Annotated in this window: 55 protein-coding genes (2 of these 55 only partly in view); 41 read left to right on the top strand and 14 right to left on the bottom strand. The window is 60.4% G+C overall.

The genetic code is table 11. The features are described 5' to 3' along the window. The 21 genes from mnmG to J3P89_RS28240 form a co-directional block, all read left to right on the top strand. Positions 1 to 484: the end of a tRNA uridine-5-carboxymethylaminomethyl(34) synthesis enzyme MnmG gene (gene mnmG / locus J3P89_RS28340; protein WP_434696341.1), read on the top strand. 1415 nt of this gene lie to the left of the window's left edge; 484 of the gene's 1899 nt are visible here — the last part of the coding sequence; its start codon lies beyond the left edge, outside the window; the stop codon is at positions 482 to 484. A gap of 5 nt (positions 485 to 489) precedes the next feature. Further along, positions 490 to 1125, top strand: coding sequence for a 16S rRNA (guanine(527)-N(7))-methyltransferase RsmG (gene rsmG, locus J3P89_RS28335; RefSeq protein ID WP_434698070.1), 636 nt, complete (start codon positions 490 to 492; stop codon positions 1123 to 1125). 18 nt (positions 1126 to 1143) lie between these two features. Further along, complete coding sequence (locus tag J3P89_RS28330; protein ID WP_030139029.1) at positions 1144 to 1941, top strand: ParA family protein; 798 nt, start codon at positions 1144 to 1146, stop codon at positions 1939 to 1941. A gap of 9 nt (positions 1942 to 1950) precedes the next feature. Beyond that, positions 1951 to 2823 carry a ParB/RepB/Spo0J family partition protein gene (locus J3P89_RS28325; RefSeq protein WP_305497746.1) on the top strand — a complete coding sequence of 291 codons (873 nt, stop codon included), beginning with the start codon at positions 1951 to 1953 and terminating at the stop codon, positions 2821 to 2823. Between the two features lie 148 nt (positions 2824 to 2971). Then, entirely contained in the window at positions 2972 to 3379 is a 408-nt protein-coding gene (locus J3P89_RS28320) for a F0F1 ATP synthase subunit I (protein ID WP_305497745.1), read from the top strand. A 16-nt stretch (positions 3380 to 3395) separates the two neighbouring features. After that, positions 3396 to 4265: a F0F1 ATP synthase subunit A gene (atpB, locus tag J3P89_RS28315; protein WP_434602344.1), complete on the top strand. Its 870-nt coding sequence runs from the start codon at positions 3396 to 3398 to the stop codon at positions 4263 to 4265. A 132-nt stretch (positions 4266 to 4397) separates the two neighbouring features. Further along, positions 4398 to 4655: a F0F1 ATP synthase subunit C gene (gene atpE / locus J3P89_RS28310; protein WP_003097235.1), complete on the top strand. Its 258-nt coding sequence runs from the start codon at positions 4398 to 4400 to the stop codon at positions 4653 to 4655. Positions 4656 to 4713: 58 nt separating this feature from the next. Continuing rightward, a complete protein-coding gene (locus J3P89_RS28305) occupies positions 4714 to 5184 on the top strand; it encodes a F0F1 ATP synthase subunit B (protein ID WP_047230097.1) in 471 nt (156 codons plus the stop codon). Between the two features lie 12 nt (positions 5185 to 5196). After that, positions 5197 to 5733, top strand: a complete 537-nt coding sequence (locus J3P89_RS28300; protein ID WP_003187192.1) for a F0F1 ATP synthase subunit delta — start codon at positions 5197 to 5199, stop codon at positions 5731 to 5733. 21 nt (positions 5734 to 5754) lie between these two features. After that, positions 5755 to 7299, top strand: a complete 1545-nt coding sequence (gene atpA / locus J3P89_RS28295; protein WP_434570698.1) for a F0F1 ATP synthase subunit alpha — start codon at positions 5755 to 5757, stop codon at positions 7297 to 7299. Positions 7300 to 7349: 50 nt separating this feature from the next. Then, the gene (gene atpG / locus J3P89_RS28290) at positions 7350 to 8210 is read left to right on the top strand and encodes a F0F1 ATP synthase subunit gamma (protein ID WP_186611299.1); all 861 of its coding nucleotides are present in this window, start codon (positions 7350 to 7352) and stop codon (positions 8208 to 8210) included. Between the two features lie 27 nt (positions 8211 to 8237). After that, complete coding sequence (atpD, locus tag J3P89_RS28285) at positions 8238 to 9614, top strand: F0F1 ATP synthase subunit beta (RefSeq protein WP_186611300.1); 1377 nt, start codon at positions 8238 to 8240, stop codon at positions 9612 to 9614. A gap of 45 nt (positions 9615 to 9659) precedes the next feature. Beyond that, entirely contained in the window at positions 9660 to 10085 is a 426-nt protein-coding gene (locus tag J3P89_RS28280) for a F0F1 ATP synthase subunit epsilon (protein ID WP_434626886.1), read from the top strand. A 115-nt stretch (positions 10086 to 10200) separates the two neighbouring features. Further along, positions 10201 to 11568 carry a bifunctional UDP-N-acetylglucosamine diphosphorylase/glucosamine-1-phosphate N-acetyltransferase GlmU gene (gene glmU, locus J3P89_RS28275; RefSeq protein ID WP_434696340.1) on the top strand — a complete coding sequence of 456 codons (1368 nt, stop codon included), beginning with the start codon at positions 10201 to 10203 and terminating at the stop codon, positions 11566 to 11568. A 208-nt stretch (positions 11569 to 11776) separates the two neighbouring features. Next, entirely contained in the window at positions 11777 to 12553 is a 777-nt protein-coding gene (locus tag J3P89_RS28270; RefSeq protein ID WP_434570693.1) for a DeoR/GlpR family DNA-binding transcription regulator, read from the top strand. A gap of 1 nt (position 12554) precedes the next feature. Next, positions 12555 to 14387, top strand: a complete 1833-nt coding sequence (gene glmS / locus J3P89_RS28265; RefSeq protein ID WP_434696339.1) for a glutamine--fructose-6-phosphate transaminase (isomerizing) — start codon at positions 12555 to 12557, stop codon at positions 14385 to 14387. 505 nt (positions 14388 to 14892) lie between these two features. Next, positions 14893 to 15864: a tripartite tricarboxylate transporter substrate binding protein gene (locus J3P89_RS28260; protein WP_434570689.1), complete on the top strand. Its 972-nt coding sequence runs from the start codon at positions 14893 to 14895 to the stop codon at positions 15862 to 15864. A gap of 76 nt (positions 15865 to 15940) precedes the next feature. Beyond that, complete coding sequence (locus J3P89_RS28255) at positions 15941 to 16414, top strand: tripartite tricarboxylate transporter TctB family protein (RefSeq protein WP_434602349.1); 474 nt, start codon at positions 15941 to 15943, stop codon at positions 16412 to 16414. 9 nt (positions 16415 to 16423) lie between these two features. Next, positions 16424 to 17944, top strand: a complete 1521-nt coding sequence (locus J3P89_RS28250; RefSeq protein ID WP_305497735.1) for a tripartite tricarboxylate transporter permease — start codon at positions 16424 to 16426, stop codon at positions 17942 to 17944. Positions 17945 to 18014: 70 nt separating this feature from the next. Next, positions 18015 to 19172: an L-talarate/galactarate dehydratase gene (locus J3P89_RS28245; protein WP_434696338.1), complete on the top strand. Its 1158-nt coding sequence runs from the start codon at positions 18015 to 18017 to the stop codon at positions 19170 to 19172. A 22-nt stretch (positions 19173 to 19194) separates the two neighbouring features. Next, entirely contained in the window at positions 19195 to 20625 is a 1431-nt protein-coding gene (locus J3P89_RS28240) for an FAD-binding oxidoreductase (protein WP_434696337.1), read from the top strand. Between the two features lie 38 nt (positions 20626 to 20663). On the opposite strand, the gene J3P89_RS28235 is transcribed toward J3P89_RS28240, so the two are convergent. Both J3P89_RS28235 and J3P89_RS28230 read right to left on the bottom strand, forming a co-directional pair. Next, positions 20664 to 21371 (bottom strand): NUDIX hydrolase, encoded by a 708-nt coding sequence (locus J3P89_RS28235; RefSeq protein ID WP_434696336.1) that lies wholly within the window; start codon positions 21369 to 21371, stop codon positions 20664 to 20666. Next, on the bottom strand, positions 21361 to 21918 hold the full coding sequence (locus J3P89_RS28230; protein WP_434696334.1) for an adenylyltransferase/cytidyltransferase family protein: 558 nt from the start codon (positions 21916 to 21918) through the stop codon (positions 21361 to 21363). Before J3P89_RS28230 ends, J3P89_RS28235 begins: the two co-directional genes overlap by 11 nt. Before the next feature lie 184 nt (positions 21919 to 22102). Here J3P89_RS28230 and J3P89_RS28225 point away from each other — a divergent pair, with 184 nt between their 5' ends. From J3P89_RS28225 to nudK, 4 genes are read left to right on the top strand one after another with little or no spacing between them, the layout of a single operon-like run. Continuing rightward, positions 22103 to 22750 carry a nicotinamidase gene (locus J3P89_RS28225; protein ID WP_434602355.1) on the top strand — a complete coding sequence of 216 codons (648 nt, stop codon included), beginning with the start codon at positions 22103 to 22105 and terminating at the stop codon, positions 22748 to 22750. 9 nt (positions 22751 to 22759) lie between these two features. After that, entirely contained in the window at positions 22760 to 23989 is a 1230-nt protein-coding gene (gene pncB / locus J3P89_RS28220; protein ID WP_434696333.1) for a nicotinate phosphoribosyltransferase, read from the top strand. Between the two features lies 1 nt (position 23990). After that, the gene (nadE, locus tag J3P89_RS28215; RefSeq protein WP_434602358.1) at positions 23991 to 24824 is read left to right on the top strand and encodes an ammonia-dependent NAD(+) synthetase; all 834 of its coding nucleotides are present in this window, start codon (positions 23991 to 23993) and stop codon (positions 24822 to 24824) included. 49 nt (positions 24825 to 24873) lie between these two features. After that, positions 24874 to 25470, top strand: coding sequence for a GDP-mannose pyrophosphatase NudK (nudK, locus tag J3P89_RS28210; RefSeq protein WP_434696332.1), 597 nt, complete (start codon positions 24874 to 24876; stop codon positions 25468 to 25470). Here nudK and ftrA read toward each other — a convergent pair. Then, the gene (gene ftrA, locus J3P89_RS28205; RefSeq protein ID WP_434696331.1) at positions 25427 to 26440 is read right to left on the bottom strand and encodes a transcriptional regulator FtrA; all 1014 of its coding nucleotides are present in this window, start codon (positions 26438 to 26440) and stop codon (positions 25427 to 25429) included. The genes nudK and ftrA overlap by 44 nt on opposite strands. Before the next feature lie 131 nt (positions 26441 to 26571). Between ftrA and J3P89_RS28200 the strand changes: the two genes are divergently transcribed. After that, positions 26572 to 27561: an aspartate-semialdehyde dehydrogenase gene (locus tag J3P89_RS28200; protein ID WP_434696330.1), complete on the top strand. Its 990-nt coding sequence runs from the start codon at positions 26572 to 26574 to the stop codon at positions 27559 to 27561. Positions 27562 to 27600: 39 nt separating this feature from the next. Here the strand turns inward: J3P89_RS28200 and J3P89_RS28195 are convergent, their stop codons facing one another. Continuing rightward, positions 27601 to 29814 (bottom strand): LTA synthase family protein, encoded by a 2214-nt coding sequence (locus J3P89_RS28195; RefSeq protein ID WP_434696329.1) that lies wholly within the window; start codon positions 29812 to 29814, stop codon positions 27601 to 27603. 319 nt (positions 29815 to 30133) lie between these two features. On the opposite strand from J3P89_RS28195, the gene J3P89_RS28190 reads away from it, so the two are divergent. The 4 genes from J3P89_RS28190 (at position 30134) to J3P89_RS28175 (ending at position 35222) form a co-directional block, all read left to right on the top strand. Next, a complete protein-coding gene (locus J3P89_RS28190; RefSeq protein WP_434626856.1) occupies positions 30134 to 31036 on the top strand; it encodes a LysR family transcriptional regulator in 903 nt (300 codons plus the stop codon). 124 nt (positions 31037 to 31160) lie between these two features. After that, positions 31161 to 31787 (top strand): glutathione S-transferase family protein, encoded by a 627-nt coding sequence (locus J3P89_RS28185; protein ID WP_434696327.1) that lies wholly within the window; start codon positions 31161 to 31163, stop codon positions 31785 to 31787. Between the two features lie 104 nt (positions 31788 to 31891). After that, positions 31892 to 33085 (top strand): DUF3142 domain-containing protein, encoded by a 1194-nt coding sequence (locus tag J3P89_RS28180; protein ID WP_434696326.1) that lies wholly within the window; start codon positions 31892 to 31894, stop codon positions 33083 to 33085. Next, complete coding sequence (locus tag J3P89_RS28175) at positions 33072 to 35222, top strand: hypothetical protein (RefSeq protein ID WP_434696325.1); 2151 nt, start codon at positions 33072 to 33074, stop codon at positions 35220 to 35222. The genes J3P89_RS28180 and J3P89_RS28175 overlap by 14 nt, the downstream gene beginning before the upstream one ends. A 65-nt stretch (positions 35223 to 35287) precedes the next feature. Here J3P89_RS28175 and lpdA read toward each other — a convergent pair whose 3' ends face one another. Beyond that, entirely contained in the window at positions 35288 to 36688 is a 1401-nt protein-coding gene (gene lpdA / locus J3P89_RS28170) for a dihydrolipoyl dehydrogenase (RefSeq protein WP_434696324.1), read from the bottom strand. Positions 36689 to 36910: 222 nt separating this feature from the next. Between lpdA and hflK (J3P89_RS28165) the strand changes: the two genes are divergently transcribed. From hflK (J3P89_RS28165) to cfaB, 5 genes are all read left to right on the top strand, one after another. Beyond that, entirely contained in the window at positions 36911 to 38869 is a 1959-nt protein-coding gene (hflK, locus tag J3P89_RS28165; protein WP_434696323.1) for a protease modulator HflK, read from the top strand. Next, positions 38866 to 39891 (top strand): protease modulator HflC, encoded by a 1026-nt coding sequence (gene hflC, locus J3P89_RS28160; protein WP_434696321.1) that lies wholly within the window; start codon positions 38866 to 38868, stop codon positions 39889 to 39891. Before hflK (J3P89_RS28165) ends, hflC begins: the two co-directional genes overlap by 4 nt. Further along, entirely contained in the window at positions 39888 to 40940 is a 1053-nt protein-coding gene (hflK, locus tag J3P89_RS28155; RefSeq protein WP_434570654.1) for a protease modulator HflK, read from the top strand. Before hflC ends, hflK (J3P89_RS28155) begins: the two co-directional genes overlap by 4 nt. Further along, positions 40937 to 42847, top strand: coding sequence for a heavy metal translocating P-type ATPase (locus J3P89_RS28150; RefSeq protein WP_434696320.1), 1911 nt, complete (start codon positions 40937 to 40939; stop codon positions 42845 to 42847). Before hflK (J3P89_RS28155) ends, J3P89_RS28150 begins: the two co-directional genes overlap by 4 nt. A gap of 193 nt (positions 42848 to 43040) precedes the next feature. Further along, positions 43041 to 44228, top strand: a complete 1188-nt coding sequence (gene cfaB, locus J3P89_RS28145; protein ID WP_434696319.1) for a C17 cyclopropane fatty acid synthase CfaB — start codon at positions 43041 to 43043, stop codon at positions 44226 to 44228. Here the strand turns inward: cfaB and cls are convergent. After that, positions 44225 to 45664: a cardiolipin synthase gene (gene cls, locus J3P89_RS28140; RefSeq protein WP_434626838.1), complete on the bottom strand. Its 1440-nt coding sequence runs from the start codon at positions 45662 to 45664 to the stop codon at positions 44225 to 44227. The genes cfaB and cls overlap by 4 nt on opposite strands. Positions 45665 to 45805: 141 nt before the next feature. Between cls and J3P89_RS28135 the strand changes: the two genes are divergently transcribed. Then, positions 45806 to 46327, top strand: coding sequence for a DUF3617 domain-containing protein (locus J3P89_RS28135; RefSeq protein WP_434570647.1), 522 nt, complete (start codon positions 45806 to 45808; stop codon positions 46325 to 46327). A 14-nt stretch (positions 46328 to 46341) separates the two neighbouring features. Here J3P89_RS28135 and J3P89_RS28130 read toward each other — a convergent pair whose 3' ends face one another. The 5 genes from J3P89_RS28130 to J3P89_RS28110 all read right to left on the bottom strand — a co-directional run bounded on the left by J3P89_RS28130 (position 46342) and on the right by J3P89_RS28110 (position 50156). Continuing rightward, entirely contained in the window at positions 46342 to 47217 is an 876-nt protein-coding gene (locus J3P89_RS28130) for a metal ABC transporter substrate-binding protein (protein WP_434696318.1), read from the bottom strand. An 11-nt stretch (positions 47218 to 47228) separates the two neighbouring features. Beyond that, positions 47229 to 48095 (bottom strand): metal ABC transporter permease, encoded by an 867-nt coding sequence (locus tag J3P89_RS28125; RefSeq protein WP_434654456.1) that lies wholly within the window; start codon positions 48093 to 48095, stop codon positions 47229 to 47231. Further along, positions 48095 to 48763, bottom strand: a complete 669-nt coding sequence (locus J3P89_RS28120) for a metal ABC transporter ATP-binding protein (RefSeq protein ID WP_434696316.1) — start codon at positions 48761 to 48763, stop codon at positions 48095 to 48097. Before J3P89_RS28120 ends, J3P89_RS28125 begins: the two co-directional genes overlap by 1 nt. Then, positions 48760 to 49656, bottom strand: a complete 897-nt coding sequence (gene folE2, locus J3P89_RS28115; protein ID WP_434696315.1) for a GTP cyclohydrolase FolE2 — start codon at positions 49654 to 49656, stop codon at positions 48760 to 48762. The genes J3P89_RS28120 and folE2 overlap by 4 nt, the downstream gene beginning before the upstream one ends. A gap of 107 nt (positions 49657 to 49763) precedes the next feature. Continuing rightward, complete coding sequence (locus J3P89_RS28110; RefSeq protein WP_434696314.1) at positions 49764 to 50156, bottom strand: glutamine synthetase; 393 nt, start codon at positions 50154 to 50156, stop codon at positions 49764 to 49766. A gap of 135 nt (positions 50157 to 50291) precedes the next feature. Between J3P89_RS28110 and zigA the strand changes: the two genes are divergently transcribed. Beyond that, the gene (gene zigA, locus J3P89_RS28105) at positions 50292 to 51500 is read left to right on the top strand and encodes a zinc metallochaperone GTPase ZigA (RefSeq protein ID WP_434696313.1); all 1209 of its coding nucleotides are present in this window, start codon (positions 50292 to 50294) and stop codon (positions 51498 to 51500) included. Continuing rightward, positions 51500 to 52141, top strand: a complete 642-nt coding sequence (locus J3P89_RS28100) for a DUF1826 domain-containing protein (protein ID WP_434696312.1) — start codon at positions 51500 to 51502, stop codon at positions 52139 to 52141. Before zigA ends, J3P89_RS28100 begins: the two co-directional genes overlap by 1 nt. Here the strand turns inward: J3P89_RS28100 and J3P89_RS28095 are convergent. Continuing rightward, positions 52138 to 52491, bottom strand: a complete 354-nt coding sequence (locus J3P89_RS28095) for an NADH:ubiquinone oxidoreductase (RefSeq protein WP_434696311.1) — start codon at positions 52489 to 52491, stop codon at positions 52138 to 52140. The genes J3P89_RS28100 and J3P89_RS28095 overlap by 4 nt on opposite strands. A 27-nt stretch (positions 52492 to 52518) precedes the next feature. Between J3P89_RS28095 and J3P89_RS28090 the strand changes: the two genes are divergently transcribed. Continuing rightward, the gene (locus tag J3P89_RS28090) at positions 52519 to 53499 is read left to right on the top strand and encodes a CobW family GTP-binding protein (protein ID WP_434696310.1); all 981 of its coding nucleotides are present in this window, start codon (positions 52519 to 52521) and stop codon (positions 53497 to 53499) included. 12 nt (positions 53500 to 53511) lie between these two features. On the opposite strand, the gene J3P89_RS28085 is transcribed toward J3P89_RS28090, so the two are convergent. Then, entirely contained in the window at positions 53512 to 53934 is a 423-nt protein-coding gene (locus J3P89_RS28085) for a DUF3301 domain-containing protein (protein ID WP_434570630.1), read from the bottom strand. A gap of 119 nt (positions 53935 to 54053) precedes the next feature. Between J3P89_RS28085 and pdxY the strand changes: the two genes are divergently transcribed. Next, on the top strand, positions 54054 to 54926 hold the full coding sequence (gene pdxY, locus J3P89_RS28080) for a pyridoxal kinase PdxY (protein WP_434570629.1): 873 nt from the start codon (positions 54054 to 54056) through the stop codon (positions 54924 to 54926). A 252-nt stretch (positions 54927 to 55178) separates the two neighbouring features. Here the strand turns inward: pdxY and J3P89_RS28075 are convergent, their stop codons facing one another. Beyond that, positions 55179 to 55664 carry an acyl-CoA thioesterase gene (locus J3P89_RS28075; RefSeq protein ID WP_305497705.1) on the bottom strand — a complete coding sequence of 162 codons (486 nt, stop codon included), beginning with the start codon at positions 55662 to 55664 and terminating at the stop codon, positions 55179 to 55181. A gap of 268 nt (positions 55665 to 55932) precedes the next feature. Between J3P89_RS28075 and J3P89_RS28070 the strand changes: the two genes are divergently transcribed. After that, a protein-coding gene (locus J3P89_RS28070; RefSeq protein WP_434696309.1) for a cation:proton antiporter crosses the window boundary here: on the top strand, positions 55933 to 56433 show its beginning. Its footprint extends 1263 nt past the window's final position; the window shows 501 of its 1764 coding nt (coding positions 1-501); its start codon is at positions 55933 to 55935; the stop codon falls past the right edge of the window.

Raw genomic sequence — 56433 nt, 5'->3', positions numbered from 1 at the left:
CGAGAGTATCGAGCTGGAAGAGCAGCGCCTGAAGAGCACCTGGGTTCGTCCCGGTACCGAGCAGGGCGATGCCATCGCGGCGAAATTCGGCACTCCGCTGACGCATGAATACAACTTGCTCAACCTGTTGAGCCGGCCGGAAATCGATTACGTCGGGCTGGTGGAAGTCACTGGCCAGGGCGCGGAAGATCCGCAAGTGGCCGAACAGGTCGAGATCAAGACCAAATACGCCGGTTACATCGATCGTCAACAGGACGAAATTGCCCGTCTACGCGCCAGTGAAGACACCAGGCTGCCTGTGGATATCGACTACACGAGCATTTCAGGGCTGTCGAAAGAAATCCAGAGCAAGCTCGGTGCAACGCGTCCCGAGACCCTCGGCCAGGCATCGCGCATCCCCGGCGTTACCCCGGCGGCGATTTCGCTGTTGATGATTCATTTGAAAAAACGCGGCGCGGGCCGCCAGTTGGAGCAAAGCGCTTGAGTTCGATGGTCACCTCGCAACACGCTGAAGAATTATCCACAGGTGCCCGTGAGCTCGGCGTCAGCCTCACCGAAGCCCAGCACGCGCAGTTGCTGGGTTACCTGGCGTTGTTGATCAAATGGAACAAGGCCTACAACCTGACCGCCGTGCGCGATCCGGATGAAATGGTCTCGCGACACTTGCTCGACAGTCTCAGCGTGATGTCTTTCATCGAAGACGGTCGCTGGCTCGACGTCGGTAGCGGCGGCGGTATGCCTGGTATTCCGCTGGCGATCCTGTTTCCCGGTTCGCAAGTGACCTGTCTGGACAGCAACGGCAAGAAAACTCGCTTCCTGACCCAGGTCAAACTCGAACTGAAACTGGATAACCTGCAAGTTATCCACAGCCGCGTCGAAGCGTTTCAGCCTGCAGAGCCTTTCAACGGAATCATCTCCCGGGCCTTCAGCAGTATGGAGAACTTCAGCAACTGGACGCGCCACCTGGGCGACGCCGATACACGCTGGCTGGCAATGAAGGGCGTTCATCCGGCCGATGAGCTGGTAGCATTGCCGGCAGACTTCCACCTCGATAGCGAACACGCCTTGGCCGTACCCGGTTGCCAAGGCCAACGCCATCTGCTGATACTGCGCCGCACGGCATGATTGGGAACACAAGCAAGAATGGCTAAGGTATTCGCGATAGCGAACCAGAAAGGTGGTGTGGGCAAGACCACCACCTGCATCAACCTCGCAGCATCCCTGGTCGCGACCAAGCGCCGGGTGCTGTTGATCGATCTCGATCCACAGGGCAACGCCACCATGGGCAGCGGTGTGGATAAACATGGCCTGGAAAACTCCATCTACGATGTACTCATCGGTGAGTGCGACCTGGGCCAGGCCATGCATTTCTCCGAGCATGGTGGTTACCAGCTGCTGCCGGCCAACCGTGACCTGACGGCGGCAGAAGTGGTGCTGCTGGAAATGCAGATGAAGGAGAGCCGCCTGCGCAGCGCGTTGGCGCCGGTTCGTGAAAATTACGACTACATCCTGATCGACTGCCCACCGTCACTGTCGATGCTGACCCTCAATGCGTTGGTTGCCGCCGATGGGGTGATTATCCCCATGCAGTGTGAATACTTCGCCCTCGAGGGGTTGAGCGACCTTGTGGATAACATCAAGCGTATCGCTGAGCTGTTGAATCCAGAGCTGAAAGTCGAAGGCCTGTTGCGCACGATGTACGACCCGCGCCTGAGCCTGATGAACGACGTGTCGGCCCAGCTCAAGGAGCATTTCGGCGAGCAGCTCTACGACACGGTCATTCCGCGGAACATCCGCCTGGCCGAAGCGCCGAGCTATGGCATGCCGGCCCTGGCCTATGACAAACAATCGCGTGGCGCGCTGGCCTACCTGGCCCTGGCGGGCGAGATGGTTCGCCGTCAACGCCGCCAGCCACGCATCGCTGCAGCCCAGCCAACTTAAGGAAACCCCATGGCCGTCAAGAAACGAGGTCTCGGACGTGGACTGGATGCGCTGCTCAGCGGTCCGACTGTCAGTTCGCTTGAAGAACAGGCAGTCCAGGTCGATCAGCGCGAATTGCAGCATTTGCCGCTGGACCTGATCCAGCGTGGCAAATACCAGCCGCGTCGGGACATGGACCCGCAAGCGCTGGAAGAACTGGCCCAGTCGATCAAGACCCAAGGCGTGATGCAGCCGATAGTGGTCCGGCCGATTGCCAATGGGCGGTTCGAGATCATCGCCGGCGAACGCCGCTGGCGCGCGAGCCAGCAAGCCGGCCAAGAAACCATCCCGGCGATGGTCCGCGACGTACCGGATGAAACCGCGATCGCCATGGCGCTGATCGAGAACATCCAGCGCGAGGACCTCAATCCGATCGAAGAAGCGGTGGCCTTGCAGCGCTTGCAGCAGGAGTTCCAGCTGACTCAGCAACAGGTCGCCGAAGCGGTGGGCAAGTCCCGGGTGACCGTGGCCAACCTGCTGCGATTGATCGCCTTGCCGGAAGTCATCAAGACCATGCTGTCCCACGGCGACCTGGAGATGGGCCATGCCCGGGCTTTGCTCGGTTTGCCGGAAAATCAACAAGTTGAAGGGGCGCGACATGTTGTCGCACGCGGCCTGACCGTGCGCCAAACCGAGGCACTGGTTCGTCAATGGCTGAGCGGCAAACCCGCCCCTGTCGAAGCACCAAAACCCGATCCGGACATCGCTCGCCTGGAGCAGCGCCTGGCCGAGCGCCTGGGCTCTGCGGTGCAGATTCGCCACGGAAAGAAGGGCAAAGGGCAACTGGTGATCGGTTATAACTCCCTCGATGAGCTGCAAGGTGTTCTTGCGCACATTCGCTGAAACAATTGCCCTTGTAGCGCGCAGTCGGAAATCACTACCTTGAGGTTGAATAGGGGCAGAACCGCCCCTATACTCTGCGCGCATTTTGTCGGCACAAATTATGCCAAGTTATTGAATTCCGGCAGCCGACCATTGGAGAGTAAAAGCGATGGAAACACGCACGCCAAACCGCTTGCCGTTCCATCGTCTGGCTGTTTTTCCGGTGTTATTGACCCAGTTCGTCGTTGTACTGATCGCCGCGTTGGCGCTCTGGCAATGGAAAGGAGTCGTCGCCGGATACTCGGGTCTTTGCGGAGGCCTGATAGCCTTGCTTCCCAATATTTACTTCGCTCACAGGGCATTTCGGTTTTCCGGCGCCCGAGCAGCCCAAGCCATCGTCCGGTCCTTTTATGCCGGCGAGGCGGGGAAACTGATTTTGACGGCAGTGCTGTTTGCACTGACGTTCGCAGGTGTGAAGCCATTGGCGCCGCTGGCTGTATTCGGCGTGTTCCTGCTGACCCAGATGGTCAGCTGGTTCGCTCCCCTGCTAATGAGAACAAGACTTTCGAGACCTTAGGGCGTTTGAGGCAACCATGGCAGAGACAACCGCTTCGGGCTATATCCAGCACCACTTGCAGAACCTGACCTTCGGTCAGCTACCCAATGGCAGCTGGGGCTTTGCTCACACTGCAGCAGAAGCTAAAGAAATGGGCTTCTGGGCCTTCCACGTCGATACCCTCGGCTGGTCGGTCGCGTTGGGTCTGATCTTCGTTCTTCTTTTCCGCATGGCGGCAAAGAAAGCGACTTCCGGTCAGCCTGGTGCACTGCAGAACTTCGTTGAAGTACTGGTCGAATTCGTCGATGGCAGCGTGAAAGACAGCTTCCATGGCCGTAGCCCGGTGATCGCACCGCTGGCACTGACCATCTTCGTCTGGGTGTTCCTGATGAACGCCATCGACCTGGTACCGGTCGACTGGATTCCTCAACTGGCCATCCTGATCTCCGGCGATGCCCATATCCCGTTCCGCGCCGTGTCGACCACCGATCCGAACGCGACCCTGGGCATGGCGTTCTCGGTGTTCGCACTGATCATTTTCTACAGCATCAAGGTCAAGGGCATCGGCGGTTTCATCGGCGAACTGACCCTGCACCCGTTCGGCAGCAAGAACATCCTTGTTCAGGCACTGCTGATCCCGGTGAACTTCCTTCTGGAATTCGTGACCCTGATCGCCAAGCCAATCTCTCTGGCCCTGCGTCTGTTCGGCAACATGTATGCCGGCGAGCTGGTGTTCATCCTGATCGCTGTGATGTTCGGCAGCGGCCTGCTCTGGCTCAGCGGCCTGGGCGTGGTGCTGCAATGGGCGTGGGCAGTGTTCCACATCCTGATCATCACCTTGCAGGCGTTCATCTTCATGATGCTGACCATCGTCTACCTGTCGATGGCGCACGAAGAAAACCATTAAGGCCAGTCTCGACTAGTCTGATGTCCTTCCCGGTCAAACGGGAAGGGGCCCGAACGGGCTTGATGAAACGATTTGTTTTACCGCTTTAATCTAAAAAACCTAAACCATACGACGTAAAAGTCGGGAGGAAAGATGGAAACTGTAGTTGGTCTAACCGCTATCGCTGTTGCACTGTTGATCGGCCTGGGCGCACTGGGTACCGCAATTGGTTTCGGCCTGCTGGGCGGCAAATTCCTGGAAGGCGCTGCGCGTCAACCGGAAATGGTTCCAATGCTGCAAGTGAAGATGTTCATCGTTGCCGGTCTGCTCGACGCCGTAACCATGATCGGTGTTGGTATCGCTCTGTTCTTCACCTTTGCGAACCCGTTCGTTGGTCAGATCGCTGGCTGATTATTCGGATCTTCCGAGTAATCTGGTGTGATGGACAACGTAACTGCGAGGTGTTGGCGTGAACATTAATGCGACCCTGATTGGCCAGTCCGTTGCGTTCCTGATTTTTGTACTGTTCTGCATGAAGTTCGTATGGCCTCCGGTCATTGCGGCATTGCACGAACGTCAAAAGAAGATCGCTGATGGTCTGGACGCTGCCAGCCGAGCAGCTCGCGACCTGGAGTTGGCCCATGAGAAAGTGGGTCAGCAACTGCGCGAAGCGAAAGCTCAGGCAGCTGAAATCATCGAGCAAGCCAAGAAACGCGGTACGCAGATTGTCGACGAAGCCCGTGAACAGGCTCGCGTCGAAGCTGACCGTGTGAAGGCTCAGGCTCAAGCCGAGATCGAACAGGAACTCAACAGTGTCAAAGACGCGCTGCGTGCCCAAGTGGGTGCCCTGGCCGTTGGCGGTGCTTCGAAGATCCTGGGTGCCACAATCGATCAAAACGCGCACGCAGAGCTGGTAAACAAACTGGCTGCTGAAATCTAAGCGAGGGCGATCATGGCAGAACTGACCACGTTGGCCCGACCTTACGCTAAGGCGGCCTTCGAGCACGCTCAGGCCCACCAGCAACTGGCCAATTGGTCAGCCATGCTCGGCCTGGCAGCAGCGGTGTCGCAAGACGACACCATGCAGCGCGTGCTCAAGGCCCCGCGACTGACGAGCGCAGAAAAGGCCGCCACGTTCATTGACGTGTGCGGCGACAAGTTCGATGCCAAGGCACAGAATTTCATTCACGTTGTAGCCGAAAACGACCGTCTCCCGCTTCTGCCGGAGATCGCCGCTCTTTTCGACCTGTACAAGGCCGAGCAAGAGAAATCGGTAGACGTGGAAGTGACCAGTGCTTTTGCATTGAACCAAGAACAGCAAGACAAACTCGCCAAGGTTCTCAGTGCACGACTCAACCGGGAAGTGCGCCTGCAAGTCGAGGAAGACAAATCCCTGATAGGGGGCGTTGTCATCCGCGCCGGCGACCTGGTTATCGATGGCTCGATTCGCGGCAAAATCGCGAAACTTGCCGAAGCATTGAAATCTTGAGTTTGAAGGGGCAGCAGAGCAATGCAGCAACTCAATCCTTCCGAAATAAGTGAAATTATCAAGGGCCGCATCGACAAGCTCGATGTGACCTCCCAAGCCCGTAACGAAGGCACTGTCGTCAGCGTATCTGACGGCATCGTGCGGATTCACGGTCTGGCCGACGTCATGTACGGCGAGATGATCGAGTTTCCGGGCGGCGTCTACGGTATGGCCCTCAACCTGGAGCAAGACTCTGTAGGTGCCGTGGTATTGGGCGCTTACACGACGCTGGCTGAAGGCATGAGCGCCAAGTGCACCGGCCGCATCCTCGAGGTTCCAGTCGGTAAGGAACTGCTGGGTCGCGTAGTCGACGCACTGGGTAATCCTGTTGACGGCAAAGGTCCGCTGAACAACACCGAGACCGATGCGGTCGAGAAAGTTGCTCCAGGCGTGATCTGGCGTAAGTCGGTAGACCAGCCTGTACAGACTGGCTACAAGGCTGTCGATGCCATGATCCCTGTCGGCCGTGGCCAGCGTGAGCTGATCATCGGTGACCGTCAGATCGGTAAAACCGCTCTGGCGATCGACGCGATCATCAACCAGAAGAACAGCGGCATTTTCTGCGTCTACGTCGCCATCGGTCAGAAGCAATCGACCATCGCCAACGTGGTTCGCAAGCTGGAAGAAAACGGCGCCCTGGCCAACACGATCATCGTGGCGGCCAGTGCTTCGGAATCTCCTGCGCTGCAGTTCCTGGCTCCGTACTCCGGTTGCACCATGGGCGAGTACTTCCGCGACCGCGGTGAAGACGCGCTAATCGTTTATGACGATCTGTCCAAGCAAGCAGTGGCTTACCGCCAGATTTCCCTGCTGCTGCGCCGTCCACCAGGCCGTGAAGCCTACCCAGGCGACGTGTTCTATCTCCACTCCCGTCTGTTGGAGCGCGCATCCCGCGTCTCGGAAGACTACGTAGAGAAGTTCACCAACGGCGCAGTGACTGGCAAGACCGGTTCCCTGACCGCACTGCCGATCATCGAAACCCAGGCTGGCGACGTTTCCGCGTTCGTTCCGACCAACGTGATCTCCATCACCGACGGTCAGATCTTCCTGGAATCGGCCATGTTCAACTCGGGCATCCGTCCTGCTGTGAACGCCGGTGTTTCGGTATCCCGTGTGGGTGGTGCCGCTCAGACCAAGATTATCAAGAAGCTCTCCGGTGGTATCCGTACCGCTCTGGCTCAGTACCGTGAACTGGCAGCATTCGCCCAGTTCGCTTCTGACCTGGACGAAGCGACCCGTAAGCAACTTGAGCATGGTCAGCGCGTTACCGAGCTGATGAAGCAGAAGCAATACGCTCCTATGTCGATCGCTGACATGGCGTTGTCGCTGTATGCCGCTGAACGTGGGTTCCTGACTGACGTCGAAATCGCCAAGGTCGGCAGCTTTGAACAAGCGCTGATTGCTTACTTCAACCGAGATCACGCCGATTTGATGGCGAAGATCAACGTGAAGGGTGACTTCAATGACGAAATCGACGCTGGCATGAAAGCCGGCATCGAGAAGTTCAAGGCCACCCAAACCTGGTAAGCCGCAGCGGGAGTCGCAAGGCTCCCGCTTGCTAACCTGATAGGTGTTACATGGCAGGCGCAAAAGAGATTCGCAGTAAGATTGCGAGCATCAAAAGCACGCAAAAGATTACCAGCGCCATGGAAAAAGTGGCGGTCAGTAAAATGCGCAAGGCACAAATGCGCATGGCTGCTAGCCGTCCTTACGCGGAGCGCATCCGCCAGGTGATTGGTCATCTGGCCAACGCCAACCCGGAATATCGCCACCCGTTCATGATCGACCGCGCCGTCAAGCGCGTCGGTTACGTCGTGGTGAGCAGTGACCGTGGTCTGTGCGGTGGCTTGAACACCAACCTGTTCAAGGCCCTGGTCAAGGACATGGCGGTAAACCGCGAACAAGGCGTCGAGATCGATCTGTGCGTGATTGGTAGCAAGGGTGCGGCATTCTTCCGCAACTTCGGCGGTAACGTCGTCGCCGCTATCAGCCACCTGGGTGAAGAGCCGTCGATCAATGACCTGATCGGCAGCGTCAAGGTGATGCTGGATGCTTACCTGGAAGGCCGGATTGACCGCCTGTCCGTGGTATCCAACAAGTTCATCAATACCATGACGCAACAGCCTACCGTGGAGCAATTGATCCCACTGGTGGCGACCCCGGAACAGGAACTCAAGCACCACTGGGACTACCTCTACGAACCCGATGCCAAGGAGCTGCTTGACGGCTTGATGGTCCGCTACGTGGAATCGCAGGTGTACCAGGCGGTGGTCGAGAACAACGCAGCTGAACAAGCGGCGCGGATGATCGCGATGAAAAACGCTACCGACAACGCCGGTGATTTGATCAGCGATTTGCAGCTGATCTACAACAAGGCGCGTCAGGCTGCGATCACCCAAGAGATCTCGGAAATCGTCGGCGGCGCTGCCGCGGTTTAACGGTTCAAATATTCAGAGGATCCAGCTATGAGTAGCGGACGTATCGTTCAAATCATCGGCGCCGTTATCGACGTGGAATTCCCACGCGACAGCGTACCGAGCATCTACAACGCGCTGAAAGTACAAGGCGCGGAAACCACCCTGGAAGTTCAGCAGCAGCTGGGCGACGGCGTGGTTCGTACCATTGCGATGGGTTCCACCGAAGGCTTGAAGCGCGGTCTGGACGTTATCGACTCTGGCGCTGCCATCTCCGTACCGGTCGGTAAAGCGACCCTGGGCCGGATCATGGACGTACTGGGCAACCCGATCGACGAAGCTGGCCCGATCGATACCGACGAGCGCTGGGGCATTCACCGTCCTGCGCCATCCTTCGCTGAACAGGCAGGCGGCAACGACCTGCTGGAAACCGGCATCAAGGTTATCGACCTGGTTTGCCCGTTCGCCAAGGGCGGTAAAGTGGGTCTGTTCGGTGGTGCTGGTGTAGGCAAGACCGTAAACATGATGGAACTGATCCGTAACATCGCCATCGAGCACAGCGGTTATTCCGTGTTCGCCGGTGTGGGTGAGCGTACTCGTGAGGGTAACGACTTCTACCACGAGATGAAGGATTCCAACGTTCTGGACAAAGTGGCACTGGTCTACGGTCAGATGAACGAGCCGCCGGGAAACCGTCTGCGCGTAGCCTTGACCGGCCTGACCATGGCCGAGAAGTTCCGTGACGAAGGTAACGACGTTCTGCTGTTCGTCGACAACATCTACCGTTACACCCTGGCCGGTACTGAAGTATCCGCGCTGCTGGGCCGTATGCCTTCGGCAGTAGGTTACCAGCCGACCCTGGCTGAAGAGATGGGCGTTCTGCAAGAACGTATCACTTCGACCAAGGAAGGTTCGATCACTTCGATCCAAGCGGTATACGTACCTGCGGATGACTTGACCGACCCGTCGCCAGCGACCACCTTCGCCCACTTGGACGCCACCGTCGTACTGTCCCGTGACATCGCTTCCCTGGGTATCTACCCAGCGGTCGATCCACTCGACTCGACTTCGCGCCAGCTGGACCCGAACGTGATCGGCCAGGAGCACTACGACACCGCTCGCGGCGTCCAGTACGTGCTGCAGCGCTACAAAGAGCTGAAGGACATCATTGCGATCCTGGGTATGGACGAGCTGTCGGAAACCGACAAGCAGTTGGTATCCCGCGCTCGTAAGATCCAGCGCTTCTTGTCGCAGCCGTTCTTCGTGGCTGAAGTCTTCACCGGTGCCTCGGGTAAATACGTTTCCCTGAAGGACACCATTGCTGGCTTCAAAGGCATCCTCAACGGTGACTACGACCACCTGCCAGAACAAGCGTTCTACATGGTCGGCGGCATCGAAGAAGCGATCGAGAAAGCCAAGAAACTGTAATCCCGGCGCCCGGCAACGGGCGCTAATTTAGGTTGAGGCAATCAGATGGCTATGACAGTCCATTGCGATATCGTCAGTGCGGAAGGGGAAATCTTCTCCGGTCTGGTCGAGTTTGTGGTTGCGCACGGTGATCTGGGTGATCTTGGTATCACCATGGGCCACGCACCGCTGATCACCAGCTTGAAGCCAGGTCCGATTACTCTGACCAAGCAGGGCGGGGACAAGGAGGTGTTCTACATCTCCGGTGGTTTCCTCGAGGTTCAGCCGAACATGGTCAAGGTCCTTGCCGATACCGTGCAACGTGCTGCCGACCTGGACGAAGCCTCCGCTCAGGAAGCCGTCAAGGCTGCCGAGAAGGCCCTGAACGAAAAAGGCGCAGACTTCGATTACGGTTCTGCTGCTGCACGTCTGGCCGAGGCCGCAGCTCAGCTGCGCACCGTCCAGCAGATCCGCAAGAAGTTCGGCGGCTAAGCCGTCCGCTTCGTGTGCGATTGATTAAAAAGGGTAGCCTCGGCTACCCTTTTTTCTTTTCCCGACACTCATCATCTGGTCGCAGCCGCTGACCACCCAGGATTGGTAGCCAGTCATGTCTCTCGAAATCGTTATTCTCGCGGCCGGTCAAGGCACCCGCATGCGCTCGGCGCTGCCCAAGGTGCTGCACCCGGTAGCCGGCAACTCCATGCTCGGACATGTTATCCACAGCGCGCGGCAACTTGGTCCACAGCGCATCCATGTGGTGATCGGTCACGGAGCCGATGCGGTACGTGAGCGCCTGGCGGCGGATGACCTGAATTTCGTGCTGCAGGACAAACAACTCGGTACAGGTCACGCCGTGGCCCAGGCCGTGCCATTCATCACCGCCGATACGGTGTTGATTCTCTACGGTGATGTGCCGCTGATCGAAGTCGATACGCTGCAACGCCTGCTCAAGCACGTCGCGCCGCGTCAATTGGGCCTGCTCACCGTCGAGCTGGATGATCCGACCGGCTACGGCCGCATCGTACGCAACGCCGACGGCCAGGTGACTGCCATCGTCGAGCAGAAAGACGCCAATGACGCCCAGCGCGGCATCACCGAAGGCAACACCGGGATTCTTGCCGTTCCCGCCGAGCGCCTGGGGGACTGGATGAGCCGCTTGTCCAACAACAACGCCCAAGGCGAGTACTACCTCACCGACGTGATCGCCATGGCCGTTGCCGATGGGCTGGTGGTCGCCACCGAGCAGCCCTTGGACGCGATGGAAGTGCAGGGCGCCAACGATCGCCGGCAACTGGCCGAACTCGAACGCCATTACCAGCTGCGCACCGCCCGCCGCTTGATGGCCCAAGGCGTGACCCTGCGCGACCCTGCCCGTTTTGACGTCCGTGGTGAAGTCAGTGTCGGCCGCGACGTGGTCATCGATATCAACGTCATCCTCGAAGGCAAAGTCGTCATCGAAGACGACGTGGTCATTGGCCCGAACTGCGTCATCAAGGACAGTACCCTGCGCAAAGGCGTGGTAATCAAGGCCAACAGTCATCTCGAAGGCGCGGTGATGGGCGAGGGTAGCGACGCCGGCCCGTTTGCTCGCCTGCGCCCGGGCACGGTGCTGGAAGCCCGCGCTCATGTGGGTAACTTCGTGGAACTTAAAAACGCTCATATGGGCGAAGGTGCCAAGGCCGGGCACCTGACTTATCTGGGCGACGCCGAAATCGGCGCACGTACCAACATCGGTGCGGGGACCATCACCTGCAACTACGATGGCGCCAACAAGTGGAAAACCGTGTTGGGCGAGGATGTGTTCATCGGTTCGAACAACTCCCTGGTAGCACCTGTGGATATCTCCAACGGTGCGACCACGGCGGCCGGCTCGACTCTGACTCAGAATGTGGATAACGGCCAGCTGGCGGTGGGGCGTGCACGTCAGCGCAACATCGACGGCTGGAAGCGTCCGGAAAAGATCAAGAAGCCTTAAAGTTATCCACACCCTCTCCTGTGGGAGCGAGCCTGCTCGCGAATGCGGTATCAGACAGCGCTGCTCTGACTGACCTACCGCATTCGCGAGCAGGCTCGCTCCCACAGTTGTCCGCTGATTTCTGAATTTTTCTCCCTGCGCCTTGACGATATCGCCTCAATAGGTTTTGATTGCTTACGTTATCTTTCGAATCGAAACTTAAGCAGCCATGTCCAAGCGCAATACACCACAACGCCGCCACAACATTCTCGCTTTGCTCCAGGAGCAGGGCGAGGTGAGCGTGGATGAGCTGGCCAAGCGCTTCGAAACCTCGGAAGTTACGATTCGCAAGGATCTCGCCGCGTTGGAGACCAATGGCCTGTTACTGCGCCGCTACGGTGGCGCGGTGCCGATGCCGCAGGAACTGGTCGCCGACAGTGCGCAAAGCGTTTCCAAATACAAACAGGCCATCGCCCGTGCCGCCGTGAAGCGGATCCGCGAGCATGCGCGCATCATCATTGACAGCGGCAGCACCACGGCGGCGATGATTCCCGAGCTTGGCCAGCAACCGGGGCTGGTGGTCATGACCAACTCCCTGCATGTGGCCAATGCGCTGAGCGAACTGGAGCATGAGCCCGTGCTGCTGATGACCGGTGGTACCTGGGATCCTCATTCCGAGTCGTTCCAGGGCCAGGTCGCCGAGCAGGTGCTGCGCTCCTATGACTTCGACCAGCTGTTCATCGGCGCCGACGGCATCGATCTGGTTCGAGGTACCACCACTTTCAACGAACTGTTGGGCCTGAGCCGTGTGATGGCCGAGGTTGCCCGCGAAGTGATCGTGATGGTGGAGGCCGACAAGATCGGTCGCAAGATCCCCAATCTGGAACTGCCGTGGAGCAGCGTCCATACCCTCATTACCGATGATCGCCTGCCCGTGGAGGCACGCGACCAGATTCAGGCCCGCGGCATCAATCTGATCTGCGCACCTGTCAGCCAGGAGAAATAACATGTGTGGAATTGTCGGTGCCGTTGCTGAACGCAACATCACGGCCATCTTGCTTGAAGGGCTCAAGCGTCTTGAATATCGCGGCTACGACAGTGCCGGCGTGGCGGTCTTCACCAACGACGAGAAGCTTGAGCGCGTGCGTCGTCCGGGCAAGGTCAGTGAACTGGAACGAGCCCTGGACGCTGAGCCGCTGATCGGTCGCCTGGGCATCGCCCATACCCGTTGGGCCACCCATGGTGCGCCGTGCGAGCGTAACGCCCATCCGCACTTCTCCGGCGACCTGGCCGTGGTGCACAACGGCATCATCGAAAACTATGAGGCGTTGCGCGAACAGCTGAAGGCGCTTGGTTATGTCTTTACTTCGGACACCGACACTGAAGTCATTGCCCATTTGCTCACCCACAAGCTCAAGGACCTGGCGGACCTGACCGTGGCGCTCAAGGCCACGGTCAAGGAACTGCATGGCGCCTATGGCCTGGCGGTTATCAGCGCGAAACAACCGGATCGGCTGGTGGCGGCCCGCAGTGGCAGCCCGCTGGTGATTGGCCTGGGCCTGGGGGAAAACTTCCTGGCTTCCGACCAGTTGGCGCTGCGTCAGGTGACTGACCGCTTCATGTATCTGGAAGAGGGCGATATCGCCGAGATTCGCCGTGACAGCGTGCAGGTCTGGAACCTTGAGGGGAAAGAAGTCGAGCGCGAGGTGGTCCAGTACCGCGACGGTGCCGAAGCCGCCGACAAAGGTGAGTTCCGCCATTACATGCTCAAGGAAATCCACGAGCAACCGGCCGTTGTCCAGCGCACCCTTGAAGGCCGCCTGAGTCAGGAGCAGGTGCTGGTCCAGGCCTTTGGTCCGCAGGCAGCCGAGTTGTTCGCCAAGGTGCGCAACGTGCAGATCGTGGCGTGCGGCACCAGCTATCACGCCGGCATGGTTGCGCGTTACTGGCTCGAAGAGCTGGCGGGTATCCCGTGCCAGGTTGAAGTCGCCAGCGAGTTCCGCTATCGCAAGGTAGTCGTGCAACCAGACACTCTGTTCGTGACAATTTCCCAGTCCGGCGAAACCGCTGACACCCTGGCAGCGCTGCGTAACGCCAAGGAACTGGGCTTTCTCGCCAGCCTGGCGATCTGCAACGTCGGCATCAGCTCGCTGGTGCGTGAATCCGACCTGACCCTGCTGACCCAGGCTGGTCGCGAGATCGGCGTGGCGTCGACCAAAGCGTTCACCACGCAACTGGTCGGCCTGCTGCTGCTGACCCTGTCCTTGGGCCAGGTGCGCGGTACGCTCGCAGAGGGCGTCGAGGCCAAACTGGTGGAAGAGCTGCGCCGCCTGCCGGCCCGCCTGGGTGAAGCCTTGGCAATGGACAGCACGGTGGAAAAAATTGCCGAACTGTTCGCCGAGAAGAATCACACCTTGTTCCTGGGCCGTGGTGCGCAATTCCCAGTGGCGATGGAAGGAGCCTTGAAGCTCAAGGAAATCTCCTACATTCACGCCGAAGCCTACCCGGCCGGCGAACTCAAGCACGGCCCGTTGGCGCTTGTGGATAACGACATGCCGGTGGTCACCGTGGCGCCGAACAACGAGCTGCTGGAAAAGCTCAAGTCCAACCTGCAGGAAGTGCGCGCCCGTGGCGGCCAGTTGGTAGTCTTCGCCGATGAGAAGGCTGGCATGACCAACGGCGAGGGCACCCACGTGGTGCATATGCCGCACATCCACGACATCCTTTCGCCGATCCTTTACACCATTCCGCTGCAACTGCTGTCGTATTACGTCGCCGTGCTCAAGGGCACCGACGTGGACCAGCCGCGTAACCTGGCGAAATCGGTCACGGTCGAGTAAGGCTGGGGCAGGGTAACGGAGTCGGCCGCTCGGCTCTGATCCGAAGCGCAAAAAAACAACCCCCTGATTTCAGGGGGTTTTTTATTGGGGGCAACTAAATTTCAGTCCGGATTTGTGCAAGGACGGCGATTCGATCACCTCGGGGCCGCCCACCCTGTTCGTCGTATTCACGGTAAGCCCCTGAACAACTGCGTTGACAACGTGGAGCATAGGTGATGATATCAAGTCATACGACAACGTATGACGTCAAAATAATAAAAACGAAAGGCGCAGCCATGTTTCCTCCATTTGCCGCCCAGCGAACATGTAGTCCATCGGTCCCACGCGTTATCGCCGTGCGCCAGCTACCTTTCCGAAAAGCTCTTTTCGCGCTCGCCAGTGCAATCGAATTCCCCGATCTCAACGTCCAAGCAGTCTTGCCTTCCCGCCAGGCATCAGCGCTGGGCGTGTCCGTTTCTCGCTCAACCTCAATCCCACAATGAATGGCAGCACCCGGAGAACAATAATGAAGAAAACACTCTGCGCCTCTTTGATCGCCTCGTTTCTGAGCTTGGCCGCTGGCACAGCGATGGCTGCCGATGCCAGCGATTGGCCAAGCCGTCCGGTACAGGTCGTGGTGATTGCCAACGCCGGTGGTGACACCGATTTCAACGCACGGATGATGGCCAAGTACTTCACCAAGGTCACCGGCAAGACCATGGTCGTCACCAACATGGCCGGTGGGGGCGGCACCATCGCCGCCGATGCGGTCAAGAGCGCAGCGCCGGATGGCAATACCATTCTCTTCACCCACACCGGCCAGTTGATCGTCAACGAAGTCGCGGGGCTGTCGGAGGACCGCTTTGATGCGTTCGATATTTCCTGCATCGCTGGCGTCGACAAAGGGGCGGTGTTCGTCTCGGCGAAAAGCTCGGGCATCGACAGCCTCGACCAACTGATTGAAAAAGCCAAGGCCAAGCCCGGCACCATCACTTACGGCACCGAGATGGGCAACTTCTCGCACCTGCAAGGCTTGATGTTCGAGAAGCTCGCCGGGGTGAAACTGAAAATGGTCGACAGCGGCACCGTCTCGGAAAAAATCGTCGCCTTGCTCGGCAAGCGCATCGACCTCGGCGCCATCAGCTATGGCTCGGTCCAGGATTACATCTCCAGCGGCAAAATGACCGCCCTGGGCCAGCCGAACGCCGAACGCAACGCGCTGCTTGGCGACGTCAAGACCTTCAAGGAGCAAGGCGTGGACCTGGTCCTGGACAAGCCTTACGTCGTCGCCTTCCCGAAAGGCACGGACCCGGCCATCGTCAAGAAAATGGCCGACACCATGAAGAAGATCACCGAAGAGCCGGAATATGCCGAGGAGCTGAAGAAGTCCTTCAAGCAGCCGGTGAGCTTCCAGGGCCCAGAAGAAGCTGTCGCCACATTGAATAAAACCCGGGACAGCTTCATGCAGTTCAAGGACGAGATGCGTAAAGCGAAATAATTTTGCGTAACGGCTCGGGTGTGAACCGCGTTGGCCAACGCCCGAGAACCCGTCCTTCCCAGCAAGAGGAGCCTGTATGGATTCCTATAAAAGAAACGAGCTGATCGCCGGATTGGCGATGCTCGGCGCCGGCGTCGCTTACCTGATACTGACCATGAACCTGCCGCGTCGCGGGACAGTCGATGCCGCGTTTGTCCCTTGGGTACTCGCCGTCGCGCTGTGTCTGTTGGGCGCATTGCAATTGTGGGCGTGGCGCAAGCTGCCGGACAAAAGTGCCGAACCCTCGGAAAAGCCAGAGGCGATCGATTACCCAACGGTCATCAAATCCGTGGCCTTGGTGCTGCTTTACACAGCGCTGATGCAGCCGGTGGGTTTTCTGATCACGACTGCGCTCTATCTCTATGCCCAGTTCATCGTATTGACCCCGGCGGACGAAAAGGTCAAGCACCTGCGTTACACGCTGATCGCGGTGGTTTCGGCTGTGCTGATTTTTTACATCTTTCGTCATGGCTTCGACTTGCTCCTGCCTGTCGGTTTATTGGATTTCTAGGGGACGGCCATGATTGAGCTCATGCAAACAGGCTTCGCAGCCGTACTGACACCCTACGTCTTTCTGCTGATCACCCTCGGCGTTGCGGTGGGGATCGTTTTTGGAGCGGTGCCTGGTCTTTCGGCCACCATGGCGATCGCTTTGTGCTTGCCGCTGACTTATTCGATGGGACCCGGTCCTGGCCTGGCGCTGCTGGTGGCGCTTTTCGTTGGCGCCACCTCGGGAGGGCTGATATCGGCGATATTGCTCAACATACCGGGAACGCCGGCCTCCATCGCGACGACGTTCGATGGCTGGCCGCTGATGAAACAAGGCCATGGCGTGAAAGCCCTTGGGATTGGCGTGGTGTTCTCGTTCCTCGGCACGATCTTCAGTATCGCCGCGCTGATGTTCATCGCTCCGATCCTGGCGGAACTGGCCCTGAGCTTTGGCCCGCACGAATACTTTTCCATCGCGATCTTTTCGCTGACGCTGATTGCCACGCTGTCCACCGGCTCGCTGGTCAAAGGCTTGTTTGCCGGTGCCCTGGGCTTTGCCTTTTCCACCGTGGGGATCGCTCCGGTCGAGGCTATTCGCCGCTTTACCTTTGACCTGCCGAGCCTCAATGGCGGCTTCGCCATGCTCACCGTGATGATCGGTATGTTTGCGGTCTCCGAGGTGCTGAAGTTCGCTGAAAGCGCGCGCCTGAGTCACCGGGCCAAACCCCAGCACGTCAGCATGAAAGGCGTTAAAGGTTTTGGTTTTTCGATGAAGGAATTTGTCGGCCAATTGCCCAACGCCACTCGATCATCCCTGATCGGCCTGGGCATCGGCATCTTGCCTGGCATCGGTGCCGGTACGTCGAATATCGTCTCTTACATCGTGGCGAAGAAACGCTCGAAGACACCGGAGGAGTTCGGCAAAGGCAAGATTGACGGCGTGGTCGCCAGCGAGACGGCAAACAACGCTGGCATCGGCGGCGCGATGATTCCTCTGCTGACGCTCGGCATTCCCGGCGATACCACTACGGCAGTGATGCTCGGTGGTTTCATGATCCACGGCATCCAGCCCGGACCGTTGCTGTTCATCAGCCAGGCACCCTTGGTCTACACGATCTTCGCCGCGTTGATCCTCGCTTCCGTGTTGATGCTGGTGCTGGAATTCTACGGCCTGCGCATGTTCATCAAGTTGTTGGCGGTGCCCAAGCACATTCTGCTGCCGATCATCCTGGTGCTTTGCGTCGTCGGCGCCTTTGGCTTGAACAGCCGGATCTTCGACGTCTGGGCGGTGTTGCTGTTTGGCTTGCTGGGGTATGGGTTCGTCAAGGCCGGTTTGCCGATTGCACCGTTCATCATCGGTTTCATCCTCGGTCCGATGGCTGAAACCAACTTGCGTCGCGGCTTGATGCTGTCCGATGGCAATTTCGGCGGCTTCCTGACCAATCCCATCTCGGCGGGCTTCCTCATCCTGGCCGCCGCGTCCATCTCCTGGCACCTGGTGACGGTCATTCGCAACCGCAAAAGTGCGGCCATCGAATTGATGCGCAGCTAGCCCATTGCATTCGCTGCTGTAACACGACGCCGTGTTGCGGCAGCCGAACCCAAACGTTCGGAGCATAGCCATGCAAGACACGCCTCAACTGTCTTCCGCCGATGACGACCGCATTGCCTGGGTGCGCGTGGCCTCGGTATTCCTGCCGCTGGCCAACCCCATCAGCGACGCCAAGGTACTGACCGGTCGGCAAAAGCCAATGACCGAAATTGCCATGCTGTTTGTCGAAATCGAAACCAGGGACGGCCACCGTGGCCTGGGTTTCAGCTATTCCAAGCGCGCCGGCGGCCCCGGGCAATTTGCCCACGCCAGGGAACTCGCTCCCAGCCTCATCGGCGAAAACCCCAGCGACATTTCCAAATTGTGGGACAAGCTCTGCTGGGCGGGTGCCTCGGTGGGGCGCAGCGGCCTGGCGACCCAGGCGATCGGTGCATTCGATGTCGCCCTGTGGGACTTGAAAGCCAAGCGGGCCAACCTTTCCCTGGCGCGTTTGCTCGGCGCTCATCGCGATTCCGTCCAGTGCTACAACACGTCGGGGGGATTCCTGCACACGCCGCTTGATCAATTGATGATCAATACTGACATCTCCCGGGAAAAGGGTATCGGCGGGATCAAGCTCAAAGTCGGCCAGCCTGACCAGGCCCTGGATCTGCACCGGGTCAGCACCATCCGCAAACACCTGGGGGATAGCTTCCCCTTGATGGTCGATGCCAATCAGCAATGGGACCGACCCAACGCCCAGCGCATGTGCCGCCAGTTGGAACAATACAACCTGGTCTGGATCGAGGAGCCGCTGGATTGCTATGACGCCGAAGGCCACGCCGCGCTGGCGCAGCAATTCGACACGCCGATCGCCACCGGTGAAATGCTCACCAGCGTTGCCGAGCACTGGGAATTCATCAAGTTGCGCGCTGCCGATTACCTGATGCCTGATGCGCCGCGTGTCGGCGGCATCACGCCTTACCTGAAAGTCCAGGCAGCAGCCGAACAAGCAGGACTGATGATCGCGCCGCACTTTGCCATGGAACTGCACATCCATCTGGCCGCCAGTTACAGCCGCGAGCCTTGGGTGGAACATTTCGAATGGCTGGAGCCATTGTTCAATGAACGCATGGAGACCCGTGACGGACGAATGCTGGTGCCCACCCGGCCTGGCCTTGGGTTGTCCTTGAGCGAACGCGTGGCGGGATGGACGGCCGACCAGGTCGAGATCGGGCGGCGCCCGTGATCAGGTCAATGAGGAGCACGCCATGGCGTTGAGCCCTGAGTTTATCCAGAGCATCGAGCACGTCGTGGGCGCTGCGGGCGTGGTACGGGATCCGGCGCTCATGGCCAGCTATCTGACAGACTGGCGTAGCGCCTATCAAGGCCAGGCCGCGCTCGTGGTCAGGCCCGCGACCGCCGAGGAGGTGGCGGCAGTGGTGCGGCTTTGCCACGACGCCAGGGTGGCGCTGGTGCCCCAGGGCGGCAATACCGGTTTGTGCGGTGGCTCGATTCCGGATGCTTCCGGCAGCCAGGTGGTGTTGTCTTTGACCCGGATGAAGCGCATCCGTGAAATAGACCTCGCCAATGAAACCATCACGGTCGAGGCCGGGGTGATCCTGCAGCACCTCCAGGAGGTCGCCAGCCAGGCGGGGCGCCTGTTCCCGCTATCCCTGGGGGCGGAGGGCAGTTGCACGGTGGGTGGCAATCTGGCGACGAACGCTGGCGGCACGGCGGTGCTGCGCTACGGCAACATGCGTGAGCTGACGCTCGGGCTTGAGGTGGTATTGCCGGACGGACGAATCTGGAACGGTTTGCGGGGGTTGCGCAAGGACAACACCGGTTACGATCTCAAGCATCTGTTCATCGGCTCGGAAGGCACGCTGGGCATCATCACTGCGGCGGTGCTGAAGCTGTTTCCGGCAACCTGCAGCACGGCGACAGCCTGGGTTGCGCTGCCTTCGCCACAAGCGGCGGTGGATTTGATCGGTCATGTCCGCAGCCTGTGCGCCGACCGCCTGACGGGCTTCGAGATGATGTCGCGCCAGAGCCTGGATTTCGTCTTGGATCATGTGGCGGGTTGCAGCGATCCGCTGGAGACGAAACATCCCTGGTACGCGTTGATTGAATTGCGCGACACGGTGCCCGATGCGCCTTTGACGCTGCTGCTCGAAAACGGCTTGGCCCATGCCTTCGAGCAAGGTTGGGTCATTGATGCGGTGTTGGCCAGCAGCCAGGCGCAGGCCGCCGCGCTGTGGGCGCTGCGCGAAGGAATTTCCGAGGCGCAGAATCACGAAGGCCCCAGCCTCAAGCATGACATCAGCGTGCCTGTCAGTCGGATTCCGGAGTTCATCGAGCGCACTGACAAAGCCCTGCAACAGGACTTTCCAGGCGTGCGCATCGTTTCCTATGGGCACATGGGCGACGGCAATCTGCACTACAACATCAGCAAGCCGATTAGCGATGCGGACGCTTCGTTCAAGGCCCGCGAACACGCGATCATGCAGCTCATTTACCGGATGACGAGCACCTTCAATGGCAGCATCAGTGCTGAACATGGGCTGGGGCAAGCCAAACCCGACGCGGCGGTCCGCTTCAAGGACCCTCTGGAGATGGAGCTGATGCGCGCCATCAAACTCACGCTTGACCCTGCCGGGCTAATGAACCCCGGCAAGGTCTTCACTTCCCATGGCCCTTGATACCTGGATCAGGAAGGTGTGCTGGGCGTACGCACAAGTCACTCCAGAAAACACCGATCAAAAAGATAAACGCTGGCCGGTTTGAGATTTTCCACCGTGCGTTGCGGTCGGCCGCCGTCGCCGGCTTTTTTACGACCGGTTTCCTGCAAATAACCGGCCTCGGTCATTTTCAGCAGACGCTGGCGCATGCTGGTCTTGAGCACCGGACGACCGAGCACCACGGAGAAAATATCCACCGCTTCCGGCGCGCTGAATTCCGGGCCCAGGAACATCAGCGGCAGGCTGCTGTAGAGGGCTTTGGACAACAACCGTTCCTGGACCGCCGCGACCAGGCTGTTGTGATCGAAAGGAAGTTTGATCGAGGCATCAGCGACATCCTTGAGGGGGAAAAATCCCTGATGCTCGGCGAGCAGGACCGCCTCGTTGGCAACCGCCAGGTAGAACGTCGTGGATGACCAGCAGCGTGGGTCGCGGAACGCGTCGCCGACGGTGCCGACCTGTTCGATCCAGGCCAGCGGCATGCCTACCTTGTTTGAATTGCGCAGGCGCTCCACGGCGTCGTTCAGCGTGAGATCTTCGACATCCCCATTGACCACGATCCCGGGCAACGCCCAATGGCCGGCGAACGGCTCGGCTTCCCGTCGGTTCAGGAGGATTTCCAGCGCCTGGGTCTCCCGGCAGAAGCGCAGCACGCAGAGGTCGATGGTGTGCAGATAACCGCGCGCGGTGGCTGTGCTAGTAGGCATGTCGATTTCCGTGGTTAGCGTAAAGGTCATAGTTTAACGGGTTCATGCCGGGAGCTATCCAGTGGCTGGGCAGCGGCTTGCCCAAGGCCAGTCGTTCGCGAACCACCGTGCTGCGCACGTGGATCTTTTCGCTCACGCGAAGGATGGAAAAACGCTCAAGCAGTTCCTGGCCGCGATAGAAAGTCGGCAGCAAATCCGCGACATCCTCGCCCACCACCAACGCGATCCGCTTGCCGTCCAGGGCCAGGCTGTCGGCGAAATGGGCGAGCAGGGTATAGCTGTAGATGGCGCCTTCAACGCCACGGGCCACGACCTGCTCCACCCGGCTTGCGCGCACTTCGGCGTAGCACAGGGGCTGGACGTGTTCGACGATGGATTCCAACCAGTTCAGGCGAACGTCATAGTCGACCATCTGTTTGCCGTAGGGATGCCGGAAGCTAGGGGCGACCAACACGCGCCTGGCCTGGTTCGAGGCCTCGATCATCACCTGGGCGTGACCGGCATGAGGGGGATTAAAAGCACCACCATAGACGGCTATTTCGAACATGGCTCATTCTCTTTTAGTACACAACATGTACTTTATAGTAAAAATCCTCCATGTAAACCTGATTGGCTTTCAATGAATGGTCTTTGGCGTGAAACAAACCTGTCGAAAATTATCTTTCGAGAAAGGCTTGCCTTGAAAGTACATCATATGTACTCTCGTGGTCATTGAAGAGGAGAAAACCAGCATGAACAGCCTGACCCGGAAAACAGCTTCCTTCGATGTCGATGCGCAAAAGAGCTTTACGCCGCTGTGCCCTGATGAGCTTCCGGTGCCGGGCGGTGATGAGATTGCCGGTGAGCTGAATTTCATCGCGTCCCTGGCCAGCCTTCGCATCGGCAGCAAGGATGCCCATTCGCCCTTGGCCCCGTGGGTGGTCTCCGATCATTCGAAAATGTTCGTGCCGACCGGGCTCGAGCACGCCGACATCACCTGGGTCAGCCACTGCGTTCCCGGCACCGAAGGTTTCGCCCTGCTGGATCAACTGCCGGCCCCATACGATTACGACTATTTCGTCTGGAAGGGCGTCGAGCCGGATCTGCACCCCTATGGCGCTTGCTACCACGACTTGCACGGCAAGCTCTCCACTGGCGTGATCGAGTATCTGAAAGGGTTGAAAGTGGAGCAGGTAATTGTCGGCGGGCTGGCGCTGGATTTCTGCGTCAAGACCACCGCTCTGCAACTGGCCTCCGCTGGCTTCAAGGTCATCGTTCACCTCCCGGCCTGCCGGGCCATCAGTGAAACGGGGGCCAACCAAGCCATTCAAGACCTCGAGCAAGCGGGCGTCGCGGTTACCGCCACTCGCGAAGAAACCATCCGCTTGGCAAACGCATAAGGAAGAGCCATGGACAGCGCATTCGACTCAAGCAGCGGCACTATCCAGAGTCTTCTGGACACCGACTACTACACCTTCACCATGATGCAGGCGGTCTTGCACCAGCACCCGGATGTGGAGGTGGAATACCAGTTCATCGTGCGTTCCAAGGAGCGGCTCGCTCACTTGATTCCAGACATTCGTGTCGAACTGGAGAAGCTCGCCGGGTTGCAACTACGCGAAGGCGAGCAGCGGTTTCTGTTCAACAAGCGTTTCCGTGAATACCTGACACCGGATTTCGAACAGTTTCTCGGTCTGTTTCGCTTCAACCTGCGCTACATCCACGTTTCGGAAGTCGACGGCCAACTGCACATTCGTGTCCGTGGGCCGATGCTGCACTGCATCATGTTCGAACAACCGGTATTGGCGATGGTCAGCGAGCTGCGCAATCGTGAGAAGTATCCGGAAGTCGAGTTGGCCGACGTTACTCGCAAGCTGTACCAGAAGTTTGAATGGCTGGAGAAGAATGCCAGTCGTGAAGAACTTGCCGAGTTTCGTGTCTCGGATTTCTCCACCCGCCGGCGGCTGTCATTCAGGGCCCAGCGTGAAGTAGTAAATGTCATGCGCAGCGATTTCCCCGGGGTCTTTGTCGGTACCAGTAACGCTCACCTGGCGTACGAATTCGATCTCCCCTTGATCGGCACAATGGCGCACCAATGGTTGATGGTGCACCAGCAACTTGGCCGGTTGAGTGAAAGCCAGAACGCGGCTTTGGAGAACTGGGTGCACGAGTATCGCGGCCGGCTCGGTATCGCGCTGACGGACTGCATCAGTACGGATTTCTTCCTCAAGGATTTCGATCTGTACTTTGCCAAGCTCTATGACGGTCTGCGGCAGGATTCCGGTGACCCGATCGTCTGGGCTGACAAGGTGCTGGGGCGTTACCAGGAGCTGGGCGTCGATGCGCGCACCAAGGACCTGATGTTCTCCGATGGCCTCAATTTCGAAAAATGCCTGCCGATCCTGCGCCACGTTCGTGGCAAGGCGAAATTCGGCTTCGGCATGGGCACCAGCCTGGCCTGCGACGTCGACGGCGTCGAACCGCTGAGCATCGTCATGAAACTGGTGCGGGTGCATGGCGAGCCCGTAGTCAAGTTTTCCGACGATCCGATCAAGAACGTGTGTGAAGACGCCTCATTTTTGCGCTACGCCGCTCAAGTGTTCAACGTCGCCCTGGTCAATCCACAAATGGGAGCCTGATATGACTTCGCTTCAGCAAGAGAGCATTGCCCGGGAGCTGGGCATCGACCGTCAACTGCAACAGGGCGGCGAAGCCGCCGAGATTGCTCGCCGCGTCGAGTTTATAAAGCAGGTGCTGCGTGAGTCGGGTTGCAAGTCCCTGGTGTTGGGGATCAGTGGCGGCGTCGACTCCCTTACTGCCGGCCGTCTTTGCCAGTTGGCAGTGGAGCAACTGCGCAATGAAGACTACACGGCGCGGTTTATTGCGGTCCGGTTGCCGTACAAGGCCCAGGCGGACGAGCGAGACGCCCAAGCGTCCTTGGACTTCATCCGGCCGGACTCGATCACCACCAGCAACATCGGTGCTTGTGTTGACGGGCTGATGGGTCATATCGCTGTCGACGGCTTGCAGCCTTCGGCCGAACTCATCGACTTCGCCAAAGGCAATGCCAAGGCCCGGGCACGGATGCTGGCCCAATACGCCATTGCCAATCTCAGCAACGGGCTGGTGGTTGGCACCGATCACGGGGCAGAGGCGGTGATGGGATTTTTCACCAAGTTCGGCGACGGTGCCTGCGATTTGGCACCGCTGTCCGGGTTGACCAAAACCCAGGTGCGATTGTTGGCCGACGCGATGGGTGCCCCCGCTTACCTGGTGCGCAAGGCACCGACCGCCGATCTGGAAGACCTGGCACCTGGCAAGTTGGATGAAGTGGCATATGGATGCAGCTACGAGGAAATCGATGCGTACCTGATGGGTGAAGCGGTGTCTCCCAAGGCCCGAGAAATTATTGAACGCGCTTACCAGAAAACGGCTCATAAACGCGCATTGCCACGCGTCCCGGCATCACGTTGAATGAGCCGGGTATTGAAGTGAGTTTTCTGGTCCCGAACGGAGTGGGTCAATGACACAGCCAATCAGCACGCAAGACCGTGTACGCATCAAGAATGTCGAAATCCTCTCGGACAACTGGTACATCCTGCGTAAGACTACCTACGATTACCTCGGTCGCAACGGCCAATGGCGCGAGCTGACGCGCGAAACCTATGACCGTGGCAACGGTGCGACCATCCTGCTCTACAGCAAGGCCAAGCAAACCGTAGTGCTGACCCGGCAATTCCGCTTCCCGGCGTTCGTCAACGGGCACGACGGCCTGTTGATCGAAACCTGCGCCGGCCTGTTGGACAACGACGACCCGCACACCTGTATCCGCAAGGAAACCCAGGAGGAAACCGGCTATATCGTGCGGGACGTGCGCAAGGTGTTCGAGGCGTTCATGAGCCCAGGGTCGGTGACCGAACGTGTGCATTTTTTCGTCGGTGAGTATTCCGATGAGGACAAACAGCACGAAGGCGGCGGGCTTGAGGCGGAGGGCGAGGAAATCGAGGTGCTGGAGATGCCTCTCGATCAAGCCTTGGGCATGATCGAAACCGCCGAGATCTGCGACGGCAAGACCATCATGTTGCTGCAGTACGCCAAGTTGCATCGGTTGCTGGATTGACCCGGTTGGCCCGCGCGGCGCCGAATCGCTCGCGATAGGTTGAGGGCGGCAGGCCCACGGCGTTGCGGAACGCCGCCCGAAAACTCTCCACCGACCGGTACCCGCAAGCCTGGGCAATGCAGGCTGTGCGCTGGTCGGTACTTTCCAGCAGCTCCCGTGCCCGGTTCAGGCGTTCCTGCTGTAGCCAGGCCTTGGGCGGCAGGCCAGTGTTTTCAACGAAGCGCCGCAGGAAAGTCCGTTCGCTCATGGCGACGCGGGCAGCCAGGTCGGCGACGTTGAGCGGCTGATCCAGATGTTCTCGAACCCAATGCAGGATCCGTGTCAGTTCATTGCGCGGCGATTTATCCACAGGCGCCGCTATGAATTGCGACTGGCCGCCGGTTCGCTGTGGTGCCATCACCAGACGGCGGGCCACCGAATTGGCGATGTGGGTACCGAAATCCCGGGCGATCAAATGCAGGCAGGCGTCGATACCGGCGGCGCTGCCGGCCGAGGTGATCAACTGGCCGGCATCGACATACAGCACGTTCGGGTCAACGGTGATTCGGGGGAATCGCTCGGCGAGCAGGGATGAGAATTGCCAATGGGTGGTTGCGGTCTTGCCATCCAGCAATCCGGTGGCGGCCAGTGCGAACACGCCAGAGCAGATGGACAGTAAGCGGGCACCGCGGGCATGAGCGCGGCGCAATGCTTGCAGCAACGCTTCAGGTGGCGGTTCATGGTGGCTGCGCCAGCCGGGAATGATGATGGTTCGTGCGCTATCCAGCGCTTCGAGTCCCGCGTCGACAGCTATGCGCAGGCCTCCCAGCGCATGCATCGGCCCAGGATCGACGGCAACGATCTGATGGCCGTACCACGGGACATCCAGTTCCGGACGCGGCAGGCCGAATATCTCCAGAGCGATGCCGAATTCGAATACGCAAAGACCTTCATAAACGAGGATCGCCACTGTTCCGGGGTGAGCGTGCATTTGGCGTGATTCCACCGTTTATTGTCATGCGCTGCACTGTAGCGGACAGCCTTGCTTTCCTACAATCGTCGTCAGGAAATCGGCGAAACCTCGACGGTAGGGCCTCGCGAAGCGGGCAAGGAAAATCAAAAATGATGAAGATCGCCGTGGTGGGATGTACTGGCGCAGTAGGCATGACCATGCTGCAATTGCTCGAAGATACCGACCATGAAGTGGTCTGCATGGCCTCGGAACGTTCCGCTGGCAAGCGCTTGGCGGTGGGCGGGAGCCGCCATCTGATCGAGTCTTTCTCGGTGGAAGGTTGCGCCTCGTGCGATATCGTTTTCCTGTGTGTTTCCGGTGCCTTTGCCCTGGAATACGGTGAGCGCCTGGCTGAAAGGTCGTATGTAATCGATAACTCCTCGGCGTTTCGTTACCACGAAGCAATTCCACTGCTGGTGCCGCCTATCAACGGCCGGCGTTACCGGGGCGAAAAACTGATTGCCAACCCCAACTGCTCGTCGGCCATCGCGTTGATGGTGCTGGGTCCGCTGCACGACGCGTTCGGGTTGGAGAGCGCGATCATCTCTACGTATCAGGCGGCCAGTGGGGCGGGGCAGCCGGCGATGCTCGAGCTGCGGGAGAAAGCCAGGTCCTTCAGCGACTACGGTGATCGCGATGACAGCGAGTACTTCGCCCATAACCTGGCGTTCAACGTGATTCCCCAAGTCGACTCATTCGAAGCCAATGGTTACACCCGTGAAGAGATGAAAGTGGTCTGGGAGTTGCGCAAGGTTCTCGACGAACCGGCGTTGGCTGTCAGCACCACTGCGGTCAGGGTGCCGACGTTGCGGTCCCACGCCGAGAGTCTGAGCCTGCGCTTCAAAAAACCCATCCAGTCGCTGGATCGCGTGCGCACGCTGTTACATAACGCGTCAGGGGTCGAAGTGGTGGATGAGCCTGAGTTCGGCGCTTATCCGATGCCCATGACCTCAACCTACAAACATGCGGTGGAGGTTGGGCGGATTCGCTACAGCCTGATATATGGCGAGCATGGGTTGGACCTGTTCATCAGCGGCGATCAGTTGCTCCGTGGTGCGGCGCTGAACGCTTTCGAAATCATGCAGTTGATCAGCGATTGATCAAAACGCACAGCAGTCCTGACGGTTGCCCGTTGCTGTTCAGCTGGACTGTGCCTCGCTGTCGTCCTGCATATCGTCCAGGTACTCCGGCTGGTCGGTCTGCTCCAGCAGTTCGGTGACGACGCTGAAGTCGCTGATTTCGATGGCGCCTGTGCCATGGCCGAGCAAGTGAAAGGAAAACGCCTTGCGCGGTTGCGGGTTGTCGAAATGAATGTCCATCACCAGCGGTTGATCGGCGGTTACCGTCACGTCGGTGGGCAAGTCCATCGTCACGTCCTGCTCGAACTCCTTGGCCTTGAGGGAAATGTAGGCGGCGTGATCGTTTTCCACGGCGCGAATGGTCAGGCTGACGCGGGTGCGGGTGCCCTTGGGCATTTCCAGGTATTGTGCGCCGATCAGGTTGTCGGTCCAGTCGTTGGAGACCTGGGCGGGAAGGGTGATTTTCTCGGCGCTGCCGAACTGGTAATGCTGGTTCACCGATGAACTCAGCAGTGTCTGGTCCAGCGCGTTGGCCCGGGCGCTGATCAGCCTCGCGCGCTGGCCGCTGTATTGACCCAGGTACGTGGCGCGGTCGGCGATGAAGCCTTCGCTGGCGTAATACCGGCAGCGCTGCTGGAAATCGCATTCGGTAAAGGTGCCTTTGCCATCGTGGTAGCGCAGCTTGCCGTTGGTGAACGACATGATTTCCCGGCCCGCCGCGTAGTCCCTGAACAGAGAGCGGCCGGATAACGAGGTGGGCACCGCGTATCCGAAGTAATCGAGGATCGACGCGCTCAGGTCGACGTGGCCATGGACGCCTTGCTTGGTTCGCGGCAACGGCTCCGGCGCCAGCGTCAGGTTGAAGCCCCAGGACGATGCCAGGCGCACATCGTCGATGCCATGGGATTCGTCCGAGGTGATGACCACCAAGGTATTTTCCAGGATGCCCTGGCGTTCGAGGTTTGTCAGGAAGCTGTCCAGCGCGTCGTCCAGATAACCGACGGCGGCCTGTTTGGCGGTGTCGTAGCGCTCCAGGTAGTCATCTGGCGCCGAGTACGGCTGATGCGTGCCCACGGTCAGCAGGGTGAGCATCCAGGGTTTGTCTGCCTGTTGCAGTTGTCCGACGTAGTCCAGCGCGCCTTCGAAAAAGGTCTTGTCGTCCTTGCCCCAGGGAAACTCGAGGTAGGCCGGTCGGGTGAACCACTCCATGCCCAGGGTCGTGTCGAAGCCGATATGCGGCATGATCCGGTCCTTGGCCATGAACCGCAGGCCGGCACCCTGCAGGAAATGAGTCGAAAAGCCGTGCTTGCGCAATTGGGCCGGTAGGCAGGCCTGGTTGCGTTGGCGCTGGTTGAGCATTTCGACGCCCTTGGGCGTGCCATCGTCGAGCTTGTCGTAGTCACCGCAGAGCATTGCGTACAGGCCACGGATGGTCTGGTGGCTGTGCAACACGTAGTCGGGCGTGTTCATGCCGCGCTCGGCCCAGGTGCTGAGGCGCGGCATAAGGTTTTCCTGATAACTGCTTTTCAGCGCTTGGCGGTTGGTTTCCAGATAGGCACCGGGAATGCCCTCCAGGGCGATGATCAGCACATTGCGCGCGCTACCCGGCTCGGTGAGGAGTTTCTGCCCATCCAGATCGAGCCGGGTAAGCCCGTGCATCGGTGGCGCCTGGTCCGGCGTATCACCTGCGAGCCATTGTTCGATGTGCTCCTGGCCGGCGGCGACGCCAGCCGTCATCAGCTGATGAGGCAGGTTGAACAGATTCCACTGGTCTGCCTCGCTGGGGCGCCAGGTTTGCGCCGTGCCGTGGGCCAGGAAAAACACCATGGGGATCGCCCAGGCATGGCGGGGCAAGGGAGGTGCCTGGCGGCTCCGATTGGCCCATCGGCTGGCCAGCCAGAGTGTCAGGGCCGCCAGCATGATCGCGGCGAGCCAGGGATGCGCAAAGCCGCCGCTGGTGGAGTTCTCGACGAATTGCGGATCGACCAGGTATTGAATGTCCGCCGGGGTGGGCATCCTTCCGACGGCATTGACCAATTCGATGCTGACCAGGGTCAGCGCACACCAGGCCAGCAAAACCGGCAATGCCAGCCACCAGGGGCGTCGATGCAAGAGCACGATCAACAAGCTGCCGATGGCCATGTCCGACAGATAGCCCAGCGGGTCGGACCAGCCGAGCAGGAGGCGCAGGCCCATGGGGACCAGGAGCACGTATCCGGCCAGGGCGCAGATGGCAGCGTGGGGGTGGGTGAGAGCTCGGTAAAGAAAATTCACGGAAACGGGCCTTTCGGTTAACCATCCATCAAACATCGCGCAACCTTGGTGGGAGTGAGCCTGCTCGCGAAAATCAGCTGTCAGCGACGCAATGGTGGCTGACAGATAGCTTTCGCGAGCAGGCTCGCTCCCACAGGGTTTTCCTTTGGTCATGAATCTGTCATGACAATGTGCTCGATGGTACCAAGCGTAGCGGTCCTCGGCGGGTCGATGTCCTGCGCCGGGCTGCGGTTCGCCCGCCTGACCCCCTACAATGGCGGTACGGCGCGGCTTTGAGGCGTAGGCATAACTTGTATCAGGATTTCTCATCGGGGGACGGATGGACAGGTTTCAGGAAATGCAGGTGTTTGTCGCCGTCGCCCAGGACTGCGGATTTTCAGCGGCTGCCCGGCGCCTGGGCTTGTCGGCGGCGAGCGTGACACGCGCCGTGGCGGCACTGGAACAGCGTATCGGTACGCCGCTGCTGGTTCGTACCACCCGCAACGTTTACCTGAGCGAAGCGGGCCAGCGCTTTCTTGAGGACTGTCGGCGGATCCTCGGCGATTTGCAGGAGGCCGAGGATTCGGCGGCCGGCAGCCACGCCCAGCCCCGCGGACAACTGACGATTACCGCGCCCGTGCTGTTCGGCCAGTTGTTCGTCATGCCGGTGCTGGTGGATTACCTGGGGCGATTTTCCGAAGTTTGCGTCAACGCCTTGCTGCTGGATCGCACCGTCAGCATGGTCGAGGAGGGCATTGATGTCGCGGTGCGCATCGGCGAGTTGCCCGACAGCAGCCTGCATGCCGTGCGTGTCGGCGAGGTGCGGCGCGTGGTGTGCGGTTCTCCGGAATTCTTCGACCAGCATGGCCGACCCGAGCATCCGCAGGATCTGGAGCGGATGCCCGTGGTGTCGTCATCAGCCATCGGCCAGGTCAGGAACTGGACGTTCATCGAGGCCGGTCAGCCGTTGTCGGTCCGGCCCACGCCCCGGCTCGTGGTCACGGCCAACCAGGCTGCCATCGGCGCGGCGTGCCAGGGGTTGGGGATGACCCGGGTCCTGTCCTATCAGGTTGCGAACAATATCGCGGCCGGCGAGCTGGAAATCGTCCTGGCCGATTTTGAGCTGCCGCCATTGCCAATCCACGTGGTGTATCAGGGCGGGCGCAATGCGCCGGCGCGGGTTCGCAGTTTTGTCGACTTCATGGTGAGTGCAATACGAGAACATCCAGCCTTGAAGAACTGACGCATTGTTTCGCCTGCAGAAATAATGGATTGCGTTTGCAGGTGATTCCATAGCTCCGCGCTTGAGCAGAAGATGACTCCATCGACGCCGCAAACCGATGGCGTCATTCTCGGCGGAGTCGACCATGAACCCTATCAAGCTCTATCACTTCCCACTGTCCGGCCATGCGCACCGTGTCCAGCTGATGCTTTCCTTGCTTGAGTTGCCGGTCGAGGTCAATTTTGTCGACCTGGCCAAGGGCGCGCACAAACAAGCGGATTTCCTCGCAATCAACCCGTTCGGCCAAGTACCGGTGATCGATGATAACGGTGTGGTACTGGCCGACTCCAACGCCATTCTGGTGTACCTGGCAAACAAGTACGGCGAGGGCCGCTGGCTGCCAACGGACCCGGTCGGCGCCGCTCGCGTCCAGCGCTGGTTGTCGGTAGCGGCCGGGCCATTGCATGCCGGACCGGCCACCGCGCGCCTGATCACCGTGTTCGGTGCTTCTCATAACGCCGAGGATGTGATCGCACGTTCCCACAACCTGCTCAAAGTCATCGACCAGGAACTGAGCAATAGTGCCTATCTGGTCGGTGACACTCCGACCATCGCCGACATCGCAGGCTACAGCTATATCGCCCATGCGCCAGAAGGCAACGTTTCGCTGCAGGACTATGCCCATGTGCGCGCGTGGCTGGCGCGGATCGAAGCCTTGCCTGGGTTCGTGGGGATGCCGCGTACCGTTGTCGGCTTGCAAAAAGAGGCCTGAGCAACAGGCACAAAGTGGCGAGCGTGCAACTGCCCTCGCCACTTGTTTCTGTGGAGCCCCGGAAACGTTAATCTGCCAGCCTTTTCCCGGGGTGGCTTCGCTTCATGACTTTTATCCACAGGCTGACGCTGACCTTCGCCGCATTGTTTTTGAGCGGCTGCGACCAGCCCCCTCTGCCTGCCCTCGATCAGCAACTTTATATCTGGCAACGCCAGTGGACGCCGGCCCATGAACTGGCGCTGAGCCAGAGCCGTGCTGACTTTTCCAGCCTGCGGGTGCTGGCGCTGCAAGCCTTCCCGGGCGCCGGCTGGAGCCACGCGCGGATCGATCCGGCATTGCTCAAGGCTGACGGTCGGCCGTTGATAGCGGTGATTCGCCTGGATGGCCAGCTCAAATCCCTCGATCAGGACGAAATAATCTCGCGGATCCAGCAGTTGCTGGCCGACTGGCAAACCCTGGACCTGGCGCCGATGGGCATCGAAATCGACCACGATGCCGGTAACGCAAGGCTGCCAGCCTATCGGAACTTCCTTGTCCGCTTGCGGCAGGCCTTGCCGGCCGCCTTGCAGCTCAGCATCACCGCGCTGCCGGCCTGGCTCGACAGCCCCGAGTTGCCCGGTCTGTTAAAGGTTGTGGACAGCAGCGTCCTGCAGGTACACGCGGTCAGCGATCCGCGTCAGGGGCTTTTCGATCCCAGCCAGGCTCAACGTTGGGCCCAGCGCTGGGGCGACCTCACCACACGCCCGTTCTACCTGGCCTTGCCGGCCTATGGCGTGGCGCTGCTGACCGAAGAAAACGGCGCACCGGTGGTGGAAAGCGAAGTGCCCATCGACCGCGGCGGCGAGCGCCGGGAGTTGCTCGCCGATCCACGACAAGTGGCCGGGCTTGTCGCGCAACTGCGCGCCGAGCCGCCAGAGCATCTGGCCGGATTGATCTGGTTTCGCCTGCCGCTGGCGGGGGACCGGCGCGCCTGGAGCCTGGCCACTCTTGGCGCGGTGGCGCGTGGTGATCGCCTGGACAGTCAATTGACTCTGCGCCTGCAAGAGCAGGGCGGACTCTATGACATCCGGCTGGTGAACCAGGGCAATCTCGACAGCCCCTGGCCGCAGCGGCTGACACTCGCCGTGGGCGGGTGTGATGGCGTCGATGCCTTGGCCGGTTATACGTTGCAACAAACCCCCGGACTGCTTACCTTCACCCGCATCCAGGAAGGCCGCTTGGCTGCCGGTGCCCAACGGGCGATCGGCTGGGCGCGCTGTACAAAAATCGACCAAGGAGGAATGAATGTCTACCCGTAAGTGGCCTCGTCGCCTGCTGTGCCTGAGCCTCGGTTTACCGCTGTGCCAGGCATTGGCCTGCGGGCCGGATTTTCCGATGCGCCTGCTGGATAACCGGGCCCAATCGCTGGCGGAGCTGCCCGAGGGCAGCTTTCGCTTCGAGGTCAGTCGTCTCGGCCAGGCCATCGCCGGATTGAAGCCGGCTACGGAGGCGACACGCAACCCTGACTACAGCTACGACGATGTGTCTTCCTACGTGGACCAACGCAACAAGGCCGAACAGCTTGGCCTGACGCCACCGCAGCAAGCCGTTGTGGAGCGCTTGCGGGCAATCAGCGATATCGAGCAGGTCACCGCCGAAGCGGCCAACCTGCCCGCCGAGCTGCGGCTGTACGCAATCGGAGCGGCAGCGTTCAACGCTGGCGATCATCTGCGCGCAGCCGAATCATTCCAGCAACTGCTGGCGCTGCCGGCCGACGAGCGCCGGTTGCGCAGTACCTGGGCGGCGTACTCCCTGGGGCGGGCGCTGTTCGCCATGAGCACCGAGGCTGGCCGTGGCGAACCGGCTGCCTTGCGGGATCAGGCACGGCAGGCGTTCCGCCAGGCTCGCGAATTGACTATCGCCGGCTTCAGCGACCCCTTGGAGCTGGGCGTCGCCAGTCTGGGCGAAGAAGCCAGGGTGGCCTACACCGCCGATGACTGGGACAGCGCCATCGGACTGTATGCGACCCAGAATCTGCAAGGCTCCCCGGTTGGCTACAGTTCGCTGCTGCAGTTGGCGGGCGGCCTCAGCGTCGAGTCGGAGGAGCGCCTGGGCGAATTGCTCAAGGCCAAGGCCGTGCAGCGCCTGGTGACTGCTTATCTGCTCAGCCGCGTCGGCTGGTGGGACGGCGAAGAACCCTCCGGCGAGAAAACCCTCCTCAAGCTGTTGCAAGCCAGCGCCCAGGGCAACCTCGATGATGCCGACCGCTTGGCGGCAGTGAGTTATCAACACGCTGACTACGACAGCGCGAAAGCATTTGCACAAAAGGCCGGCGACAGCGGACTGGCGTGGTGGGTAAGGGCCAAGCTCGCGCTGCGCGAAGGCGACAAATCCGCTGCGGCCGCCGCCTATGCCAAGGCCGCCCAGGCGTTTCCGAAGGACGAATCCTGGGGCGACCGCCGTACGCCGGATTGGGACTACGAGACGGTACAACCCAAGTGCCGAATCGAAGGCGAAAGCGCGATCCTGGCCTTGCAGAGAGGCGACTACCTGCAGGCTTTCGACCAGCTTTATCGCGGCCAGAACAACTATTGGTACGACGCCGCAACGGTCGCCGAGCGTGTGCTGACCGTCGAGGAGCTCAAGCAGTACGTTGATGCCCAGGTCCCGGCACCGCCGCCGTTGAGCCAGGAAGATCGAGACAACTACGTACAGTTGTCGGTGGCGGCGAACCTGCGCAACCTGCTGGGGCGTCGTTTGCTTCGCGAAGGACGCTACGACGAGGCACCGGCTTATTTCGACAATCCCGAGCTGCAGGACAAGGCTCGCACCTATGGGCAGTTGCGCCAGGATGCGGAATCCAAATGGTGGCCGACCAGCCGTGCCGAGGCGTATTTCAAGGCGTCGGTGATCGCGCGCAGATCAGGAATGCAATTGCTGGGCTACGAAATGGCGCCGGATTACGCCAGCCTGGACGGCAACTACAGTTTTGAGCCGGTGGAACTGAAGGTCGGGCCGCTGGTGGCCGACGGCGAGGTCCAGCGCCAGCAGGCCAGTGCCGCCCAACCGGACATGCGTTACCACTACCGTTTTGTCGCCACGGCGCTGGCCAGCCAGGCCGCCGATCATCTGCCGCACACCAGCCAGGCGTTTGCGGCGGTGCTGTGCAGGGCGGTGGGGTACAACTCAAGCCTCGAAGAACAAAGCGCGCTGTATCAGCGTTATGTGAAGGACGGCCCCTACGTGGAATGGGCCTGGGATTTCGGCCGTCAGTGCGAGGAACCGGCATTCGACCAGGCGGACAAGCGCTACCTCACTCAGGCCCTGACGCCGATTCGCTCGGCGCTGCGGCCGTTCAAGACAGGGTTGGAAGTGGGTGGCGCGGTGCTGGTGGTGGCCGTGGTGCTGGCGCTGATCAGTCGGCGCAAGCGCAAGGCTCGCATGGCAGCGAGCTGACAACGGATCTGAATGTGGCGAGGGAGCTTGATCCCTCGCCACAGGTGTTCCATTCAGCCGGGTGACTACATCTGCGTCGCCATCCCCTCCACGTTCATCGCTGCTTGGCGCAACGCCTCCGAGCGAGTGGGGTGAGGGTGGCAGATCAGAGCGATGTCCTCGGCCGAGGCACCGAATTCCATCGCTACGCAGTACTCTCCGATCATCTCGCTGACGCTCGGGCCTACCAGATGCACGCCGAGAATTTCGTCGGTGCGCTCGTCAGCCAATACCTTGGCGAACCCCTCGGTTTCATGATTGATCTTCGCCCGGCTGTTGGCGGTGAACGGAAATTTCCCGACCTTGTAGGCGCGGCCTTCGGCCTTGAGCTGCTCTTCGGTCTTGCCGACGCTGGCCAGTTCAGGACGGGTATAGATGACGTTGGGGATCAATTCGTAATTGACTTCGCCGGCCTTGCCAACAATCTGTTCGATGCAGGCCATGGCCTCATCTTCGGCCTTGTGCGCAAGCATCGGCCCGGACGTCACGTCGCCGATCACCCAGAAGCCAGGCGCTTCGGTGCGGTGGCGCTGGTTGGTGAGCATGCCGCGTTGGTCGGTCGCCAATCCTGCATTTTCCAGCCCCAGGCCCTGGGTATAAGGCCGACGGCCGATGGCAACCAGTACGTAGTCGGCGTCCAGGGTTTGCGCCTCGCCTCCGGCCGCGGGTTCAATTTGCAGTTGCACGCCGCTCGCCGAGGAAACGGCGCGGGTCACCTTGGCGCTCAGCTTGAACTGGATGCCCTGCTTGGCCAGCGCCCGCTGCAGGGTCTTGCCGGCTTCGCCGTCGACGCCTGGACAAATGCGGTCGAGGTATTCCACGACGGTGACCTCGGCACCCAGGCGCCGCCAGACTGAACCGAGTTCAAGGCCGATGACGCCAGCGCCGATCACCACCAGGTGCCGAGGCACTTCGCTCAGGGACAACGCACCGGTGGAATCGAGAATGCGCCGGTTATCGATGTCGACCCCCGCCAGTGGCGTCGGCTCGGAGCCGGTGGCGATGACGATGTCCTTGGCACTCAGTTCGGTCTTGCCACCGTCCTCACCGGTGACGGTCACTTTGCCGGGGCCGTCGATATGGCCCCAGCCCTTGATCCAGTCAACCTTGTTTTTGCGAAACAGAAACTCGATGCCCTTGGTCAGGCCCGCGACGCTTTCATCCTTTTGTTTTATCATTTGCGCGAGGTCGAGGGTGGGGCTGACGTTGATGCCCAGCTGGGCGAATTCCGAGCCCTTGGCTGCTTCGTACAGTTCGGAGGCGTGCAGCAACGCCTTGGAAGGCACGCAACCGACGTTCAGGCAAGTGCCGCCGAGGGTGGCACGGCCTTCCACGCAGACCGCCTTCAACCCCAACTGTCCGGCCCGGATCGCTGCGTTATAGCCGCCAGGGCCGCCGCCCAGAATGATCACGTCGTAATTGCTCATTACCGGTTTCCTCATGTCTGGCGAAAAATTATGACCGTAATATGAGCGTTTTCGCGGATAACGGTCAAGGCTTAAGTCAAGCGTTCGCCGCAGGGTTTGCCATGAAGAATTCAAAACGGAAATTTCACAGCGTTGGTTATAAGGTAACGACATGTAACGGAGCGATGCGGTGACGTAGGCCTCGCGTGTCCGGTTCTCGAATGCCACAAGCAGTGGAGTGACATGCAAGTCGATCTGGAAATAGACGGGGCACACGTGGCCGACTGGCCGCGCTTCCAGCGCGCCGCATTCCAAGGGCTGCGCTTGAAGCGGATCGCGCTCGTATTGGGCAGCCTTGCGGGGCTGGGGCTGGTGTCGGCGTTTTTCATCGGGCTTTTTTCGCCACAATCGATATGGCCGGCGTTGCTGGTGAGCCAAGGCGCGGCTTTATCGGTGCTGGTGGCCGGATTGCAATCGGCCTGGTGGATCACGCAATGGCGCAGCAAGGCCCTGCTGCCGGTGGTGGATATCCTGCCTGTTGAAGACGAGCCTGTTGATAACTCGGGTTGGTACGAGCGCCTGCTTGAGCGAATCAGCGCGCGCTGGATCGGTCTGCTGCAGCAAATCGGCGGACCGCTTCTGTGGCTTGCCGGCTGGGCGCTGCTGTCGTTGCTGGTTCTGGAGCAAACCTGGGACTTGGCGTTGCCTGCCGCTTCGCTTGGCGTGGCGGCCAGCGTCGGCGCGGTGCTTTCGTTAGTGCTGGCGTTCGGGTTGCTGGTGTTCGAGCGCCAACTGGCTCAACAGTCGCCGACCGAATGGCCCGAAGCGGCGCCGCTGGCGCAACTGACACGGGTGCCGATCATCGTGCTGGTACTGGCTGCTGTGTGTCTGCTCTTCGCCGGGGAGGCGTCCCTCTGGCCGGTACGCCTGGCGGTGCTGATCGGATTGTTGCCGGGCCTGGTGGCGGTGGAGTTGTTGCTACGCGCGCTGCTGGCGTTATTCAGCCCGCGCCGGAACACCTTGGAACCGGCGCTTCTGGGACGCAGTGTGGTCGCCGATCTGCTGCGCTGGCCGCCGCGACCGCTGTTGGCCTTGCAGCATGAGTTGCACAATCGTTTTGGCATCGACCTGCGCCAGATCTGGGCGTTCAGCTACATGCGCCGGGCATTTTTTCCGGTGCTGGCATTGGTAGCGCTGATGGGGTGGCTGCTGACCGGCGTGCATGAGGTGCCGCTGCAAGGGCGCGGCATCTATGAACGTTTCGGCAAGCCGGTACAGGTCTTTGGTCCGGGCCTCCACGCTGGTTTGCCATGGCCATTGGGCAGGGTATTGAGCGTCGAGAACGGTGTCGTCCACGAGTTGGCTACCAGCGGCGACGGCAAGACGGCCTCGGTCGCGGAACCGGCAGAGGGACCGGCTCCGGCTATCGCCAATCGGTTGTGGGATGCCAGCCACGTGAATGACAAATCCCAGGTTATCGCCAGCCGTCGCGCGGATCAGCAGAGCTTCCAGATCGTCAACATGGACGTACGCTTCGTCTATCGCATCGGCCTGACGGATGCAGCGGCGCTGGCGGCGACTTACCACAGTGCGGATGTGCCGACGCTGATTCGCAGCACGGCCAACCGCGTCCTGGTGCATGAATTTGCCTCGCGCACGCTGGATGGCTTGCTGGGTGCGGACCGTGTCAGCCTGGCGGAGGAAATCGGTCGCGCTGTACAGGCCGATCTGCAATCGCTCGATAGCGGTGTGGAGATCCTTGCGACAGTGGTCGAGGCGATCCATCCGCCGGCCGGCGCAGCGAATGCCTACCACGGTGTGCAAGCGGCGCAGATCGGCGCCCAGGCGTTAATCGCCCGCGAGCGTGGCGCCGCTGCGCAGCAGGTCAACCAGGCGCAACTGCAAGCCAGCACTGCCAACGACCAGGCCCAAGCCACGGCGCGTGAAATCAACGCCACTGCCCAAGCCGCCGACCTGCGCTTTCGCGCCGAGCGCCAAGCCTACGCGACGGCTGGCCATGCCTTCGTGCTGGAGCAATACCTCGGTCAACTGAGCCAGGGCCTCGGCAGCGCCAGCTTGCTGATCCTTGACCATCGCCTGGGCGGCAACGCCAATGCGCCGACCATTGACCTGCGCACTTTCACGCTGCCGGCGGATCCCGCATCGCCAAACCAACCTGTCCAGCCAGGAGCTGCCCATTGAGCCAGTCCTCTTCCCATGGTCATCACGACCATGCCGGTCACGATCACGGTCATGCCGGACATCACCACCATCATGGCGATCCGCAGCAAGCCGGCCCGTTTCCGTGGCGGCGGATGGGCTGGGCCGCGCTGCTGGTGGCGTTTGCCGTTGCGGCCGCCAGCCTGGTACAGGTGCGTTCGGGGGAGGCCACTGTCATTACCCGTTTCGGCAACCCGGCGCGGGTACTTTTGCAACCCGGCCTGGGCTGGCGCTGGCCGGCACCTTTCGAGGCGGCGATCCCGGTAGACCTGAGGCTGCGCACCACCTCCAGCGGATTGCAGGACGTCGGTACGCGCGACGGTCTGCGGATCATCATCCAGGCCTATGTGGCGTGGCAGGTCCAGGGTGACCCGGACCATGTGCAGCGCTTCATGCGCGCCGTGCAGAATCAGCCGGACGAAGCCGCGCGGCAGATTCGCACCTTCGTCGGCTCGGCACTGGAAACAACGGCGGCCAGTTTTGATTTGGCAAACCTGATCAATACCGACGCCAGTCAGGTGCATATCGCCGATTTCGAAGCCCAGTTGCGTCAGCAGATCGAGCAACAATTGCTCGCCACTTATGGCGTTCGGGTTTTGCAGGTGGGTATCGAACGTCTGACGCTGCCCTCGGTGACGCTCACCGCGACCGTGGACCGCATGCGTGCCGAACGTGAAACCATCGCCACGGAGCGCACAGCCATCGGCAAACGCGAAGCGGCGCAGATTCGCTCGGCGGCCGAACGCGATGCGCGGATCATGCAGGCTGATGCCACGGTTAAAGCAGCGAGTATCGAAGCGCAGTCCCGCGTCGAAGCAGCTGAAATCTACGGCAAGGCCTATGCCGGTTCGCCGCAGCTTTATAATTTGCTGCGCTCGCTGGACACCTTGAACACCATTGTCGGCCCAGGCACCAAACTGATCTTGCGCACTGATGCGGCACCGTTTCGCGTTCTGGTGGATGGTCCACCCGCCCTGGAGCCTAAAGGTGGAACACAACCATGAGCGTGGTTCCACGTGGAACAAATGAGTTATCCAGCCCGTGGATTCAAGCCGGGCGTCTGGCGTTCCTCGCGCTCTATGCTGTGACTGTCCTGGCGGCGTTGGCCTGGGTATTTTCTAATGTGCGGCAAATTGATCCGCAGAGCCGGGCGGTGGTTTTACACTTTGGTGCGTTGGACCGAATCCAGAACGCCGGTCTGTTGCTGGCGTGGCCGCGTCCCGTGGAGCAAGTAATTTTGTTACCGGCGGCAGACCGGGTGCTGGAGCGCCGGGTGGAAAGTCTGCTGCGTTCGGATGCGGCCTTGCAGGCTGATCGCGTCGCCAGTTTTGCCACGCCGGTCAGCGATGAACTCGCGGGCTCCGGTTATCTGTTGACCGGCGATGCGGGCGTGGTGCAACTGGATGTGCGGCTCTTTTACAAGGTCATCGAGCCTTATGCGTTTGTTCTCCAAGGCGAACATGTATTGCCAGCGTTGGACCGGTTGGCGACGAGAAGTGCCGTGGCACTTGCCGCGGCGCGGGACCTGGACACGATTCTGGTGGCCCGCCCCGAACTGATGGGTAGCGATACCCAGGCCGCGGAGCGACGTGAACGCTTGCGTGGCGACCTGGTGCAGGGCATCAATCGGCGCCTGGCTGACCTGACCGCGACAGGGCAGGGCTTGGGGATCGAAGTGGTGCGGGTCGACGTGCAATCGAGCCTGCCGGGGCCGGCGGTGAGCGCATTCAATGCGGTGCTGACGGCCAGCCAGCAGGCCGACAAAGCGGTCGCCAACGCCCGAACCGAGGCGGAGAAACAGACCCAGGCTGCCCGCGAGGAAGCCGACCGTGCGTTACAAGTCGCCCATGCCCAGGCCAGCGAACGACTTGCCAAGGCGTCGACCGATACAGCCTCGGTGTCGGGGCTGGCGAAAACCCAGGACAGCGATCCGCAGATGCTGCAGCGTCTGTACCGCGAACGCATGCCCGGGATTCTTGGTCGGGCTGGTTCCGTCACCACGGTCGACCCGAAAGACGATTCTCGTCTGATCATCCAGGGAGGCGGGCAATGACCGCGCAGAGTATCAACATGCCGATGCTGTCCACCGCCGAGCAACGCTCGGCCGCTCGGCAACTGACCCTGGCGATGCTCGCCCTCGGCTTGCTTGCCCTGGGCCTGGCCTGGCGCGTCTGGTTGCCGGAGCAGGGTACCGTCAGCCAACTGCTGTTGGGGTTTGCCTCGCTGTTGGTCGCGGTGCCGGTGATGCGCTCGGCCTGGTACAGCCTGCGTTATCCAAGCCTGCATGGGATTACCGATCAATTGATCGCCCTGGCGATGCTGGGGGCCTGGGCTACCGGCGACCTGCTGACGGCGGCGCTGTTGCCGATCATCATGATTTTCGGCCATGTGCTGGAAGAGCGCAGCGTCATCGGGTCCCAGGAAGCGATCGATGCCCTTGGCCAATTGACCCGCAGCCAGGGCCGCAAAGTGCAGGCCGATGGCTCGGTCATCGAAGTGGATAACGCTACGTTGCGACCCGGCGATGTAGTGGAAGTCCGCGCCGGCGACCGGGTGCCCGCCGATGGTCGTGTGCTGTCCGGCCAAGCGAGCCTCGACACCGCGCCCATTACGGGTGAGTCGGTGCCATTGGAGGCGGTGGCGGGTGTTGAAGCCTTTGGCGGCGCGATCAACCTCGACGGTCTGTTGCGCCTGGAGGTGACCCGCACCGGCGATGAATCGACGCTGGGCAAAGTCATTGCGCTGATGCAGAACGCCGAGCGCTCGAAACCGCCTATTACTCGTTTGCTGGAACGCTACGCCGGAAGTTATCTGGTGCTGGTGTTGTTGCTGGCGGCGGTTACCTGGTTTGTCACCAATGACGCCCAGGCGATGTTGGCGGTACTGGTCGCGGCGTGTCCCTGCGCCCTGGTGTTGTCAGCCCCGGCGACGGCCATCGCCGGGATTGCGGTGGCGGCGCGCCACGGCATCCTGATTCGCAGCTCGGCTTTTCTCGAGGAGCTGGCGGACCTCACCTCGTTGGTCATCGACAAGACCGGGACCCTGACCTACGGCACCCTGCGCCTGCAATCGATCGAAAGTACCGAGGACGACCCTGCCGCATTGCTGCCATTGGCCGCGAGCCTCGGATCGGCGAGCAGTCATCCGGTCAGTCGTGCCTTGGCGGGGCTGGTGACAGCGCAAGATTATCTGCCGCTGACCGATATTCACGAGCGCCAGGGCCTCGGGGTAGTTGCCATGACAGGGCTGGGGGAGGCCGCCCTTGGCCGACCCGAATTGTTTGCCCGGTTGGGCATCGAGACACCGACGGTTCCCAGTCATGACGGCCCGATCGCCGGCCTGGCACTGGACGGGCAGTTTCGCGCCTGGCTGCTGCTGGCCGACAGCGTCAAGCCGGAAGCGCGGGTGGCCATGACCGAACTGCGGGCGCTGGGGCTGGGTCGCCAGTTATTGCTCACGGGTGATCGCCAGAGCGTGGCCGCCGCCCTGGCGCACGATGTCGGTATCAGCGAGCTGCAGGCACAGGCGCTGCCGGAGGATAAGCTTGACCGGGTCATGGTCGAAATCGACCAGGGTTTCCGTCCGATGGTGGTGGGTGACGGGATCAACGATTCGCTGGCGCTGAAAGCCGGTGTGGTGGGCGTGGCGATGGGCGCGGGCGGTGCCGATATCGCCCTGGCGTCGGCGGATATCGTGTTGATCGGCAGTGATCTGCGACGTCTCGGAACTTGCGTGCGGTTGAGTCGCCAGTGTCGACGCACGTTGCAGGTCAACGTGATCATCGGCCTGGGCTGGACGCTGGCGATCGTCGCTTTCGCTGCGTTCGGCTGGCTCGGAGCAGCGGGGGCGATGATTGCCGCGTTGCTGCATAACCTGAGCACATTGCTGGTGCTGGGCAATGCGGGACGACTGCTGCGGTTTCACGAGCCCTTGGCGAAGATCCAGGCGAGTAGCCGCTGACGATCCCCGAGCGAACTGTAGCCTGCACCCGCAGTCTCTAGCGAGAGGGCCCACCAATCCACGCAGTCACCGCTCAGGCGGTAGATGGAAGACGATAGAAAAAGGCTATAAATTCGATAGCCTGCTATTTTTCCACGATGGTCTACCCTCATTTCAGACGTCTGAAACAATCTGAAACATGGGGAGGTTTTACATGCTGGCTCAACTTCCACCGGCCTTACAGAATTTGCACCTGCCGCTTCGGTTGCGGCTCTGGGACGGCCATGAATTTACGCTGGGTGCCGATCCCAGCGTCACGATTGTGGTAAAGGACCCACAAATGGTCGCGCAATTCACCCATCCCAGCCTGGATGCGCTGGGAGCGGCGTTTGTCGAAGGCAAACTCGAACTGGAGGGCTCGATCAACGAAGTCATCCGGGTGTGTGACGAGCTGAGCCAGGCTCTGGTGGACGAAGACGAGAGCCATCTGCCGGTGCGTGCGGTGCACGACAAGGAAACCGACGCCAAGGCCATCTCCTATCATTACGATCTGTCCAACGCGTTTTATCAACTCTGGCTCGACAGCGACATGGTGTATTCCTGTGCGTATTTCGAAACCGGCAGTGAAACCCTCGAGCAAGCGCAACAAGCCAAATTCCGCCATCTGTGCCGCAAGCTACGCCTGCAACCCGGCGATTACCTGCTGGACGTCGGATGCGGCTGGGGTGGGCTCGCGCGCTTTGCCGCACGGGAATTCGGCGCCAAGGTCTTCGGCATTACCCTGAGTAAGGCGCAGCTTGCGTTGGCGCGGGAGCGGGTAAAGGTCGAAGGCCTGGAGGACCAGGTAGAGCTCCAGCTTCTGGACTACCGGGACCTGCCCCAGGATGGCCGATTCGACAAAGTGGTCAGCGTCGGCATGTTCGAACATGTGGGGCATGCCAACCTGGCGCAGTACTGCAAGACGCTGTACGGCGCGGTCCGTGAGGGTGGGCTGGTGATGAATCACGGGATTACCGCCAAGCACACCGACGGGCGTCCGGTAGGTCGCGGCGCGGGTGAATTTATCGAAAAGTATGTATTCCCGAACGGTGAGTTGCCTCATCTGTCGATGATTTCCGCCGAGATCAGCGAAGCGGGGCTGGAAATTGTCGATGTGGAAAGCCTGCGCATGCATTACGCGCGCACTCTCGACCATTGGAGCGAGCGCCTTGAGGACAACCTCGAAGCCGCTTCCAGGGAAGTGCCGGAACAGGCGCTGCGGATCTGGCGTCTTTACCTGGCCGGCTGCGCCTATGCATTCGCCAAGGGCTGGATAAACCTGCATCAGATCCTCGCGGTGAAGGCCCACGCCGATGGTAGCCATGAGCTGCCCTGGACCCGCGACGACATCTACACGCCTTAAAGAATCGGCGAAATCAGCCGGGCGATCCGCATCCCGACCTTTTGCAGGCGGTGGGTTTCCCGGCTTTCCCGTTTGGCCACTTCGTGGGCCTGGGCGAAATCCTTTTCGAGCATCTGCTCGACCTCACTGGCAAAGGCCATGTCGACGGTCAGCAGCATGACTTCGAAATTCAGCCGGAACGAACGGTTGTCCAGGTTCGCGCTGCCGATGGCGCTGATTTCCCGGTCGATCAGCACCACTTTCTGGTGCAGGAAACCCGGCTCATAACGAAACACCCGCACGCCGGCGCGCACCGCTTCGAACGCATAAAGACTGGACGCAGCGTAGACGATCCGGTGATCCGGTCGCGACGGCAACAGGATGCGCACGTCCACGCCACGCAGCACGGCCAGGCGCAAAGCCGCGAAGACCGCTTCGTCGGGAATGAAATACGGCGTGGTTATCCAGATGCGTTCGCTTGCCGCGTGAACGGCTTCGACGAAGAACAGCGAGCAGGTTTCGTAGGCATCGGCCGGACCGCTGGCCAGCAGTTGGCAGAGCACTCCATCGTCCGGATAAGCGTCCGGCAGAATCAGCGGCGGCAGGGAGCGCGCCGCCCAGAACCAATCCTCGGCGAAGGACTCCTGCATGCTCGCTACCACTGGGCCGCGCACCTCTACATGAGTGTCGCGCCACGGTGCCAGGGGTGGTTTTTCCCCCAGGTATTCATCGCCCACGTTGTGCCCGCCGACGAACCCCAGCACGCCGTCCACGGCGACGATCTTGCGGTGGTTGCGAAAGTTGACCTGGAACCGGTTGAGCCAACCGCTGCGAGTGGCAAACGCTTTGACGTGAACGCCACCGTCGCGCAAGGCCTGGACATAACGATGGGGCAGGGAATGGCTACCGATACGGTCGTAAAGCAGATAGACCGCCACACCTTCAGCGGCTTTCTTCAGCAGCAACGCATGCAAGCGCTGACCGAGCCGGTCATCGTGGATGATGAAAAATTGCACCAGAACCGCTTCGCGAGCGCTCTCGATGGCCTGGAAAATCGCTTCGAACGTAGCTGGGCCATCAACCAGCAGACGCACCTGATTGTTTGCCAGACACGGCGTGCGTCCCAACTTCGGCATGGCTCGTAACGAGGCGTAGGCCTGGGACGCGCGAGCGGCCAGCGCTTCTTCGACCCAGGGGCGCCAGTTGAGCTCGGAGATCGCCTTGCGCATTTCCTCGTTGGCTTGTCGACGTGCCTTGATGTAGCCGTCGAAGGTGCTGCGGCCGAAGACCAGGTAAGGAATCAATGTCAGGTAGGGGATGAATACCAGCGACAGGGCCCAGGCAATCGAGCCCTGGGCGGTACGCACCGTCAGCACCGCATGGACGGCGGCGATGGAGCCGAGGGTATGGAGCAGCGCGATCAGGTAACCGAAAACATGCGGGCCAAAAAAATCCATGGGGCTGCCTTGCTCCTGAAACTTCAATGCTTAACAGACCATGTTCCACGGCGAATGTCGCTATTTAATTCACTCGGCGCGGGTCTGAACCGAAGCCTGAAGGCGGCGTCTAACGGCCACTTGTCCTCTGGAGTTTGTACAATGAATGTTCGTCTGCTGGGTTTGGCCTTGGCCGTTGGCTTGTCGGTTCCTGTGGCGGCTCAGGCGCAGATGCTTCAACCAGGCTTGTGGGAATTGACGACCAGCAACATGAAAGTCGACAACCAGAACCTGCCGGACCTTCAATTGATCCTTGGTCAACTGCAGAACCAGATGACGCCTGAACAGCGGGCAATGCTCGAAAAGCAGGGCATCACCATGGGGGGCAAGGGGATTCGGGTGTGCCTGACGCCGGCACAGGTGCAGACCAATGACATCCCGCTGCAGGATCCGCAATCAGGCTGCAAGCAGCAGATCACCGAGCGTACCGGCAACCAGTGGAAATTCCGCTTCAGTTGCCCGAAAGCCCAGGGCAACGGTATCGCGACATTCCAGAGCGATCGCGAATTCACCACCAAGGTCAATGGCACGTTCAACGCCACGGGTATCCAGCAGAACGGCAGCCTGGACACCCGCGCCGTATGGCTGGGGCAGGATTGCGGGACGGTCAAGCCAAGGGCTTGAACAGCGGCCTGTTATCAGGGCCGCCCCAGTGCCTCGTAGAGTGTGTTGAGGTTGTATTCGAAGAGACCGGTAAAGGTGCTGGCCGGTCCGCTGGCGGCGAGTGCATCGGAGTACAGCGTGCCACCGATGTGCGCGCCGCTTTCGTCGGCGATCTGCTTGAGCAGGCGCGCGTCCTTGATGTTTTCCATGAACACGGCTTTGACTTTTGCCTGACGAATCTGGGTGATCAACGCAGCGACTTCCGCGGCTGACGGTTCACGCTCGGTAGACAACCCTTGCGGCGCCAAAAACTCGATACCATAAGCCTGGCCCAGGTAACCGAACGCATCATGGGACGTGACGATTTTGCGATTGCCCGGTGGCAACGCAGCGAACTTCGCCTTGGCTTCGGCGAGTAGTGCATAAATCTTCTTCAGGTACGCCTGGCTGTTACGTTCGTAGTCGGCCTTGTTCACCGGGTCGGCGGCCTCCAATGCCTTGGTGATGTTGCCGACATAAAGCACGGCGTTGGCGAGGTTATGCCAGGCGTGCGGGTCGGGGATGGTCTCGCCATCTTCTTCCAGCGAGCGTGGAATCACGCCGCGGCTGGCACTGATGACCGGGGCACCGGTTTCGGTGCTGGTCACCAGGCGATCCAGCCACGGCTCGAAGCCCAACCCATTCTTGATGATCAGTTTCGCCCCGAGCAATGCCTTGGCGTCGTCCGGCGTGGGTTCATAGGTATGTGCGTCAGCGTCCGGCCCCACCATGTTGGTGATCTGGACATGCTCGCCGCCGACTTGTCGGGTCATGTCGGCAAGGATGCTGAAGCTGGTCACCACCTTGAGTTTTTCGGCAGCAGGCAGGGACATGGACAGCATCAAGCTGAATATCAGGAGCAGGGCGCGCATCAGGTAACACCTCATTGGGATGTGAGCAGGGGCGGGCGGCGCAGCAAGCCGTGCACCGGACCGAATACCACGGACAACAGATATGACGCGCCCGCCACCAACACGATGGCCGGCCCGCTGGGCAGCGAAAAATAGAAGGACAACAGCAGGCCCAGCCACACCGAGAGACAACCGAGCAATGCAGCAACCAGCATCAACATCGGCAGGCGACGACTCCAGAATCGCGACGCGGCCGCCGGCAGCATCATCAGGCCGACCACCATCAACGCGCCGATGGCCTGGAAGCCGATGACCAGGTTCAGCACCACCAGGGTCAGGAATACACCGTGGGCCAGTGGACCCAGACGGCTGACGGTTTGCAGAAACAGTGGGTCCAGCGTGTCGAGTAACAGCGGGCGGTAAATCAACGCCATCGCCACCAGACTGGCCGCCGAAACCCAGAGCATGCCGGTGAGTGTCGGGCCGTCCACCGCCAGCGCCGAGCCGAATAACAGGTGCAGCAAGTCCAGGCGTTTACCGGCCATACCGAGGATCAACACCCCGGCGGCGAGAGAGATGGGGTAGATCGCCGCCAGGCTGGCATCTTCCCGCAGGCCGGTGCGGCGGGTGATCCACGCCGCCAGCCCGGCCATGCTCAAGCCAGCGCCCAGGCCACCCACCGTCAAGGCTGGCAGGCTCAGACCGGCGAACCAGAAACCCAGGGCCGCGCCCGGCAAGATGCCGTGAGCTACCGCATCGCCGATCAGACTCATGCGCCGCAGAATCAGGAACACGCCTAGCGGAGCCGTGCTGCATGCCAACACCAATCCGCCCAACAAGGCCCGGCGCATGAAGACAAATTCCTGGAAGGGCTGCCAGAAGTGGGTGGCGGTGAGCATCAAGCGACCTGTGTGTAAGGCGTCGGGGCGATCAATTCGGCGCTGCGACCCAATACGCAGCCGGACGGATTGATCAGCAAGGTATGGGGGATGTGTTGATGCACCGCGGCCAAATCATGACAAACCACCACCAGGGTGCGCCCTTCGCGATGCCATCGCTGAATGTTGTCCCACAACAGCGCCTGGCCTTTTTCATCAAGGGCTGCGTGGGGCTCGTCCAGCAACAGGAGTGGCGCTTCGGTCAGGCTCAGTCGCGCGAGCAGGGCCCGTTGCAACTCGCCACCCGATAACGCCATCAGCGGACGGTGTTCCAGACCGCTCAACGCCCAGTCGTCGAGAGCCGCCTTGAGTCGTTGGATGCGTGCGGCAGGTTCCTGTCGATTACCCCAGGAACCTGCCGCCACCAATTCCTGCAGGCTGATGGGGAATTGCCGATCCAGGTGCTGCTGTTGAGGCAGGAACGACACGCCGCCGCGCCGTTGAACGTTGAGCGAGACCTTCCCCGTCAGTGGCTTCTGTAACCCGGCGATAACTTTCAGCAGGCTGCTTTTCCCTGATCCGTTGGCGCCAATGATTGCGGTCAGGCTACCCTCCGGGCGCTCCATATGCAGAGGTGGAGTGAGAGGGTGCCCGGGGATACCCCAACTCAATCCCTGGCAACGAATCATGAGTCCTCCCGTTGCCAATGGCTTTGGGCGACAGCATCGTGGGCGTGCAGGCTTTCCGCATGAACGACTCGTACGTCAAGGGAGGAAACCCAGGGCAGCGGCCTCAGCGCTATATTCAAGCGCCGCGCGGCATCTTCGCAGAACATCAGGTTCTGCCCATTGGCGAGCGCGAAGGCTTGTTCATCGACGCGTTTGACGGCGGTTTGGACAGCGGTGCCGAGCGCCGCCTCCGCCTCGTTGATCAGCGGTAACACCGGAAACTCATCGAGCTTGGCGTCCAAGCGCAGCTTCAGGATGGCGACGCTGCGCTGGCTATGAGGGGTGGCCACGATACCTTTCTGAGAACCTAGCCACGCGAGAACTTCAGCGTGCTCCAGATTTGTATTCGCGAAATCGTCGAGGAATTTCTGCTGGATCAATTGCCGCGCCAGCGCTGCCGAACAAGGGCAAGTAGACGAGTAAGGAATTTCGATTTGAAGTTCCACGTGGAACACTGAGTTTTTAAGGCGGGCTTCGATAACGATGGGATAACGCTTCCAGCCGGCGAGTGGGCTGATCAAAGCGGGGCGCTTGTACATCAGATCGGTGCGCAGGGTCAGTGAAGCACTCCGGGACAAACCTTCATGACTGTCCAGAAACTCTTGCAGGATCCGGCGTAACAGGTCCGGAGAAAGCGCGGAGTACTCAAGCTTTTCGAGTGCCACATACAAGCGCGACATATGGATGCCACGCGCTTCGCCATCATCGAGACTGACGCCCGCATCGGCAGAGGCGCTCAAACGCTGGCCGTCCACCAGCACCGGCACGGCGATGCCGCACATGCCCACACAATCCAACGGCATGGCTTGACGAGACGCCTGCGCCGCAATGTCCGGCAGAGTTAACGCGTTCATTTTCAAGGTCCAAGAGAGATTCGTTTTTAATGTTATAGTATAACAATAAAATCGACGAGACCTTTTTCATGAATAGAGTTTCATCTCCGATGGTTCCACGTGAAACGTCAGCGTGGAGACTCCTGACAGCCGTTCATGCGACCGCACATAAAACTGCCCTTGGTGCCGCCAGAACTGGAAAAACGGTTGATCGTCGTCCAACCCACTCGGCGACTGTATCCAACCCAGGCTTCGCCATCGGAGGCCAGTCCAGTGAAGAAGGTCAGTTGGCCGTATCGGCTGTTTGTTTGGGCCCAATAGCGGTGGCCAGCCACCTCATATCCACGCAGATAAATTGTATTGCCAGCCGTAGCGACGCTGTAGGCATTGCCCTGTCCATCTACGCAGGCCAGCACATTAGCGCTGCGAGTGCAGTTGCCCAACAAAGCGCCTTGCGCCGAAACGCCCGCCGCTATCAGCAGCAGTGGCGCTGCGACCAGGTATCTGAAGAGGGTGAGCATTTTGTAGGAGCCCAGAAGCAGAAAAGGGTTGGCTGTACTTGAGTGTAATACTATAACATTAAAAGCTGCCCCCTTTAGCCGAACCCAAACCTGATACGAGCCACAGAAGCGGCCGCCCCGATGAGGATAAACCTGATGCCCAACCGTCTCCCCGTTACCGTGCTGTCCGGATTTCTCGGGGCTGGTAAAAGCACCTTGCTCAATCATGTGTTGCGTAATCGCGACAACCTTCGCGTTGCCGTCATCGTCAACGATATGAGCGAGATCAACATCGATGGTAGCGAAGTGCAGCGAGATGTCACCCTCAATCGCGCCGAAGAACGGTTGGTCGAAATGAGTAATGGCTGCATTTGCTGCACGCTGCGCGAGGATCTCTTGGAGGAAGTGGGCAAGCTTGCCAGGGAAGGCCGCTTCGATTATCTGCTGATCGAATCCACGGGCATTTCGGAGCCGATGCCGGTCGCCGAAACCTTCACCTTTCGCGATGAAGAAGGGCGCAGCCTGGCGGACGTTGCGAGGCTCGACACGATGGTGACAGTGGTCGATGGCGTGAATTTCCTCAAGGATTACCAGGCCGCGGAAAACCTTTCCACCAGGGGCGAAACCCTAGGAGAAGAAGATGAGCGCTCGATAACCGATTTGCTGATCGAGCAGATCGAGTTCGCCGACGTGATCCTGATCAGCAAGATTGATCTCATAAGCCGCTCCGAACGAGAAGAGTTGAGCGCAATTCTGTCGCGCCTGAATGCCCAGGCGCAGGTTATTCCCATGGTCATGGGGCAGGTACCGCTGGGGCAGATCCTTGATACGGGCCGCTTCGATTTTGAACGCGCGGCGCAGGCGCCCGGTTGGCTGCGGGAGTTGCGCGGCGAGCATGTGCCCGAAACCTTGGAGTACGGCATCGCATCGACTGCTTACCGCGCCCGTCGCCCTTTTCATCCCCAACGATTCTTCAACTTTATCGACCGCCCATGGACCAATGGAACACTCCTGCGCTCCAAAGGTTTTTTTTGGCTCGCCAGCAAACATGAGGAAGCCGGCAGTTGGTCTCAGGCCGGCGGGTTGATGCGTCACGGCTTCGCCGGGCGCTGGTGGCGGTTCGTGCCGAAAAGCCAATGGCCGCAGGATGAGGAGAGCATCGCCGCGATCATGAAAAACTGGCTGGCGACCTCCGGTGATTGCCGCCAGGAGCTGGTATTCATTGGTCAGAATATAGACTTCGCGCTGCTCGCCACCGAACTGGACGCTTGCCTGCTGACAGACGCGGAGATGAGCCTGGGCATCGAGCGCTGGCGGCAGTTGCCAGACCCGTTCGGCCCGTGGCATGACGAGGTTGCGGCGTGATGCTGGCGCCTCGTCTGAAGCAGCTGCGTCAGGTCCACGGAGATACGCCGCTTACCTTCGCGCAGATTCTGGATGACGACACCAACCTGGCCGTGTGGCAGCGTCACCTCCCGGCACATATCGGCGATTTTGCGGCGATGCTGCTTTCGATGGGCCAACCCCTGGCCGAGTCGATGGTGCTTGAGTTGCCGGGCGAGGATACGCAGCCGGTGTTGCATGGCCTTGCCTCGGGTTTCGGCGATCTGCACGGATATGAAGGGTTCGTCGCGGATGTCGCCTGGCTGGTCAGTGCGTTTGCCTGTCTCCTCGGTGCCCGGCGCGTCGGTCTGCGCTTACGAGCGTTGGATAATGCAATGTGCCCACGTTTTCACGTCGACCATGTGCCGGTGCGGCTGATCACCACCTATGCCGGCGTCGGCAGCCAATGGCTCATGGAAGGCGTCATGGACCGTCGACGATTGGCCCAGCCTGAAGCAGAGCCTGCCGACGCGAGTCTGATTCAGCAGATGCGCAGTGGTGATGTGGCGCTGCTCAAAGGTGAAAAGTGGCAGGGCAATGAAGGTCACGGACTGATCCATCGCTCACCGCAACTGGCGCCCGGCGAACGGCGTTTGATCCTTTCGTTGGGTTGGCTGGCCTAAGGCTTGAGCCATTTTCCCTGGCTTTGGCTTTCGCAAAAGGGTTTCAGGTAAGCCGCATCGGTGGCTACGCCGTAATAGTGAATATCCTGGCGATAAGGCATATTGGCGACTTGGGCGTCGCTGCAAATGCCAAATGCCCCGCCAGGGCACTGATCGACATACTGCACATCGACCTTCTGCCCGGCCAGGCTGGGTTGACAGAAGCCCTCGGCGAACAGTTTTTGCGGAATGTTGCGGTTTTGCTGGCAGACTCTGACATCGAGCCGTTCCGCCTGGCTGTGCACTACACACGCCTGGGCCAAGGCCTGGGTCGAGGTCAGCAGTAGTAACAGCCAACCGATCATTCGCATTTAAACCTCCGTCGAAAGCTATCGATCATGTTGCAGAACATACCCACCCATGTGATTGCCGGCCCTTTGGGAGCAGGCAAGACCAGCCTGATCAGGCAATTGCTGGCTCAGCGTCCGACTGATGAGCGGTGGGCCGTGCTGATCAACGAGTTCGGCCAGATCGGCCTGGATGCCGCGCTGCTGACCCAGGCCGCCGATGGTATCGCATTGGGCGAAGTGGCCGGGGGCTGTTTGTGTTGCGTCAATGGAGCGCCGTTTCAGATCGGCCTTGGCCGTTTATTGCGCAAGGCGCGGCCGCACCGTCTGTTCATCGAACCCTCCGGGCTGGGTCATCCGGCGCAGCTCTTGCGACAGCTGAACGAAGCGCCCTGGCTTGGCGTGCTGACCATCCAGCCTTGTGTGCTGGTCCTGGATGCCCAGGCAATGGCGAACGGCAGGCCGTTGCCCGATGCGCAACGACAGGTCCTGGCTGACGCCGGGTTGCTGGTGCTGAACAAGTCCGAAGACCTTACCGACGCCGATCGCGTGGGCGTTACTTCCCAATTGCCCGAGATTGCGCTGTATTGGACCCATCAGGCTGCGTTGCCGATTGATCGGCTGCCCGGCCTGGCGAATCGCGGCGACGGAGCTGCGGATAACTTGGCTGTGGATAACTTGAATGTGCCCAAGAGCCTGGGGCAGATGCCGGCCATCTGGAGTGACCCGACGTTGCCAATCTGCCTGCATCAGCAGCAGGGCGAAAGCTGGAGTATCGGTTGGCGCTGGCATCCGGACCAACGATTCGACGTCGGGCAGCTGTCTCGATGGCTGCACGGCAAAGACTGGAAACGCGCGAAGATGGTTATCCACAGCGAGGGCGGTTGGGTTTCCGCCAATGCGTTGGACGCAGGGCCGCTGGAGTGGCAAGCGAGCGAATGGCGACAGGATTCGCGAATCGAACTGATCTTCGCCGAACCCCAAGACGTGGGAATCCTTCAAGCGGGCCTGGCGAGCTGCCGCCACCCTTGAGTCAGCCTCGTTTCAGGGCTTCCATTTATTATGTTCCTGACGCCACTGGCTCAGCTCGATAACCTCGGCCCGGGGCCGGGTCTGGACCGGTTCGATGGGCGCCTGCGCGGTTTCTTCGAACGGCATCGGATAGGGTGCCAGTTCGATGTGTGCACTGTGGGCGCCGAATTGAGTGATGGTGCCGGTATGACGCGTCTCGCCCGTCACTGTGAATTCGAAGTTATAGACACGTGCCAGGCGCCGTCGCCCGCTGCCGTCTTTCACAAACCCGATCTTGCGCAGCGCCACGTTGCCATCCAGCAGCTCGATCTTGAGATTGGCGCAGTGTTGCATGACCCTCGCCAGAGCCCGTTCGCGCAAGCCGTGGTTGTGCCACAGCCAGGCGCCACCGGTAGCCAGCAGCATCAGCACGAAAATGTTTCCAAGGGTCAGCATGAACGAAGTGCTCCAACAAGTTGCCGTCAGCTTAACTGCGTCGCCGGTCTGTCGTACAGGCTGCGTTTAGTCGCATACTGCGCCGCTTGAATTTCATTCGTTTTACGGAAGCTTCCTGCATGAAACGTACGCCTCATCTGCTTGCCATCCAGTCCCATGTGATATTTGGTCACGCCGGCAACAGTGCTGCCGTGTTTCCAATGCAGCGGGTCGGCGTCAATGTATGGCCGCTCAATACCGTGCAGTTTTCCAATCACACCCAATACGGGCAGTGGGCCGGAGAAGTGCTGGCGCCTGCTCAGATTCCACTTCTGGTAGAGGGGATCGCGGCCATTGGCGAGCTGGGCAATTGCGACGCGGTGCTGTCCGGTTATCTGGGCAGCGCTGCCCAGGGGCAAGCAATCCTGGCGGGCGTGGCGCGGATCAAGGCTTGCAATCCCAAGGCGCTGTATCTGTGTGACCCGGTCATGGGGCATCCGGAGAAGGGCTGCATCGTGGCGCCCGAGGTGAGCGAGTTTCTGCTGGAAGAGGCCGCTGCCGTGGCGGACATCATGTGTCCGAACCAATTGGAACTGGACAGTTTTGCCGGGCGCAAGGCGCAATCATTGTTCGATTGCCTGGCCATGGCACGTGGGCTGTTGGCTCGTGGACCGAAGGTGGTGCTGGTCAAACACCTGGCTTACCCCGGCAAGCCCGACGACAGCTTCGAGATGTTGCTGGTCACGGCTGACGGGGGCTGGCACTTGCGTCGTCCATTGCTGGCGTTTCCCCGTCAGCCGGTGGGGGTCGGTGACCTGACCTCGGGGTTGTTCCTGGCGCGGATATTGTTGGGCGACAGCCTGGTGGCAGCATTCGAATTCACCGCTTCGGCGGTACACGAAGTGCTGCTGGAAACCCAGGCGTGTGCCAGCTACGAGCTGCAACTGATCCGTGCCCAGGATCGGATCGCCCACCCGCGCGTGCGCTTCGAGGCCACGCCGATCAGCCTTTGACGCATGCAAACTGAGGGGAGCGAGCCAGATTGATGTCTGGTGCCCCTGTGGCGAGGGAGCTTGCTCCCGCTCGGCCGGTCCGACGTCTCGGGCGCAGCAGTCAGGAAACCGGCTGATGCGGTCTGCCTGCAGGAGTGCCAGGGCCTGCTACGCAGGCCAGCGGGAGCAAGCTCCCTCGCCACGGGATTTCGGTTGCCTGGGCTGACGCTATCGCGAGCAGGCTCGCTCCCACAGTTGGTTTTCGGGTGGCCTTTACGGCCCGTCCGCCTTGATTTCCTGATAACGCCGTTCCAGCTCCTGACGGATCTGCCGACGCTGCTGGGCTTGTTCGTAGCGGCGCTTCTCCTCACTGTTCTGCGGGTGCAATGGCGGGACGGGCGCAGGTTTGCGTTGGTCATCCACGGCAACCATGGTGAAAAAGCAGCTGTTGGTATGGCGCACCGAGCGTTCACGAATATTCTCGGTCACGACCTTGATGCCCACTTCCATCGACGTGTTGCCGGTGTAGTTCACCGACGCCAGGAACGTCACCAGCTCGCCGACGTGGATCGGCTCACGAAAGATGACCTGGTCGACCGAGAGCGTCACCACGTAGCGCCCGGCGTAACGGCTGGCGCAGGCATAGGCAACTTCATCGAGGTATTTGAGCAAGGTGCCGCCATGGACATTGCCAGAGAAGTTGGCCATATCGGGGGTCATCAACACCGTCATCGACAGCTGGGCGTTTCCGGGTTCCATAACGTTCTCACGGTTCAAGGCAGCAATTTCGGGGAGGCGCCTCTGCGGGCGTTGGGGTGTGGCCACTCGTTTTCCAGCCACCCATATCGGGACGCTGCGCCGTTGCTTGCCGTCACGCTTGGGTGGATCTGTTTCCATATATTGCACCGTCTTTTTGCAGGAAGTCGCGGTGTTAACCTGCAAAAGCCCGTCAGACTAGGCATTTCCTACAAAAGGACCGGAACCGCCCGACTCCGCGTCGAGGTAATTCACACAAGGAGCTCTCACTATGCATGCCATCAGCTTCATTCAGGACCTGGCGATCATCATGCTGGTGGCGGGGCTGGTGACGGTACTCTTTCATCGTTTCAAGCAACCGGTAGTGCTGGGCTATATCGTCGCCGGCTTCATCATCGGCCCGCATACGCCACCGTTCGGTTTCATCCACGACGAAGAAACCATCAAGACCCTGGCCGAGCTCGGGGTGGTCTTCCTCATGTTCTGCCTTGGGCTGGAATTCAGCCTGCGCAAACTGTTCAAGGTTGGCGCCACGGCGTTCATCGCAGCATTCCTCGAAATTGTCCTGATGATCTGGATCGGCTATGAAATCGGCCGCTGGTTCGACTGGAATACCATGGACTCGCTGTTTCTCGGCGCGATCCTGGCCATCTCCTCGACCACGATCATCGTCAAGGCGCTCAATGACCTGAAAATGAAAAACGAGCGCTTTGCGCAGCTGATTTTTGGGGTACTCATCGTCGAAGATATCCTCGGCATCGGCATCATCGCC

The organism is Pseudomonas sp. Z1-14 (assembly GCF_051132005.1).
Classification (GTDB): Bacteria; Pseudomonadota; Gammaproteobacteria; order Pseudomonadales; family Pseudomonadaceae; genus Aquipseudomonas.
Note: the sequence above shows the minus strand (reverse complement) of the source record. Positions and strands in the feature narration are given on the sequence as shown.

Excerpts from the sequence above, each read along its gene's own strand:
- folE2 (WP_434696315.1), bottom strand. The coding sequence starts at position 49,656 with ATGAACGCGTTAACTCTGCCGGACATTGCGGCGCAGGCGTCTCGTCAA.
- J3P89_RS28185 (WP_434696327.1), top strand. The coding sequence starts at position 31,161 with ATGAACCCTATCAAGCTCTATCACTTCCCACTGTCCGGCCATGCGCAC.
- J3P89_RS28300 (WP_003187192.1), top strand. The coding sequence starts at position 5,197 with ATGGCAGAACTGACCACGTTGGCCCGACCTTACGCTAAGGCGGCCTTC.
- J3P89_RS28180 (WP_434696326.1), top strand. The coding sequence starts at position 31,892 with ATGACTTTTATCCACAGGCTGACGCTGACCTTCGCCGCATTGTTTTTG.
- atpA (WP_434570698.1), top strand. The coding sequence starts at position 5,755 with ATGCAGCAACTCAATCCTTCCGAAATAAGTGAAATTATCAAGGGCCGC.
- J3P89_RS28090 (WP_434696310.1), top strand. The coding sequence starts at position 52,519 with ATGTTGCAGAACATACCCACCCATGTGATTGCCGGCCCTTTGGGAGCA.
- hflK (WP_434570654.1), top strand. The coding sequence starts at position 39,888 with ATGAGCGTGGTTCCACGTGGAACAAATGAGTTATCCAGCCCGTGGATT.
- rsmG (WP_434698070.1), top strand. The coding sequence starts at position 490 with ATGGTCACCTCGCAACACGCTGAAGAATTATCCACAGGTGCCCGTGAG.
- ftrA (WP_434696331.1), bottom strand. The coding sequence starts at position 26,440 with ATGCACGCTCACCCCGGAACAGTGGCGATCCTCGTTTATGAAGGTCTT.
- J3P89_RS28175 (WP_434696325.1), top strand. The coding sequence starts at position 33,072 with ATGTCTACCCGTAAGTGGCCTCGTCGCCTGCTGTGCCTGAGCCTCGGT.
- atpB (WP_434602344.1), top strand. The coding sequence starts at position 3,396 with ATGGCAGAGACAACCGCTTCGGGCTATATCCAGCACCACTTGCAGAAC.
- J3P89_RS28245 (WP_434696338.1), top strand. The coding sequence starts at position 18,015 with ATGCAAGACACGCCTCAACTGTCTTCCGCCGATGACGACCGCATTGCC.
- J3P89_RS28125 (WP_434654456.1), bottom strand. The coding sequence starts at position 48,095 with ATGCTCACCGCCACCCACTTCTGGCAGCCCTTCCAGGAATTTGTCTTC.
- J3P89_RS28330 (WP_030139029.1), top strand. The coding sequence starts at position 1,144 with ATGGCTAAGGTATTCGCGATAGCGAACCAGAAAGGTGGTGTGGGCAAG.
- cls (WP_434626838.1), bottom strand. The coding sequence starts at position 45,664 with ATGGATTTTTTTGGCCCGCATGTTTTCGGTTACCTGATCGCGCTGCTC.
- zigA (WP_434696313.1), top strand. The coding sequence starts at position 50,292 with ATGCCCAACCGTCTCCCCGTTACCGTGCTGTCCGGATTTCTCGGGGCT.
- pdxY (WP_434570629.1), top strand. The coding sequence starts at position 54,054 with ATGAAACGTACGCCTCATCTGCTTGCCATCCAGTCCCATGTGATATTT.
- pncB (WP_434696333.1), top strand. The coding sequence starts at position 22,760 with ATGGACAGCGCATTCGACTCAAGCAGCGGCACTATCCAGAGTCTTCTG.
- J3P89_RS28270 (WP_434570693.1), top strand. The coding sequence starts at position 11,777 with ATGTCCAAGCGCAATACACCACAACGCCGCCACAACATTCTCGCTTTG.
- glmS (WP_434696339.1), top strand. The coding sequence starts at position 12,555 with ATGTGTGGAATTGTCGGTGCCGTTGCTGAACGCAACATCACGGCCATC.
- hflK (WP_434696323.1), top strand. The coding sequence starts at position 36,911 with ATGCAAGTCGATCTGGAAATAGACGGGGCACACGTGGCCGACTGGCCG.
- J3P89_RS28095 (WP_434696311.1), bottom strand. The coding sequence starts at position 52,491 with ATGCGAATGATCGGTTGGCTGTTACTACTGCTGACCTCGACCCAGGCC.
- J3P89_RS28135 (WP_434570647.1), top strand. The coding sequence starts at position 45,806 with ATGAATGTTCGTCTGCTGGGTTTGGCCTTGGCCGTTGGCTTGTCGGTT.
- J3P89_RS28320 (WP_305497745.1), top strand. The coding sequence starts at position 2,972 with ATGGAAACACGCACGCCAAACCGCTTGCCGTTCCATCGTCTGGCTGTT.
- nadE (WP_434602358.1), top strand. The coding sequence starts at position 23,991 with ATGACTTCGCTTCAGCAAGAGAGCATTGCCCGGGAGCTGGGCATCGAC.
- J3P89_RS28225 (WP_434602355.1), top strand. The coding sequence starts at position 22,103 with ATGAACAGCCTGACCCGGAAAACAGCTTCCTTCGATGTCGATGCGCAA.
- J3P89_RS28250 (WP_305497735.1), top strand. The coding sequence starts at position 16,424 with ATGATTGAGCTCATGCAAACAGGCTTCGCAGCCGTACTGACACCCTAC.
- J3P89_RS28190 (WP_434626856.1), top strand. The coding sequence starts at position 30,134 with ATGGACAGGTTTCAGGAAATGCAGGTGTTTGTCGCCGTCGCCCAGGAC.
- lpdA (WP_434696324.1), bottom strand. The coding sequence starts at position 36,688 with ATGAGCAATTACGACGTGATCATTCTGGGCGGCGGCCCTGGCGGCTAT.
- J3P89_RS28235 (WP_434696336.1), bottom strand. The coding sequence starts at position 21,371 with ATGCCTACTAGCACAGCCACCGCGCGCGGTTATCTGCACACCATCGAC.
- J3P89_RS28130 (WP_434696318.1), bottom strand. The coding sequence starts at position 47,217 with ATGCGCGCCCTGCTCCTGATATTCAGCTTGATGCTGTCCATGTCCCTG.
- J3P89_RS28200 (WP_434696330.1), top strand. The coding sequence starts at position 26,572 with ATGATGAAGATCGCCGTGGTGGGATGTACTGGCGCAGTAGGCATGACC.
- J3P89_RS28260 (WP_434570689.1), top strand. The coding sequence starts at position 14,893 with ATGAAGAAAACACTCTGCGCCTCTTTGATCGCCTCGTTTCTGAGCTTG.
- J3P89_RS28120 (WP_434696316.1), bottom strand. The coding sequence starts at position 48,763 with ATGATTCGTTGCCAGGGATTGAGTTGGGGTATCCCCGGGCACCCTCTC.
- atpD (WP_186611300.1), top strand. The coding sequence starts at position 8,238 with ATGAGTAGCGGACGTATCGTTCAAATCATCGGCGCCGTTATCGACGTG.
- glmU (WP_434696340.1), top strand. The coding sequence starts at position 10,201 with ATGTCTCTCGAAATCGTTATTCTCGCGGCCGGTCAAGGCACCCGCATG.
- J3P89_RS28085 (WP_434570630.1), bottom strand. The coding sequence starts at position 53,934 with ATGCTGACCCTTGGAAACATTTTCGTGCTGATGCTGCTGGCTACCGGT.
- J3P89_RS28150 (WP_434696320.1), top strand. The coding sequence starts at position 40,937 with ATGACCGCGCAGAGTATCAACATGCCGATGCTGTCCACCGCCGAGCAA.
- J3P89_RS28325 (WP_305497746.1), top strand. The coding sequence starts at position 1,951 with ATGGCCGTCAAGAAACGAGGTCTCGGACGTGGACTGGATGCGCTGCTC.
- atpG (WP_186611299.1), top strand. The coding sequence starts at position 7,350 with ATGGCAGGCGCAAAAGAGATTCGCAGTAAGATTGCGAGCATCAAAAGC.
- J3P89_RS28255 (WP_434602349.1), top strand. The coding sequence starts at position 15,941 with ATGGATTCCTATAAAAGAAACGAGCTGATCGCCGGATTGGCGATGCTC.
- J3P89_RS28280 (WP_434626886.1), top strand. The coding sequence starts at position 9,660 with ATGGCTATGACAGTCCATTGCGATATCGTCAGTGCGGAAGGGGAAATC.
- nudK (WP_434696332.1), top strand. The coding sequence starts at position 24,874 with ATGACACAGCCAATCAGCACGCAAGACCGTGTACGCATCAAGAATGTC.
- J3P89_RS28100 (WP_434696312.1), top strand. The coding sequence starts at position 51,500 with ATGCTGGCGCCTCGTCTGAAGCAGCTGCGTCAGGTCCACGGAGATACG.
- J3P89_RS28240 (WP_434696337.1), top strand. The coding sequence starts at position 19,195 with ATGGCGTTGAGCCCTGAGTTTATCCAGAGCATCGAGCACGTCGTGGGC.
- J3P89_RS28075 (WP_305497705.1), bottom strand. The coding sequence starts at position 55,664 with ATGGAACCCGGAAACGCCCAGCTGTCGATGACGGTGTTGATGACCCCC.
- cfaB (WP_434696319.1), top strand. The coding sequence starts at position 43,041 with ATGCTGGCTCAACTTCCACCGGCCTTACAGAATTTGCACCTGCCGCTT.
- J3P89_RS28110 (WP_434696314.1), bottom strand. The coding sequence starts at position 50,156 with ATGCTCACCCTCTTCAGATACCTGGTCGCAGCGCCACTGCTGCTGATA.
- atpE (WP_003097235.1), top strand. The coding sequence starts at position 4,398 with ATGGAAACTGTAGTTGGTCTAACCGCTATCGCTGTTGCACTGTTGATC.
- J3P89_RS28230 (WP_434696334.1), bottom strand. The coding sequence starts at position 21,918 with ATGTTCGAAATAGCCGTCTATGGTGGTGCTTTTAATCCCCCTCATGCC.